The organism is Mesonia maritima, assembly GCF_042433895.1.
GTDB lineage: Bacteria > Bacteroidota > Bacteroidia > Flavobacteriales > Flavobacteriaceae > Mesonia > Mesonia maritima.
This window is the reverse complement of sequence record NZ_JBHLUA010000012.1, coordinates 57,672-115,342: the sequence shown is the minus strand read 5'-3', so window position 1 is coordinate 115,342 and position 57,671 is coordinate 57,672. Positions and strand designations below refer to the sequence as shown.

The following is a 57,671-nucleotide window of genomic DNA, read 5'->3' as shown; positions in this document are numbered from 1 at the left end:
CAGTGCATAAACGCTGAATCCAATCCAGATGGCAAAAACGTAGAAAGAACCTACCAAGGCGTAATCTCTTTCGCGAGGTTCGAACGGACGTTCGTTTAAGTAAATTTTTAAGGCAATTCCTGTAAATAAGAAGAAAACCAACAAGACCCAGAAGTTTTTATTATCTTTTTTAAGCTGAAAAACCAAGCCGATGATTCCTAAAATTAAAGGCAAAAAGAAATAAGTGTTTCTTCCTTTATTATTTTTCACATCGGTTGGCAAATTGTCTTGTGAACCTAAAAACATTTCGTCTATAAAGTCAATTCCACTAAGCCAATTTCCGTGCATATCGGTATAGCGACCTTGAATATCATCTTGTCTCCCGACAAAATTCCACATAAAATAGCGCCAATACATATAGCCTATTTGAAACTCTAATAAATAGCGAAAATTTGAAGCGGTTGAAGGTTTTTCTACATTTAAATACGGACCGAATTGTTGGAGAAAAGAAACATATTCTTCATTTCCTATTTTTCCTTGTGCATAAGCGCGTTTAAATTCGTTTACCGTTTGAATTAATTGTTCTTCTTGTTGATATTCCGGTTTAATGGTGAATTCAATCGGTCCGGTGAATTCCATATAATTTTCTATATGTTCGGGACTCCACATACGTGGAAGAAAGGTTTTATGTGCCGAACTGGAATTTGGTTTCGAATCTTTCCAATCGTTTACAATTACATATTTTCCTGAAGCTTCATCTTCTTCATATTTAGGTTTATCATCTATATACGGTTCTTCTTCATCTAGGCCGGCAAAGGTATCGGTAAATTGCGGACCGTAAAACAATTTAGTTTCAGGATATTGCTCACGGTTATAATACGCTAATAACTCACGGGCGTTATTTGGACTGTTTTCATTAATTACCGTTCCTGCATTTGCACGAATAGGAAGCATAACCCAACTTGAAAATCCTATAAAAATGAAAAGAATGCAGAGTAAAAAAGTATTCGCGTGGATATAGTTTTTCTTTCTTGTGTATTTGAATCCATAAAAAATTGCCGCTCCAATTACAAGTGCAGCGATAATTGTTCCTGAATTAAATGGTAAACCAATTGAGTTTACAAAGAATACTTCCGCTTGCGCGAAAAATGTAAGGGTATAGGGGAGTAATAATTTAAATATAAACGCCAAAATTGCTACCACCACAATATTTGCAATGATGAAATTCTTGATCGTAATTTTTTCAGTATTTTTAAAATAATATAAAAAACCAATTGCCGGAATGGTAAGCAACGCCATAAAATGGACACCAAAAGAAAGTCCAATAATAAAAGCAATTAAAATGAGCCATCGATTGCCTCGAGGTTTAAACATATCTCTTTCCCATAGTAAACCGATGTAAAATAATACGGCCATTAGAAAACTTGCCATTGCGTAAACTTCGGCCTCAGCAGAATTAAACCAAAAACTGTCGGTAAAACTAAACGCCAGCGAACCTACTAAACCGCTACCTAATACCGCAATTTTTTCAGAATTGGTTAACGTTCTTGCTCTTCCCGCAATTTTTCTTACCAATAAGGTGATAGACCAAAACATAAACAAAATGGTAAACGCACTAGAAACTACCGAAACCATATTCACCATTAATGCTACTTGGTCTGCATTGGTAGCAAAAGTGGAGAAAAAAGCACCCATCATTTGGAAAAGCGGAGCTCCCGGCGGGTGTCCAACTTGAAGTTTTGCAGCGGTAGAAATATATTCACCAGCGTCCCAAAAACTGGCAGTTGGTTCTACGGTTAAAGTATAGGTAATTAAAGCGATTAGAAATACTAACCATCCTAATATTTTATTCCACTTTTTAAAGTTAAGCTCTGTCATTCTGTAAGTTTGTAAGTTCTGCGAGTGGCGAATTTAAGAATAAATGATGAATGAGTTTAAAACGAAACAGATTTTATAATATTTTACGGAAAATAATTTTTAATTTTATTTGGTGAATTGAAACTTTATTTTAAATTTGCATCCGCAATCAAGCATTGGCCTATGGTGTAACTGGCAACACGTCTGGTTTTGGTCCAGAAGAGTCTAGGTTCGAGCCCTAGTAGGCCAACAAAAAAAGCCAAGTTGGATTTCCAACTTGGCTTTTTTATTTTCTTCTTTTAAAATAGAATTTTACTCGCTAATTCCTACATTATAAAAGGTGAGCATGTTTTGGTAAAATGCTAAACTTCCTAAATCATCTTCTAAGCAGGATTTAAGGAAATTCTCTAAACTTTTGTAGGTAATATTAATATGAGCATAATTGTTTTCACGAACCGCAACTTTAAGCTCTAAAGTTTTTGTTTCGCGGTTAATATTTGCTTCAATTGCTCCAAAATGTTTTTTGATTAGAGCAGAATGAAAAGTATCGAATTTTTCAGTAGAAATGTCTTTGCTTTGGCAGCTATAAGCAATTAGATTTTCCATTTCATTTAAAATAGTACCTGTTTTATAAGAAGTTTTCATAGCAATATTTTTTATTTGTTACTAAGATAAACCAGCACCTGTTAAAATATTGGTAACAAAATGTTGCATTATCTCTAATTAACTTTTTTTAGGAAAAAACTTCTTTTTTTATACTTTTTTAAAGAGTTAGTTTAATAGGATTATTTATAAGTGAATAAGAGTCATTAAATGAGGTAGCATTTACAAAGGTAGTTTCTGAGAATTTTACGATTCCGTAGTTGTTGTGCATATGACCGAAAATATGAAATTGTGGTTTAATTTTTTTTACTCGATCTCTTAAAATTGCGCATCCTAAAGCATCTTGCTCATAAGATTCATCTAAAATATCATAAGGTGGCGTATGGGTTATTAAAATATTTGTGTCTTTTGGGATCTTGTTCCAATGCTGTTCAATTGTTGGTGTATCTTTTCCGAATGCCCATCGGTTAGGGATTGGCGTGTGCGGCGCGCCCCAAAATTTTAAATTATTTATTTCAACTTGATCATCGCATAAATAATGAACTGATTCTGGAATAAGTGTTTTCAATTCTTTTTCTGAAGCACTTTCTAAATAAAAATCATGATTTCCCGCAATGCAGATTTTGTGTGTGTGAGGTTGATTTTTAAACCACTCGAAAAATGATTTTAATTCCCGTTTAGTTCCTGATTCGGTGATATCACCGGCGTGAATTAAAATATCTCCTTCTGGAATATGAAGATCTTCGTGTTTATTATGCGTGTCTGAAATACAAATTATGGTCATGCGTAAAAGAATACAAAAAAATCCGATGGAAACATCGGATTTTTCAAAGAAATAAAATATTGTTTAATTCTGTTGTTGTGGTTGTTCGTTTTCTTCAAAAGGCAATAATTTATGCCCAAATTTTATTACCACTATGCAAACAATAATTGCACTTAGAATAAAGAAAAAGAATCGCGCAAGTAAGCTTTCGCTTAAAAGCAAACTGTATATTCCTAAGCCAATTTCGGCTATAATGAAAAGTGCAAAAACAAAAAGTTTAATTAACATAGGTTGTAAATTATGTGGTAAATATAAGTTTGTAACCCGTTACAAGTCAAGTTAAAAGATGAGTTTAGCTGAAATTTAACTTGTAGAAAATAATTACTTAATGTTTTTAAGTTAAAAACTCTTAAAGTAAACGTTATTCGTGAAAAGAATGATAAATTGGAATCTCTTAAAAACAACTAAGTGAATTATAAAAAGACTTTAAAAATTGCGGGAATTTGCATTCTTGTTTTCATCATTGGCTATGTAGGATTGCATTTTTACGCGAAATATAAAATTTCTTCCGCTTTAGATGATAAGGTAAAAAAAGGTGAATTAAGTTATACCGATTTCAATTTAAACCTTTGGTCTAGAACTGTTAAGTTTGATAGTATTCATTACCAGAAAAAAACGATGGAGGTTTCGGCTACTTCTTTTTCGTTGATCGATTTGAGCTATTCAAAATTTTTGTTCGACAAAGAAATTGTTATTGATGAAATAAATATTCAACATCCTGTCATTCATTATATAAATAAGAAGAACGAAGATTCGGCAAAAAAATCAACTAAATCTAAAAGCGGAAAACCAATTTTAATTAAAAATGTTTCTGTAAATGACGGAAGATTTACAATGCGAAATGATTCTATCGAGTTGTTAAGCGCAGAAAAATTCAATTTAAATGCTGAAAATATTGCAGTAGATAGTATTAGCAAGCAACAAAAAATTCCGTTTACTTATAAAAAGTTTCAGTTTTCGGTGGCTAACTTAGCATACGATTTAAATAAACTTCAAAAACTTCAGCTTCAAAAATTAAGTATTTCAGAAAAAAATGTAAATGCTTTCGATTTAGTCTTATTGCCAAAATTATCCAGAAAAGAATATGTTGAGGTAATTCCGTATGAAAAAGATTTAATGAAATTAAAAGTCGACTCGTTGGCGATTTCTAACTATAATTTTACCTTTCAAGACGAAACGCCGGTTTTTAAATCGCCTCTTATGAAATTAAGCGGACTAGATTTTAATATTTATCGTGATAAAACGGTGAAAAACGACACGCGAAAAAAAGCGCTTTACAGCAAAATGTTGCGTGAACTTTCGTTGAAATTAGCGATCGATAGTTTGCAGCTTTCTGGTGCCAATATTACCTATGAAGAATTAATTAAAAAAGATAGAGATCCCGGAAAAGTTGTTTTTGAAAATTTAAACGCAAAGATTGCAAATGTCACCAATCTGGATTTAGACCGAGAAAATTTCCCGGAAACCAATATTGATATTTCTACTTCATTTATGGGGAAATCTCCACTTGATGTACAATGGAATTTTAGAGTTAACGATACTACCGATTATTTTACGATTAAAGGAAGTTCATTTTCTATTCCGCCGCCTTCCATTAATTCGTTTTTTAAACCCGCGTTTAATATGCGCGCAACCGGCTCTGGAATTGAGGAAGTATATTTTAATTTTTCAGGAAATAGTAATCAAGCTCGAGGTCAGCTAAAATTGGTGTATGATAAATTTAAAGTTGAAGTTTTACAGAAAGATGGTAAAAAGAAAAATACTATTTTAAGTATAGCCGCAAATTTATTGGTTAATAAAAAACCGAAAAATGGGTCTATTGCAGAACATGTAGAAGGTGTAAAAAGAGACAAGACCAAATCGTTCTGGAACTATTTTTGGTCTTGTCTTCAAGCAGGTTTAAAAAAATCGCTTATTTAATTTTAAAAGTAACCACTGGACGTTTTGCGTGATTTACCAAGTCTTCGCTAATACTTCCGTTTAAGAAATGTGCTAAGCCTTTTCTTCCGTGCGTGCTAATTCCTATTAATCCCGCATTCATTTTAGCTGAAAAGTTTAAAATACCTTTTTCTATACTTTCGTCATTATAAACGGTAATGGTGTGTTCTCCCATTTCAACATCATTAATAAATCCATTAATGCGTTTTTCAATTTTAGAAGTAGTTTTGAATTTATTCGCAGTATTAATGTAAACCAAGTGCATTTTTGCGCCAATAGTTTTTGCAAATCTTATCGCCTCTTTAAAAGAAGCTTTTCCTTCATCTACAAAATCTGAAGCAAACACAAAGTTTTTCACATCAAACAACGGAATATTATTTTTAATGACTAACACCGGTAAATCGGCATGGCGAACAACTTTTTCTGTGTTTGAGCCAATAAATACTTCTTTTAGTCCGCTTGCGCCGTGAGAACCCATAACAATAAGGTCGCAACCTTTTTCTTTGCTCACTTCCATAATTCCTTCAAAAGCTTCATGAAATTGCACCGTTTCGTGCACTTTTATACCTTCTAAGTAATCACGGCTCATCATATCTTCGAAGCGCTGGTGCGCTAATTTCATAAAAAACAAAGCTTCTGGTGGGTTAGAGTTGTTCTCTTGTGTTGTAGGGTCAATTAATTCCATAGGCAATTCAAGCATATGCAATAGAAAAATCTCTCCATCGTATTTTTTAGCCAATTGTGCTGCAACTTTAAGGGCGTTTTCAGCTTGTTCAGAAAAATCGGTAGGGACGAGAATTTTTTTCATATTAAGAAAGGTTTTTAGTTGATTAAAAGTTATTATTTAAAAGTACAAATAAATTTCATTCTGCATCTAATTTATTATGTAAGAAATTATTACTATATTTGCAGCACGAAGAAAGAAATCGATAATCGAGGGGACAAAAAGTCCCCTCTTTTTATAACTATTTTCAATGCAGAAGGAACGAGTTAAAGAATTGTTAGAGAGCGCTTTAAATGAAAACCCATCGTTGTTTTTAATCGATTTTGAAATTAATAACAATAACCAAATCTTAGTGGTTATAGATGGCGATAAGGGCGTTTCTGTAAACGATTGTATAGAAGTAAGTCGAAAAATTGAACATAATTTAGATCGAGACGAAGAAGATTTTTCTTTAGAAGTAACCTCGGCAGGTGTTTCTACACCATTACGACTGCCACGCCAGTTTAAAAAAAATGTAGGAAGAAAGCTTACCGTAAAAACTGAAAAAGAAACGATAGAAGGAAAATTAGAAGAAGCCGGCGAAGAAACAATTTTGCTAAAATGGAAAGCAAGAGAGCCAAAACCGGTAGGCAAAGGAAAAGTAACCGTAAAAAAGGAAGCTGCTTTGTCTTACAACGATATTGTTGAAGCAAAAGTGATGATAACATTTTAATTAAAGTTTGATATGGAAAATATCGATTTAATCAACTCTTTTTCAGAGTTTAAAGATGATAAGTTGATAGATCGCGTTACCTTAATGGCGATCTTAGAAGATGTATTTAGAAATGCTTTGAAGAAGAAGTTTGGAGAAGATGATAATTTTGATATTATTATAAATCCCGATAAAGGAGATTTAGAAATATGGAGAAATCGTGTGGTTGTTGCCGATGGTGAAGTAGAAGATGAAAACCAAGAAATCGCGTTATCGCAAGCTAGAAAAATCGAACCTGACTTTGAAGTTGGTGAAGATGTATCTGAAGAAGTAAAATTAATAGACTTAGGTCGTCGTGCTATTTTGGCTTTACGTCAAAATTTAATTTCTAAAATTCATGAACACGACAACACAAATGTTTATAAGCAATTTAAAGAATTAGAAGGAGAGATTTATTCAGCTGAAGTTCACCATATTCGTCATAAAGCTATAATTTTGCTAGATGATGAAGGAAATGAATTGGTTATGCCTAAAGATCGTCAGATTCCTTCAGACTTTTTTAGAAAAGGAGAAAATGTAAGAGGAGTTATCGAAAGTGTAGAATTAAAAGGAAATAAACCTATCATCATACTTTCAAGAACAGCACCTATTTTCTTGGAGCGTTTATTCGAGCAAGAAATCCCTGAAGTTTTCGATGGTTTAATTACCGTTAAAAAAGTAGTAAGAATTCCAGGTGAAAAAGCAAAAGTAGCTGTAGATTCTTATGACGATAGAATAGATCCTGTAGGAGCTTGTGTAGGTATGAAAGGTTCAAGAATTCACGGAATTGTACGCGAATTAGGAAATGAAAATATAGATGTAATTAATTACACAACAAACGACCAACTGTTTATCACACGCGCATTAAGTCCTGCAAGAGTAACTTCCATTAAAATTGATGACGAAGGAAAACGTGCAGAAGTAATGCTAAAACCAGAAGAAGTTTCAAAAGCTATTGGTAGAGGTGGTCACAATATTAGATTAGCCGGGCAATTAACCGGTTTCGAAATCGATGTATTTAGAGAAGGTGTAGAAGAAGATGTAGAATTATCAGAATTTTCAGATGAAATTGAAGATTGGGTAATTAAAGAATTTTCAAGAATCGGGTTAGATACCGCAAAAAGTATTCTTGAAAAAGATATAGAAGATTTAATTAAAATTACAGATCTGGAAGAAGAAACCATTAGAGATGTCGTTCGGATCTTAAAAGAAGAATTTGAAGATTAATTATATTTGAGGTATAATTAAGATCAATATAATTAAGAATAAAAGAGGTAATTTAGAGGCAATTTATGGCTGAAGCAAAAACAATGCGATTAAATAAAGTTTTACGTGAATTCAATATTTCACTTGATCGGGCTGTGGAATTTTTAACTTCCAAAGGCTATGATATTGATGCGCGTCCAACTACAAAAATTTCTGAAGAAGTATACCAAGTACTGTTTGATGAATTTCAAACCGATAAAAGTAAAAAGGTAGCTTCTAAAGAAGTAAGCGAAGAGCGTAAGAAGGAGAAAGAAGAACTTCGTTTAGCGCGGGAACGTGAGCAATTAGAAAAGCAACGTAAACTCGAAAAGGAACGCGAAGAAAAAGAGAAAGAAGAGGAAATTGTGAGAGCTCGTAAAGAATTAAACGGGCCAAAACAAGTTGGTAAAATAGATTTAGAAAAAAAATCGCAGCCTACTAAACCTCAAAAAACTTCAGATTCAGAAAAGCCCAAACCTCAAGCTGCTGAAAAAGAAGAAGAATCTAAAACTGAAAAATCTTCAGAAAAAGCCTCGCCAGCTAAAACCGCTCAACCAACTTCAAAAAAAGAAGAACCAAAGAAAGAACAGCCTAAAAAGGAATCTTCTGAAAAAAGTAAAAAGAGCGAAGAAGAAGTTAAAGAAGAGCGTTTAGAAACGAAGTACAAAAAACTAAACGGTCCTAACTTCACAGGAGAAAAAATAGATCTTAGTCAGTTTGATAAAAAGCCAGCTAAGAAAAAAGAAGATAAAGACAAGCCTGGTGCTAACAAAGGAAAGAAAAAACGTCGTCGCAGAATTAGCAAAGACGGAAATACTGGCGGACCAGGAAACAATAAAAAAGGCAACTTCAAAAAAAGTGGAGCAGGAGCTAAAAAACGCCGACCTGTAACCAAAGAAGAGCCAACAGAAGAAGAAGTACAAAAGCAAATTAGAGAAACGCTTGAAAAACTTCAAGGTAAATCCAGCAAAGGAAAAGGTGCTAAATATCGTCGAGATAAGAGAGATCAACACCGTCAAAAATCAGAAGAAGAATTAGCGCAACAAGAACAACAAAGCAAAACCCTTAAAGTAACCGAATTTGTTACCGTTAGTGAAGTTGCTACTATGATGGACGTTCCGGTAACGAAAGTTATTTCAGCCTGTATGTCGTTAGGAATGATGGTGACAATGAATCAGCGTCTCGATGCTGAAACACTTTCTATTGTTGCTGAAGAATTTGGTTTCGAAGTAGAATTTGTAACCGCAGATTTAGAAGAATCGGTAGAAGTTGTAGAAGACAATCCAGAAGATTTAGTGCATAGAGCGCCAATCGTAACCGTAATGGGTCACGTAGATCACGGGAAAACTTCCTTATTAGATTACATTCGTAAAGAAAATGTAATCGCCGGAGAAAGCGGTGGAATTACGCAGCATATTGGAGCATACGGAGTAGAATTAGAAAATAACGAAAAAATTGCTTTCTTAGATACTCCAGGTCACGAAGCCTTTACGGCAATGCGTGCTCGTGGGGCACAAGTTACCGATATTGCAATTATTGTAATTGCAGCCGATGATGATGTGATGCCGCAAACAAAAGAGGCGATTTCACACGCGCAAGCTGCAGGAGTTCCTATTATTTTTGCGATCAATAAAGTTGATTTGCCAACTGCAAATCCAGAAAAGATAAAAGAAAAACTTGCTGGGATGAATCTTCTAGTTGAAGATTGGGGAGGTAAAGTTCAGTCACATGATATTTCCGCTAAAACCGGAAATGGTGTAAAAGAATTATTAGAAAAAGTTTTACTTGAAGCTGAAATTCTTGAATTAAAAGCTAATCCAGATAAGTTAGCTACCGGAACTGTGGTAGAAGCTTATTTAGATAAAGGTAGAGGATATGTTTCTACAATTTTAGTACAAAGCGGAACCTTAAAAATTGGAGATTACGTTCTGGCGGGAACTACAAGTGGTAAGATTAAAGCCATGCATGATGAACGTGGTAACGATGTTAAATCTGCCGGTCCATCAACACCGGTTTCAATTTTAGGTTTAGACGGTGCGCCACAAGCGGGTGATAAGTTTAGTGTAATGCAAGATGAGCGTGAAGCAAAAGATATTGCAGCAAAACGTACACAACTTCAGCGCGAACAAAATGTGAGAACGCAACGTCATATTACCTTAGATGAAATCGGAAGACGTATCGCCTTAGGTGACTTTAAAGAATTAAACATTATCTTGAAAGGTGATGTAGATGGTTCTGTAGAAGCCTTAACTGATAGTTTCCAAAAATTATCTACAGAAGAAATTCAAGTGAATATTATTCATAAAGGCGTAGGAGCAATTACAGAAAGTGATGTATTGTTAGCTTCGGCATCAGATGCGATTATTATTGGATTTAATGTACGACCTGCAGGAAGTGCAAAACAAGTTGCTGATAAAGAAGAAATCGATATTAGAACATATTCTATCATTTACGATGCGATAAATGATTTAAAAGATGCGATGGAAGGTATGTTGTCTCCTGAAATGAAAGAGGAAATTACTGGAAATGCTGAAATCAGAGAAACGTTCAAAATTTCTAAAGTTGGAACAATTGCCGGTTGTATGGTAACCGATGGTAAAATATATAGAAACAGTCAAATTCGATTAATTCGTGACGGTGTGGTAGTTTATACCGGAGAGCTTGCTTCGTTAAAACGTTTTAAAGACGATGCGAAAGAAGTAGCGAAAGGTTATGAATGCGGATTGCAAGTAAAAAACTATAACGACATTAGAGAGGGCGATGTAGTTGAGTGCTTCCGAGAAGTAGCTGTAAAAAAGAAATTGAAATAAAATAACAGGCACATAATTATATATAAAGGCTATTCAATATTAATTTGAATAGCCTTTTTTAATGAGTAAGATAATTCGGACAATCCTAACGGCCGCGCTATCCGCTATATCTTATTATGGAAAATATTTTAAAAAGTCAAACCTTCCATAAGACTTCATTTTTTCTGCCAAAGAAATTGTTTTAATAAAAAAACATAAAAAGTATGTCGCTGCTATCGCTATTGCAATAACACTTTCAGTAAAAATTTTCTTTCACCTTCTTGCATATAGAAAATTTTAACTTTTGTTTCATAGCCTAAATGCTTATTTTTAATGAGTTAACTGATTTTGTATGAAACATTTATGCTTTTTGATATTTTTTATTGCAGTACAAAGCTTTTCACAGTCTTTTCAAGGAACTCCGTTTTCATTGTCTCAACAGTTTAATGGGAATTATGACTTTACGGCTATTGGAAATACATTGAATCCAAATGATAACGTTAACAATTTTGGTTCACTCAGCTGTAATATAAATAATTCTTCAAGTGCAACTTTAAATTTAAATCCAAATCAAACTGTGGAAGCTGCTTATTTATATTGGTCAGGTTCTGGACCAGAGACAGGAAACGAAACCGTTCAATTAAATGGAAATAATGTCACAAGTACTTTGTACTTTAACTTCTAATGCTACTTTTGTGCCACAATCATTCCTCTATCCTGCCTCATTTCACCAAATATTTTCTTGCTATGCAGATGTCACAAATATTGTTCGAAATTCTGGTAATGGTATATACACACTTACAGGATTAAATTTAACAAATTACCTTTCTCAAAATTCACAATACTGCTCTTTATCCTTTAATTATGCTGGTTGGTCATTATTAATTGTTTATGAAGACTCAAGTTTAAATCCTAGACAAGTAAATATTTATAATGGTTTTAAAGTACTTTCTAACATTGGAGGGTTAGCTACTAGCATTAATATAAACTTAAACAATCTTGATGTTAGTAGTACGAGTAATTCAAAAGTAGGTTTTTTAGTTTGGAATAGCGAAACTATTAATTATACATTTCCTCAATTTGAAGAAAACGTTAAATTTAATAACAATATATTATCTAACCCGCCCTTAAACTCAGTTGGAAATATTTTCAACAGTACAAATTCCTATACGAATTCCAATACATTATGGAACATGGATCTCGACTATTTTGACATTTCTCCTTATATTTCTATTGGCGATACTTCTGCCAATATAATATTCGAATCTTTTGATGATAGATGTGCTTTCCAGTATATTGTTACTTCCATACCCAACGAGTTGCCCGATGCCACTGTAGAAATTGCTACTACTAATTTTAATGCATGTCAAGCTGGTTTTTTAGAGGTTGAGTTTACCGTTTTTAATACTAATGCCACAGATGTTTTGCCTTCCGGTACGCCGGTCAGTTTGTTTTTAGAAGATAACACCGGGAATTCGGTTTACATTACTACGGTCAATACCACACAGAATATCCCCATAGATGGTAGCGAAACCTTAACAACCATCATCACTGTTCCGACCAATACCGCAAGCCCTGGAGAGCTTTTTGTAGATGTTAACCGCGATACTGCCGGCAATCAACCAATTGCCGAGAATAACAAACAGAACAATACCGATAGCTTAATAATAACGCTTCCCGAAGCCCCGCCAAACCCTTCTTTAGATAATATTTCACAGTGCGGCACGCCTAACGAAACCGAAATTAATTTAGAAGAGGCTACAACCAATATAGATAAAAATTTGTATACTATCAGTTTTCACGGCTCGCAAAATGCAGCCGAGAACGGTCAAGCCGAAATTACCTCACCTAATTTATACATTCCAAGTTCGCAAACCGAAACTATTTTTGTACGGGTAGAAGATGGCAGCGGTTGCTTTTCAACAGGCAGTTTTCAAGTAGACCTTTGCCGCTTCCACAAATTGAAGATCCCACGCCGCTGGCTTCCTGCGAAGAAAACCCCACCAGTAGTACGGCAGTTTTCAGCTTTCACAAAAAGATTCAGAAATCAATAAGGCTACCGGAAATGCGGTCACTTATTATGCAAGTCAAAAACAAGCCGAAGAAGGTGATGCTTCAAATCAACTTCCCGATCCCTATCTTAACCAAGTCGAGCAAATTATTTTTGCACGAGTAGAAGGTGCAAACGGCTGTTTTGCCATTACCGAATTAGAATTAGAAGTAAGCCAGGCCCCAGAACTAAGTTTACAAAGTTTTAATAGCTACGCCTGTGGAGAAACAGCGCCCAACGAAGGAATTTTTGATTTAGAAGAAAATTCAGCAAATTATGTAAGTTCTAATACGGGGAATATTCAATTTAGTTTTTATACTAATCAAAGCGATGCAGAAAATGCCAACAACCCTATTTCAGATCCGGAAACTTATACCGGAGGTGAAGGGGAGCTAATTTACCTTCGGGTAGAAAACAGCGAAGGCTGTTTTTCTATTGCCGAAATTTTCCTTTCCATTAGTAGCCTTCCACAAGTAAACACTAATGTGGAAAATATCGTGGACTGTGATACACAAAAATCAATAATAGACCTGACCGAAAAAGATGAAGAAATAAAGCGCTCAGCAGGAAATAACACAAGTGTTGAGTATTATTTAAGCCAAGCCGATTATGAGAATACCAACCCTATTCAGGATCCACAAAATTTTAAACCGACAAGCCTACCCACAACTATTTACGCTGCGGTGGTTGATGAAACTACTGGGTGCCATTCAGAAACAGTAAACTTTTCAATAGCTATCACTGAATTACCGGATCTTAATTTTAATCAGCGACTAGAAGACCTGATAATTTGTGTAGAGCCTCAAACCGGTGCAGCCCTTGAAGGCGAAATTCCAATCGTATTGGAAACAGGAATTGATCCAAATCAGTATGATATTGAATGGTCACGAGATGGAGAAATATTATCCGAAACAGGTAGCAGTCTTGAAGTCTTGCAAGCCGGGAAGTATCAAGTAAAAATAATAAGTGTTCAAAATCTTTCGACTTGCTCAACCACATCTTCTGTAGAAATTACAGAAAGCAGCGCACCTTTATTTGAAGTGAATAACATTGGCGAAGGTTCCATCCGCATAGAAAATGTAAAAGGCTATGGGGAATATGAATTTTCTGTAAATAATAGTCCTTTTAGGCAACTTACAACGACCAGTCTAATCTTTGAAAACCTAAATGGCGGAATAGCAAGCATTGTTGGACGTGACCAAAATGGATGTGGAGAACTTATAAAAGAAATCCTAATTTTAAATTTCCCTAAATTTTTCACACCTAATAATGATGGTCAGAACGATTATTGGAATATTCCAGCGCTTAGAAATCAGCAAGGTGTCAAAATCTATATCTTTGATCGTTTTGGTAAACTTTTAAGTAGTTTTAGCGCAAGCTCTAGAGGCTGGAATGGCACATACAATGGAAAACAAATGCCTTCTGATGATTATTGGTTTATGGTAGAATATCTAAATGAAAAAGGGAATCCAAAAAAAATTAAAAGGAACTTTACTTTGATAAGGTAAATCTGATTAAACAAGAATTTAACCTTTCGGTTTAAAAATAAATGCACTTTTAAAATCTTCTTTCAATTCTAAAAATGCGCGTTCTGCTTCTAATTTATTTCTAAAATCTCCGACCCAAACCTTGTAATTTGGAGTTTCAAACTCAATGCTCGAAGGCCATTTGGTATACGTTCTTTCAAACTCTTTCTTTACTTTATTTGCTTCTGCTAAGGTAGAGCCATAAAAAAGTTGAATTTTATAACGTTCACCTAACTCATTATTTTCTGTCATCTTCGATTTTAAAATCAATAATTCAGGAATTAATGGATCTTGTTCTATAGAACTTGTTGCTTGCTGGGCACTAACGGTTATGCTGAAAGTAATACAACTTGTTAATAATAAGTATTTTAAGGCGGGTATTTTAATCATAATTAAGTTCAATTTTATACAAAAGTAAAACTAAAAAACTAAAGTTAGGTGTACTTTATTATTTAGAAGTATTATAAATTACCCATTAACAGTTCCCTAACATTCCTAAAATCATCTTTAAGTATTACTTTTGTGCTTGAATTTTTGCAGTGCAATTTGCTTAGAAAAGCCTAACTTATTCACTATAAAAATCATACCAAATTAAGATGCTAATTCGACTGTAATATGAAAAAGGTGAGTATCCGCCATTCAATTTCAAGAATACTACTTTTCTCGGTAGTACTTTTATTATCATTTTCTCATAATGCTATAGCGCAAGAAGAGAGTCAGGCAGAAAAAGTCAGTGAAGCAAAAGGTGAAGCTAGTAAGGAGCCTGCTACTGATGCTGGTGCGGCTGCATCTTCTATGGAAGGCGACCCTGCAAAAGGAAAAGAGCTTTTCAATTCTTTGTGTGCGGCTTGTCATAAACGCTATAAACGATCAACCGGTCCTGCGTTAAATGGGGTGACTGGTCGTCATGAAAGAGAATGGTTGTATCAATGGATTAAAAATAGTCCAGAAATGATTGCTGCGGGTGATCCTGAAGCGGTTGCTATTTATGAAGAGTATAATCAAACAGCGATGACTCCTTTTCCGCAGTTATCGAATGAAGATATAGATAATATTCTTGCATATGTAGAGCAGCCAAAACCTGAGCCGAGTAATGCTGCTACTACTGCAGGTGGTGAAAATCAAGGTGGTGGTTCTGGAAGCGGAGTTTCAGTTGAAATTATTTTAGGAATTCTTGCATTCGTATTGTTATTGTTAATCGGAGTGCTTGTATTAGTGAATAAAACTTTAAATCGTTTTGCTACGGCAAATAATATTGAAGTTGTTCAATCGTCAAAAAGAAAACCAATTTGGAAAGCATTTGTTGAAAATCAGTTTTTAGTGATTGTTTCTGCAATCTTCTTACTGTTGGCTTCAGCTTATTTTGTGTATGGTTATTTGATGCAGGTTGGGGTAGATCAAGGTTATGAACCTGTACAGCCAATTCATTATTCACATAGAATTCATGCTGGGGATAATCAAATAGAATGTAAATATTGTCACTCTTCGGCTAGAGTAAGTAAAACTTCTGGAGTTCCATCTTTAAATGTTTGTATGAATTGTCATAAATCTATAAGTGAAGTTGCTCCTGAAACAGCTACCGAAGATTATTCAAAAGAGTTTTATGATGGAGAGATTGCTAAGTTGTATGATGCGGTAGGTTGGGATCCAGCTACGCAATCTTATAGCGGAGAGCAAAAACCTGTAAAATGGGTTAGAATTCACAATCTTCCGGATTTTGCATATTTCAATCACAGTCAGCACGTGAGTGTAGCAGGGATTCAGTGTCAAAAATGTCACGGTCCTGTGGAGGAGATGGAGATTATGAAGCAACACGCGCCGTTAACAATGGGTTGGTGTATTAATTGCCACAGAGAAACGAACGTACAAATGGAGGGTAACAAATATTATGAAAAAATCCACGAAGAGTTGTCTAAGAAATATGGTGTAGAGCAATTAACTGCTGCAGAAATGGGTGGAATTGAATGTGGTAAGTGTCATTATTAATTTATTAAGAAGCTAATTTTATTTATATATGTCATCAAACAAAAAATACTGGAAGAGTGTTGAGGAGCTAAACGAAAATAGCCCTGTTGTTGAGAAGCTTCGACAGAATGAGTTTGTAGAGGAAATTCCTACAGATGAATTTTTGGGTGATAAAGAATCTCTAGAAAGTTCAGCTACTTCTAGAAGAGATTTTTTGAAATTTGTTGGGTTTAGTACTGTAGCGGCTTCTTTAGCTGCTTGTGAGGGACCTGTTACAAAAACAATTCCTTACGTAGTTCAGCCAGAGCGTATCGTTCCTGGTGTAGCTAATTATTATGCTACAACAATGGCAGATGGTTTTGATTTTGCTAGTGTTTTAGTAAAGACAAGAGAAGGAAGACCAATTAAAATTGAAAGTAATAAACTGTCTAAAGCTGCGCTTGGTGCAAATGCGAGAGTGCACGCTTCAGTTTTATCTCTATATGATAATAAAAGATTAAAGCGTCCTCAAATTGAAGGAAAAGATGTTTCTTGGGAAGAGTTGGATCGTCAAGTTGGGAATGCTTTACAGAATGCAGGTGGTCAAAAAGTATTATTGACTTCTACTATGGCAAGTCCATCTACAACTAAATTAATAAAAGAATTTTCAGCTAAATATTCCAATATAAAGCATATTGTTTACGATGCAGTTTCTGAAGATACTGCTTTAGATGCTTATCAGATGAAATACGGTGAGCGAGCTTTAGGAAATTATGATTTTTCAAAAGCTGAAACCATTGTTTCTGTTGGAGCAGATTTCTTAGCAGATTGGCAAGCCGGTGGAAACGACGTTAGTTATGCTAAAAGTCGTATTCCTAAAAACGGGAAAATGTCACGTCATATTCAGTTTGAAGGAAATATGACACAAACTGGAGCGAAAGCAGACAAAAGAATTCCTGCAAAGCCTTCTCAGCAAAAAGCTGTATTAGCTGCTATTTACAATTATGTTGTAGGTGGTGCTAAAAATAGTTTGTCTCCTGCTTTAGATGATGCTGTAGTGAAAGCTGTTCGTCAATTAAGAAAAGCTGGTTCAAAAGGAGTTGTAGTTTCTGGTATTACAGATGTAGATGCGCAACTATTAGTTTTGCAAATTAATGAAGCTTTAGGAAGTCAAATAATGGACAAGAATAATCCTAAAGTTATTCGTCAAGGAAATGCTAAAGAAGTAGCGCAATTGGTAAAAGATATGAATTCAGGTAGCGTTGGCGCTTTATTGATTGCCGGTGCAAACCCTGCGTTTAGTTTGCCAAATGCCGAAGATTTTAAAGAAGGAATGAAGAAAGTTGATGTTTCTGTCGCTTTTTCAATGAAGAAAGACGAAACCGCTAAACTTTGTAAATATATCGCGGCTACTCCTCATTATTTAGAAAGTTGGGGAGATGTGCAGTTTACTAAAAACAACTTTAGTTTAATGCAGCCTACTATTCGTCCGTTATTTGATACGAGGCAATTTCAAGATACGCTTTTAAAGTGGACAGGTTCAGAAAATAATTACAGAGATTATATTAAAGAAACCTGGTCTGGAAGTGTTACTTCTTGGAATAAAGCATTACACGATGGAGTTTTTGAGGCTTCTTCGCCTGTAAGTTCTGCTTCTGAAGGAGAAATGGGAGCGATGCCGACTCCGAATTATTCTTCTGCAGTTAATAATCTTACAAAATCTGATAATGAAAGTGAGTTTGAGCTTACTTTATATACAAAAGTATCCTTAGGTGATGGTCAACAAGCGAATAATCCTTGGTTGCAAGAATTTCCAGATCCATTAACACGTGTTTCGTGGGATAATTACTTGGTAATTTCTAAAGCAGATGCTGATAAATTAGAACTTGAAAATCCTACAGTTTCAAATGGTGCTTTAAATGGTAGTTATGTAAACCTTAAAGTTGGTGAAACGGTAGTTAAGAATGTTCCGATTCTAATTCAACCAGGTCAAGCAAAAGGAGCTGTTGGTTTAGCATTAGGTTACGGTAAAAAAGAAGCGGTTCAAAAAGAAATGCAAGTTGGGGTAAATGCTTATCCTTTATATAAGAATTTCAGTTCTCTTCAAAAAGTAACCATTGAAAAAGCTGAAGGAATTCACGAATTTGCTTGTGTGCAGTTACAAAGCACAATGGCAGGTAGAGACGATATCGTTAAAGAAACCACACTAGAGGTTTTTAATACAAAAGATAAACATTATTGGAATCCTATTCCTGAAGTAGATTACGATCATAATGAAATTTCAGTAAGAGAAGAAAAAGCTAGTCTTTGGAATGAATTTGATAGAAGTATAGGGCATCATTTTAACCTTTCTATCGATTTAAATGCTTGTACAGGTTGTGGAGCTTGTGTTATCGCATGTCATTCTGAAAACAATGTTCCTGTCGTAGGAAAAGAAGAAGTAAGAAAGTTTAGAGATATGCACTGGTTGCGCGTAGACCGTTATTATTCTTCTTCTGATACATTTAAGCAAGAACAAGAAGATTTAGAGAATCTAGGAGCTTTTGAAACCTATGATAAAGTTGAAAATGCTTCTTATGATAATCCTGAAGTTGCGTTTCAGCCAGTTATGTGTCAGCATTGTAACCACGCACCTTGTGAAACTGTTTGTCCAGTTGCGGCAACCTCTCACGGACGTCAAGGTCAAAACCATATGGCATATAATAGATGTGTGGGTACAAGATATTGCGCAAACAACTGTCCGTATAAAGTGCGTCGTTTTAACTGGTTCTTATACAGCGAAAACGAAGAGTTTGATTACCATATGAATAATGACTTAGGAAGAATGGTTCTTAATCCTGATGTGACAGTAAGATCTCGTGGGGTTATGGAGAAATGCTCTATGTGTATTCAGATCACGCAAAAAACAATTCTTGATGCGAAACGCGAAGGAAGAGAAGTAGGAGATGATGAATTCTTTACAGCTTGTTCTCGCGCTTGTGATCAAGGAGCAATGACCTTTGGTGATATTAATAATAAAAACTCCGAAATAGTTGAAAAGAAAAATGATGATCGAATGTATCATTTATTAGAAAGCACAGGTACAAAACCTAATGTGATGTATCAAACTTTAGTAAAAAACACAGGAGATTTATAAAATTAGTTAAAGAATCAATTATTAATTAAGAATATGTCGTCACATTACGAAGCACCCATAAGAGAGCCTTTAGTTACTGGAGAAAAGTCTTACCACGATGTAACTGTAGATGTTGCAGCTCCTGTTGAAGGAAAAGCCAACAAGTCTTGGTGGATTGTTTTCTCTATTGCCTTAGTAGCATTTTTATGGGGATTAGGTTGTATTATATATACCGTTTCTACAGGAATTGGATCTTGGGGATTGAACAAGACCATTGGTTGGGCTTGGGATATTACCAACTTTGTTTGGTGGGTAGGTATTGGTCACGCAGGAACATTAATTTCTGCTGTACTTTTATTATTCCGTCAAAAATGGAGAATGGCTGTAAACCGTTCCGCAGAAGCGATGACTATTTTCGCGGTGGTTCAAGCGGGTCTTTTCCCAATTATTCACATGGGTCGTCCTTGGTTAGCTTATTGGGTATTACCAATTCCAAATCAATTCGGTTCACTTTGGGTAAACTTTAACTCACCTTTACTTTGGGATGTATTTGCAATTTCTACGTATTTATCTGTATCATTAGTTTTCTGGTGGACAGGTTTACTTCCAGATTTTGCAATGATTCGTGATAGAGCTACAAAACCATTTCAGAAGAAAATATATAGCATTTTAAGTTTCGGTTGGAGTGGTCGTGCAAAAGATTGGCAACGTTTTGAAGAAGTTTCTCTTGTACTTGCAGGTTTAGCGACGCCATTAGTACTTTCTGTACATACGATTGTATCTTTTGACTTCGCAACTTCTTTGGTTCCAGGATGGCACTCGACAATTTTCCCTCCTTATTTCGTTGCCGGAGCTATTTTCTCAGGATTCGCAATGGTACAAACCCTTCTTATTATTATGAGAAAGGTTATCAATTTAGAAAACTATATCACAATTCTTCATATTGAATATATGAATAAAGTAATAATTCTTACAGGAGGAATTGTAACGGTGGCTTATATTACTGAATATTTTATAGGTTGGTATTCTGGTATTTCTTATGAAAATTATACATATTTATCTTTTGGTGCCGCAACCGGACCTTATTGGTGGGCTTTTTGGGCGCTAATTACGTGTAACTTTATTGTGCCGTTAACACTTTGGATTAAGAAATTAAGAAGAAATATTGTTTGGACATTCTTAGTAGCACTTGTTATTAATATAGGAATGTGGTTTGAGCGTTTCGATATTATCGTAATTTGTTTAAGTAAAGGTAGAACGCCATCTTCTTGGGCAATGTTCTCTCCAACATTTATAGATATTGGAACATTCATTGGAACAATCGGTTTCTTCTTTGTATTATTTTTATTGTACGCTAGAACATTCCCTGTAATTGCGCAAGCTGAAGTAAAAACAATTTTGAAATCTTCTGGAGATAAGTATAAAAGGTTAAGAGAAGAACACGGAGATGATCATGATTTAAGTGAAGTTGAGCAATATCCTGCTTCCGGAGGTCCCGAAGCTAATATTGAAAGAAATGAAGGAGAAGATAGTTTTGATACTAATGAAGAAGATAATTCTCAAGAAAACGCTTTACTGAATACAGAAGAAAAACGTATTGCTGCAGAAAGAATTTTAGATAATGTAGGTAAATACAATTCTAAAACTACACCTGCAGATGATCTTGGTAAAATTGATGGAATTGGTCCTTTAACACAAGAACAGCTCCACGAGTTAGGTATTTTTACCTTCGATCAAGTAAGTAAATTAACAAGTAGAGATTATAAAGACCTAGGTTTAATTATAGAGACTTTTAACGCTTCTGTGGCAGAAGAAAAAGATTTCAAAGGTCAAGCACAAAAACTTAAAAATAACTAGTATGGCAGCAAAGGTTATTCAGGCTATCTATAATGATGACGATTTAGTTTTACAAGCAGTAAAGCAAATCAACGGTGAAAATTATTATGTATCTGAAGTTTTTTCACCTTTTCCAATTCATGGTTTAGATAAAGCAATGGGCTTAGCGCCTACTAGATTAGCAATAACTTCATTCTTATATGGGTTAACTGGTTTAACAGTAGCCATTTTAATGATGAACTTTATAATGATTCAAGATTGGCCTCAAAATATAGGAGGAAAACCAAGCTTTTCTTTCTTTGATAATATGCCAACATTTATTCCGATTATGTTTGAGCTTACGGTTTTCTTTGCTGCTCACTTAATGGTTATAACTTTTTATATGAGAAGTAAAATTTGGCCTTTTAAGAAAGCAGAAAATCCAGATCCTCGAACAACAGACGATCATTTTTGTGTTGAAGTAGAAGTTGCTAACCATAATGAAGAAGCTTTAGTTAAGTTTATAAAAGATACTGGAGCTTCTGAAGTAAAATTAATAGATTAATAAATCCATGAAAAGTTTATTTCGCATAATAACATTAATCGCTGTTTCTCTAATAGCAGTTTCATGCTTTCAGGAAAATGATAGAAATTATCAATATTTTCCGAATATGTATAAATCGGCTAGCTATGAAACCTATTTAGAATACAACACCGGTGTGTTTGAAAACGGTCAAGAAGCAAAACTTCCGGTGGAAGGAACAATTCCTAGAGGATGGATGCCTTACGAATATGAGGCTAGCAATGAAGGCTACGAAAATGCTAAAGCTAATTTAGAAAATCCTTTACCGTATACTGAAGACAATTTAAATAAAGGGAAAGAACTTTATACAATTTACTGTGCGATTTGCCACGGAGATAAGGGTGATGGAAAAGGGACACTTGCTCAGCGAGAGAAAATTTTAGGTATTCCTGCTTATAATGATGCAGGAAGAGCAATTACTGAAGGAAGCGTATATCACGTAATGTTCTACGGTTTAAACACTATGGGTTCATACGCATCGCAAACAAACGAATTTGAACGTTGGCAAATAGACCATTATGTAATGGATTTAAAGCGTCAATTAAATGGAGAGCCTAAACGTGAATTCGAAAAGGTTGATATGGAAAATCCATCAAGTATGAAAAAAGGAATCGTGTTAAGAGATATTGAAGTTGAAAATCATAACGCGCAAGATTCCTTACACACGAATGGAGCTGAAAACTCTACTATGGAAATGCATTCAGAATCAGAAATGAAAACTGAAGAAACTTCCAAAAAGAACTAAATAAAAAGATTAAACTGCATTATATTTTTAGATATGTACAAGCTATCTGGTAAAGTAAAATTAATTTCTATCATTCTAATCGTAGTAGGTGCGTTAGGTATTGGGTACGGTTTTATAACCGCTCCGTCTACGATAGACGAAGCAAAAGAAATTCTCGCTGCAGAACATAGCGGCCACGGTGAAGGACATTCATCTTCAGAAAATACACACGCTGAAGAAAATAATACTTACCATTCTACAGAAATGAATTCAGCTGCTCACGGCGAACACGCTTCTGAAGCTAATTCTCACGCTGAAGAAACCGCCCACGGCGAAAATCATGAAGATGAACATTTAGAACACGTGTTACATCAATTGCAAACAAAACCTTGGTCTGCTACTTTTATTGCTGCATTTTTCTTTTTAATGATTGCCTTAGGAGTATTAGCTTTCTATGCTATACAATATGTTGCTCAAGTAGGCTGGTCTCCGGTTTTATTTAGAGTGATGGAAGGAATTACAGCTTACGTTTTACCAGGTTCAATTATTGTGCTTTTAATTGTGTTATTTGCAGGAGAACATTTTTTCCCTTGGCAAAATCATGAATTGGTAGCAGAAGATAAAATCTTACAAGAGAAATCAGGATATTTAAATTTTCCATTTTTTGTTATAAGAGCAATAATTTATGTGTTAGGTTGGAACTTATATAGATTTTTTGCTGTGCGAAACTCAAGAGCTTTAGCATCAGCTTCAAATTACGGTCCTTATAAAAAGAATTTCAAGTTTTCAGTTATATTCTTATTGTTCTTTATCATTACAGAATCTACCATGGCTTGGGATTGGTTTATGTCAATGACACCGCACTGGTATAGTACTTTATTTGCTTGGTATATTTTCGCTACAATGATTGTTTCAGCTTTAACAGTTATTGCAATCACCACTATAATTTTGAAGAAAGCTGGATATTTACCATTTGTAAATAATAGTCATTTGCACGATGTTGCTAAATTCATGTTTGGTTTCAGTATATTTTGGACTTACTTATGGTTTGGTCAATTTATGTTGATTTGGTACGCAAATATCCCAGAGGAAGTAACCTATTTCACTTTAAGAATGGAAGAATACAATTTATTATTTTTCGGAATGTTAGTGATCAACTTTGTATTCCCGATCTTAATATTAATGAATAGTGATTTTAAACGTATTCCTTGGTTTGTAGTTATTGCTGGGTGTTTTATTTTAGTAGGACATTATATAGATGTTTACTTATTAGTAATGCCATCTACAGTAGGAGCTCATGGGTCTTTCGGAATTACTGAATTTGCAGCAATCTTGTTTTTCTTAGGTCTGTTTTTACTAACGGTAGGATTCGGTTTAGGAAGAGCACCACTTAAGATTGAAAATAATCCATTCCTGAAGGAGAGTGAAAATTACCATTATTAAATAAATTATTTAAAGAAGATATTATCAAAATGACTGTATTTTTAATCATTGTAGTTATAGCGCTTTTAGGGATAACCTTTTGGCAGATGTCAAAAATCTTAAAACTATCCCAGTCTAGTAATACAGACAATTCACAGATCGCTAACGATAAGGACAACAAAACACAAGCATATTTAATGTTGGGGTTTGTAATTTTCCTCTATGTGTTTATGTTCTATAATTTCTGGAACTATTCCAAGTTTTATTTACCTGAAGCAGCATCGGCTCACGGGGACGATTATGATACATTAATGTTTATCTCTATCGGGTTAATCATGGTAGTTCAGTTAATCACCCAATTTCTGTTATATTTTTTCGCTTACAAATACAAAGGAGAAAAAGGGAAGAAAGCTTTGTTCTATGCAGATAATGATAAACTAGAATTTATTTGGACAATTATTCCGGTTATCGTTTTAGCAGGATTAATTATCTACGGACTATTTACGTGGTCAGATATTATGAATGTTGAAGAGGATAATGATGCGATGGTAGTTGAAATTTACGCATATCAATTCGGTTGGAAAGTTAGGTATTCAGGAGAAGATAATACGTTAGGAAAAGCCAATGTTCGTTTTATTGAAGGTGTAAATACATTAGGAGTTGACAAAAGTGATAGCTATGCAAAAGATGATAAAATTGCTAGCGAACTTCACTTGCCGGTAGATAAACAAGTATTATTTAAATTCCGTTCGCAAGATGTACTTCACTCTGCATATTTTCCATTCTTTAGAGCACAAATGAATGTTGTTCCAGGTATGATTACTCAGTTCAGCTTTACGCCAACTATTACTTCAGAAGAAATGAGAAATAGTGACTATATGGTAGAGAAGGTTCAAGAAATTAATGAAATAAGAAAAGAGCGTAGTAAGGAATTAGTAGCGCAAGGAGATTTGGCTTTAGAGCCCTACGATTTTGAATATTACTTGCTTTGTAATAAAATTTGCGGAGTTTCTCACTACAATATGCAGATGAAAATTGTAGTAGAATCTGAAGAAGATTTTAATAAGTGGATGGAAGAGCAAGAGGCCTTTGGAACCACTATGGCAAAACAAGAAGAGAAAAAATAACATACAATAAGTTTAAAGTAATATATAGTTAAGATATGTCAGCAATAGCAAATGCAACAGTAGCTCAAGATCATCACGGACACGATGATCACGGACATCATCATAAAGAAACCTTTGTCACGAAATACATCTTTAGCCAAGATCATAAAATGATTGCTAAACAGTTCTTGATTACAGGTTTAGTGATGGGAACTATTGGTATTTTAATGTCTGTATTATTCAGAATACAATTAGCTTGGCCCGAAGAGTCCTTTAAAATATTTGAATTTTTCTTAGGAGAGAAATATGCAGCCGATGGTGTAATGAATCCAGATGCTTATTTAGCATTAGTTACCATTCACGGTACCATTATGGTTTTCTTTGTACTTACCGCAGGTTTAAGTGGTACATTTAGTAACTTATTAATTCCGTTGCAAATTGGTGCACGAGATATGGCGTCAGGATTCCTAAACATGGTTTCTTACTGGCTGTTTTTTATATCAAGTGTAATTATGTTAAGCTCATTATTTGTAGAATCAGGTCCTGCTTCTGCGGGTTGGACTATCTATCCACCATTAAGTGCTTTACCTGAAGCTATTCCAGGTTCCGGAACAGGGATGACATTGTGGTTAGTTTCTATGGCAATATTTATTGCGCAGTCTTTAATAGGATCGCTTAACTATATAGTAACCGTAATAAATTTACGTACTAAAGGAATGTCTATGACAAGACTTCCATTAACAATTTGGGCTTTATTTATTACCGCAGTAATTGGGGTTGTTTCTTTCCCTGTACTTTTATCGGCAGCTTTAATGCTTATTATGGATAGAAGTTTTGGTACTTCTTTCTTCTTAAGCGATATTTATATAAAAGGTGAAGTATTAGCTCACCAAGGAGGTTCACCGGTATTATTTGAACATTTATTCTGGTTTTTAGGTCACCCTGAAGTTTATATCGTTTTACTTCCTGCATTAGGAATTACTTCTGAAGTAATTGCTACAAACTCTAGAAAACCAATTTTCGGTTATCGTGCGATGGTTGCTTCTATTTTAGCAATTGCGTTTTTATCGACAATTGTTTGGGGTCACCATATGTTCGTATCAGGTATGAATCCTTTCTTAGGTTCTGTATTTACTTTTACTACCTTATTAATTGCTATTCCTTCAGCGGTAAAAGCTTTTAACTATATTACAACGCTCTGGAAAGGTAATCTACAAATGAATCCGGGAATGTTATTTTCCATTGGTCTGGTTTCAACTTTTATTACCGGTGGTTTAACAGGAATTATCTTAGGAGATAGTACTTTAGATATTAATGTTCACGATACCTATTTTGTAATTGCTCACTTCCACTTAGTAATGGGTATTTCTGCACTGTACGGTTTATTTGCAGGGGTTTACCATTGGTTCCCAAAAATGTTTGGAAGAATGATGAATAAAAACTTAGGTTATATCCACTTCTGGGTAACTGCAATTGGTGCTTATGGCGTATTTTTCCCAATGCATTTTATAGGAATGGCAGGTTTACCAAGACGTTATTATACCAATACTAATTTCCCTTATTTCGATGATTTAGCGGATGTAAACGTTTTAATTACGGTGTTCGCGATTATTACAGCATTAGTACAATTAGTATTTATTTACAATTTTATAAGCTCTATTTTCTACGGAAAGAAAGCAACTCAAAATCCTTGGAAATCAAATACATTAGAGTGGACAACTCCTGTAGAGCATATTCATGGAAATTGGCCTGGAGCAATTCCTTCAGTATATCGTTGGTCTTATGATTACAGTAAGTTAAATGAAGATGAAACCGATTATGTAATTGCCGGTCAAGACTTTATTCCGCAAAATATTCCTTTACAAGAAGGAGAAGAAGAATTAAATCACTAAGAATTAAAAACTTCAGTTTATATCAAAAGCCTTTTCTGTATTCAGAAAAGGCTTTTTCTTTATCTTTGCTTTTATGAATGAAAACTTAGATCCTACAGGAGAAAACTTTTCCCCAGAAGAATATGAGGTAGAAAGAGCTTTAAGGCCGCTTTCGTTTGATGATTTTGCAGGACAGGATCAAGTATTGGAAAATTTGCAAATTTTTGTAAAAGCAGCGAATTTAAGAGGCGAAGCTTTAGATCATACTTTATTTCACGGTCCGCCGGGTTTAGGTAAAACTACTTTGGCCCATATTTTAGCGAATGAATTAAATGCCGGAATAAAAGTAACTTCAGGACCTGTATTAGATAAACCGGGAGATCTAGCAGGATTGTTAACGAATCTTGAAGATCGTGACGTACTATTTATTGATGAAATCCATCGGTTAAGTCCTGTAATTGAAGAATATTTGTATTCGGCAATGGAAGATTTCAAAATTGATATAATGATTGAAACGGGTCCGAATGCGCGAACGGTTCAAATCGATTTAAATCAATTTACATTAGTGGGCGCCACAACGCGTTCCGGTTTACTTACAGCTCCAATGCGCGCACGTTTTGGAATTTCTAGTAGGCTGCAGTATTATTCAACTGAATTATTATCAGATATTATTCAGCGAAGTGCCGAGATTCTTAAAATGCCTATTACGCTAGAAGCTGCTATTGAAATTGCCGGAAGAAGTCGCGGTACACCCAGAATTGCCAATGCGCTTTTGCGACGAATTCGTGATTTCGCACAAATTAAAGGAAACGGAAAAATAGACATTGAAATTTCAAAATTCGGACTCAAAGCTTTGAATGTTGATGTAAATGGCCTTGATGAAATGGATAATAAAATTCTTGTTACCATTATTGATAAATTTAAAGGCGGTCCGGTAGGAATTACCACGCTTGCCACCGCCGTAAGTGAAAGCGCCGAAACCATTGAAGAAGTTTACGAACCTTTTTTAATTCAGCAAGGTTTTATTATAAGAACTCCACGCGGTAGAGAAGTTACCGAAGCTGCTTATAAACATTTAGGAAAAACCAGACCTCATTCACAAGGCGGTTTATTCTAACTTTTTATGATGACAATTAAGGAAAAAAATACGCAATTTATTAAAGCCGAAGCCAAGCGCCTCGGTTTTTTGTCTTGTGGAATTAGTAAAGCAGAATTCCTAGAAGAAGAAGCGCCGCGATTAGAACAATGGCTAAAAGAAAATAGAAATGGAGAAATGCGCTATATGGAAAATCATTTCGATAAGCGTTTAGATCCCACAAAATTAGTTGAAGGTGCAAAAAGTGTTGTCTCTTTATTGTTTAATTATTTTCCTTCTGAAACGCAACGTGACGATAGCTATAAAATTAGTAAATATGCCTACGGAAGAGATTATCATTTTGTTTTAAAAGAGAAACTCAAAGTGTTTTTAGAACAAATTCGAGAAGAAATAGGTGAAGTCGGTGGACGTGTTTTTGTAGATTCTGCCCCCGTACTCGACAAAGCGTGGGCGGCAAAAAGCGGTTTAGGTTGGATGGGTAAAAATTCAAACCTATTGTCAAAAAAAACAGGTTCGTTTTTCTTTATCGCAGAATTAATTATCGATCTCGATTTAGAATACGACACGCCGGTTACCGACCATTGCGGAAGTTGTACGGCTTGCATTGATGCTTGCCCGACCGATGCAATTTATGAACCCTATAAAGTAGATGGCAGTAAATGCATTTCTTACTATACTATTGAATTGAAAAATGAAATCCCGAAAAACGAACAAGGAAAATTTCAAGATTGGATGTTCGGTTGCGATATTTGCCAAGATGTTTGCCCTTGGAATCGTTTTTCAAAACCGCATAATGAACCTTTATTTAATCCCCATCCCGATTTATTAAGTATGACGAAACGGGATTGGGAAGAATTAACCAAAGAAACCTTTGGTAAAATTTTTAAAAAATCTGCAGTAAAACGAACAAAATTTTCCGGTCTTAAAAGAAATATCGACTTTTTAAAAAACTAAGTTTTTTCCCTAAAAACTTCCATGTTACCTTTGTTAGACCTCAAAACTAAAATTTATGAATAACGAGCGCAAAAGAAGAGAAGCATTGGTTTACCATGCAAAACCAAAGCCGGGTAAAATTGAAGTTATTCCCACAAAAAAATATTCAACGCAACGTGATTTAGCTCTAGCCTATTCCCCAGGTGTAGCAGAGCCATGTTTAGAAATTGCAAAAGATAAAAACAATAGTTACAAATATACCACTAAAGGAAATTTGGTGGCTGTTATTTCTAACGGAACAGCGGTTTTAGGCTTAGGAGATATTGGTCCCGAAGCTTCAAAACCGGTAATGGAAGGAAAGGCGCTGTTATTTAAAATTTTTGCTGATATCGATGTTTTCGATATTGAGGTCGATACAAAAGATATTGATGCGTTTGTAGAAACGGTAAAAAATATTGCCCCAACTTTTGGCGGAATTAATTTAGAAGATATAAAAGCCCCAGAAGCTTTTGAAATTGAACGTCGCTTAAAAGAAGAGCTTGATATTCCGGTAATGCATGACGATCAACACGGAACGGCAATAATTTCTTCAGCAGCCTTGTTAAATGCTTTAGAATTAGCGGACAAGAAAATTGAAGAGGTCAAATTAGTCGTTTCCGGAGCAGGTTCTGCTGCAATAGCTTGTGCAAAACTTTATTTGTTGCTAGGTATTAAAAAAGAAAATATCATAATGTTCGATATAAACGGGGTTTTGCATAACGATCGAACCGATTTATCGCCACTTCAGAAAAAATTTGCAGTAGATAAAAAATACGATTCGATTGCTGAAGCTATAATAGGAGCTGATGTTTTTTTAGGACTTTCCGTAGGAAATATTTTAAGTCCGGAAATGTTAAAAACGATGAATGAAAACCCCATTGTTTTCGCAATGGCAAATCCAAATCCTGAAATTGAATACGAATTGGCGGTTAAAACCCGTGCCGATGTAATTATGGCGACCGGTAGAAGCGATAACCCAAATCAAGTAAATAACGTATTAGGTTTTCCTTTTATTTTTAGAGGCGCGTTAGACGTTCGTGCTACTAAAATTAATGAAGAAATGAAAATGGCGGCGGTAAAAGCACTGGCCAATTTAGCAAAAGAACCCGTTCCGGAGCAAGTAAATATCGCGTATGGCGAAACAAAATTAAACTTCGGAAAAGATTATATTATTCCTAAACCGTTCGATTCTCGTTTATTAACTGAAGTTCCGCCAGCTGTTGCAAAAGCAGCTATGGATAGTGGTGTTGCAAAAGAACCAATTTTAGATTGGAAACGTTATGAAGATGAATTATATGAGCGAATGGGAAGCGACAATAAAATTACGCGTCTGTTGTTAAATCGTGCGAAAACCAGTCCGAAACGAGTGGTTTTTGCTGAAGCAGATCATCTTGATGTAATAAAAGCGGCTCAGATCGCTAATGATGAAGGAATTGCGATTCCTATTTTGTTAGGAAGAAAAGAAGTTATTTTAGAATTGATGAAAGAAATCGATTTTGATGATAAAGGAATTTCTATAATTGACCCAAAATCTGATGAACAAAAAGAACAAGTTGAAATTTATGCTGAAAAATTTTGGAAGGCACGCTCCAGAAGCGGGATTACTCTATATGAAGCTTTAAAATTAGTAAGAGAAAGAAATTATTTTGCAGCAATGATGGTAAAAGAAGGTGATGCAGATGCATTAATTTCGGGTTATTCAAGAGCTTATCCAACCGTTGTAAGGCCAATGTTAGATATTATTGGAGTTGCTAAAGGTGTTTCTAGAATTGCAGCCACAAATTTAATGAATACTTCTCGCGGACCTTTATTTATTAGTGATACTTCCATAAACATAAATCCAGATGCAAAAGATTTGGCGAGAATTGCACAAATGACAGCACATACCGTTAGAATGTTTGGTGTCGAACCGGTAATTGGTATGATTTCGTATGCAAATTTTGGTTCCTCTAAAGATGTAAGCGCTCGAAAAGTAAAAGATGCGGTGGAAATTCTTCATGAAAAAAGTCCAGATTTATTAGTAGATGGAGAATTACAGGTAGATTTTGCGTTGAATAAACAAATGCTTCAAGGTAAATTTCCATTTTCTAAATTAGCAGGAAGAAAAGTAAATACGTTAATTTATCCCAATCTCGATTCTGCAAATAGTACATATAAATTAATTAAAGAATTAAATAAAACCGATTCTATTGGGCCAATAATGATGGGCTTAGATAAACCTGCACATGTTTTACAACTTGGTGCAAGCGTAGAAGAAATGGTGAATATGACGGCTGTTGCGGTTGTAGATGCTCAAGAAAAGAATAAGAAAAAGGAAATGGCATTAGCGCTTTAAATTAAGTTGTTAAACTCCAAAATGAAAGTTTTTCTATCTTGATAATTTTCCTACATTTGAGCCTTTAACTTTTGGTTAACGTATGATTGCTCATTTAAGCGGAAAATTAGTAGAAAAAAACCCTACAGATCTTGTAGTGGAATGTAATGGTGTAGGTTATTTCCTTAACATTTCTTTACATACTTTTTCTCAAATTCCAGATCAGGAAAACATTTTTATTTATACCTATTTGCAAGTTCGTGAAGATGCTCAAACACTTTTTGGTTTTGCAGATAAATTAGAGCGCAGTTTGTTTAAAAAATTGATTTCTGTTTCAGGAATTGGCGCTAGTACCGCAAGAACTATGCTTTCTTCACTTTCACCAGATCAGGTAATGAGTGCTATTCATTCAGAAAATGTAGAAGAAATTAAAAGTGTAAAAGGAATCGGAGCAAAAACTGCACAGCGTGTTATCATAGATTTAAAAGATAAAATTTCAGATTTAGGCGAAGCAGATGTAAACAAAATTTTAACACCTCAACGCAATACCCATAAAGAAGAAGCGTTATCTGCTTTAGAAACCTTGGGTTATACCCGAAAGCAATCTGAAAAAGTTGTTAAAAAAATATTGTCTAATAATCCTGAAGCTACTGTCGAAGCTATCATCAAGCTTTCTTTAAAAAATCTCTAAACCATTGGGAAAAATTAATTGTCTTACTATAGATGTAAAAACGCTTGTTGCCGGTTTGGTATTTTTTATGGCATTCACCAATACTTTCGGACAAGATGATGGTGAAGAGGGCAATGAAACTACACAAGATTCAACTAAAACTGGTTATTATCTTGGGCAGATAGAAATGGAAGATCCGAGTAGTATTACCACAAAATATACTTATGACGAAGTTTTAGATCGCTATATTTATACGGAAAAGATAGATGATGTAAATGTATCTTATCCATTAGTTTTAACTCCTGAAGAATTCCAAGAACGTGTTTTAGAAGAGCAGATGAAAGCTTATTTTAAGCAAAAGTCTGATGCAGTGAGTGGGAGAGGTCAAGGTGCCGATGAACAACAGAATTTACTTCCGATATTTTATGTAAACAATAGTTTTTTTGAATCTATTTTCGGCGGAAATCAAATAGAAGTAATTCCGCAGGGTTCGGTAGAATTAGATTTAGGTTTGTTATATACAAAACAAGATAATCCATCACTTTCTCCAAGAAATAGAAGTAATTTAACCTTCGATTTTCAGAATCAAATAAAATTAGAATATACACCAACTGAAGATGATATTGTTCGGAAAATAGAAGTTGGTAACGTAAGTATGCCGCTTAATAGTTCCTTAATTCAAGGAGCGCAAAGTTTGTTTGGTGTAAAAGCACAATTACAATTTGGTAAAACTACCATTACCGGTGTTTTCTCTGAACAAAACTCAGAGCGACAAACCGTAAATATTCAAGGTGGTGGTGCAGTGCAGGAGTTTGAAAAGTTTATTTTAGATTACGATGAAAACCGACACTTCTTTTTAGCGCATTATTTTAGAGATAATTATGACAACGCTTTACAGAACTATCCGTTTATAACAAGTAATATACAAGTTACGCGAATGGAAGTTTGGGTAACTAACCGAAGTAATAGTACACAAAGTTTAACGGGAACACGAAATATTGTAGCGCTTCAAGATATTGGAGAAGCTGATCCTGAAAATATTGGGATGTTATTAGATGCAAATGGAAACCCAATCGCTGGACCGCAGGGTTTTGTTAATACTTCAGCAAATTCATACCCGGATAACACGAATAACGATTTTAATCCCATAGGAATTACAGGTCCGCAACAATCTTCCTTAACGCCGGCAATTCGTGACATAGCTTCGGTAGATCAAGGTTTCGGAGTAAATTCTTCCGAAGTTAATGAAGGAGTAGATTATGCAAAATTAGAAAACGCACGCCAACTTCAACCTAATGAATATACCTTGCATCCGCAATTAGGGTATATTTCCCTAAACCAGCGTTTAACTAATGATGAAGTACTTGCGGTAGCTTTTCAGTATACGGTAAATGGTCAAGTTTTTCAAGTAGGTGAATTTGCGAACGGTGGTGTTTCTGCAACACAAACCGGTAACAATCCTAATCCAAACGGACAACAAATTGCGATTAACCAAAATTTGGTGGTGAAATTATTGAAAAGTCCGGTGACAAATGTAAACGAGCCAATTTGGGATTTAATGATGAAAAACATCTATAATTTAGATGCGTATCAATTAGAACAAGAAGATTTTAGATTTAATATTTTATATACCGATCCGCAGCCTTTAAATTATATCAGTCAAGCGCCGGGATCGAATGTTCCTTTACCGCCCGATGTGGATGATAAAAATTTACTTCAAGTTTTTGAACTCGATAATCTAAACGTAAATAATGACCCGATTGTAGGAGGTGATGGTTTTTTCGATTATGTCCCGGGGATTACTATCGATCCGCAACAAGGAAGAATTATTTTTACCACAGTCGAACCGTTTGGAGAATATTTATTTAATAAACTAGATAATACACCAAATGGCGGGGGTGAAGATTATAATAATCCATCTACGTATAACGATAATCAGGAACGCTATGTTTTTCGTGCGTTATACAACACTACGAAAACCCAAGCTGAACAAGAAGAAGCCAATAAAAATAAATTTCAATTAAAAGGAAGTTATAAATCGTCAGGACAAGAAGGGATTCCTATTGGAGCGTTTAACGTTCCGCGAGGTTCGGTAACGGTAACTGCAGGAGGAAGAGTTTTACAAGAAGGTGTAGATTATACGGTAGATTATGCTTTAGGGCGAGTTAAAATATTAGACGAAGCCTTATTAGCTTCTGATACGCCTATTCAAGTTTCAACTGAAAATAATGCGCTTTTCGGACAACAAACGAAGCGTTTTACTGGTATAAATGTCGAGCATAAATTCAATGAAAATTTAATTCTGAACGGAACTTTTTTAAACCTAAACGAACGCCCAATTACCCAAAAATCTAATTATAGTTACGAGCCGGTTAATAACTCTATTTACGGATTCAATATAAATTATTCTACGCAAGTTCCATTTTTCACACGTTTAGTAAATAAACTTCCGAATATTGATACCGATGTAGAATCTAATTTTTCAGTAAGAGGAGAATTCGCTTATTTACATCCAGGTTCGCCAAAAGGTGATAATTTTGATGGTGAAGCAACTTCCTATGTAGATGATTTTGAAGCTTCTCAGACGGCAATTTCAGTTTTGTCTCCATTAAGTTGGGAGCTTTCAAGTGCGCCAATTGGTTTTGGAGGCGAAAAAGCAAATAATGATTTAAGCTCCAGTTATCGTAGAGCGAAAATGAATTGGTACAATATCGATCCTATTTTCTACAGTAACCAGCGTCCGGCGGGAATAAGTGATGATGATCTTTCTTTATATTCAACTAGGCGAGTTTTTATAGATGAAATTTTCCCAAATACAGATGTTGTACAAGGGCAAACGCAGGCAGTTTACACCTTAGATTTAGCTTATTATCCTTCTGAAAGAGGACAATATAATTATAATCCTGCAGCAGCAGGAGGAAACACCTTACCAACTCCCGAAGAAAATTTCGGGGGAATTACACGCCAAATCACTACCACAAATTTTGAGCAATCTAATGTAGAATTTATCCAATTCTGGGTGATGGATCCTTATATCTATCCTGAAAATAATACGAATAATGAAGGGCTAGTTACCTTTAACTTGGGTAGTATTTCAGAAGATGTATTAAAAGATGGAAGAAAGCAATTTGAAAATGGTTTACCAACCGACGGTCAACCCGGAAATACCTTAGAAACGGAATTTGGTAGAGTACCTTCAAGTCAATCATTAGTTTACGCTTTCGATTCAGAAGGACAAGCGAGAATTAATCAAGATGTGGGTTACGATGGATTAAATGATGAGTTAGAAGCTCAAAAATTTCCTGCGTTTGCTGGTCTTGCCGATCCATCAAATGATAATTATCAGTATTATTTAAACGCTGAAGGGGGCGTTGTAGAACGATATAGAAATTATAACGGTCACGAAGGGAATACGCCAACCGATGTTGGGCAAAATAATCGAGGAAATGGTACAATGCCATCGGTAGAAGATGTTAACCGTGACAACACGATGAATACTATCGACAGCTATTTTGAATATAAAGTTCCGCTTTTCAACGGAATGAGTGTCGATAACAATACTAGTTCTATTGCGGGAATTGATGAGGATTATATTACCGATGTAAAAACGGTAAACACCACGCTTCAAAATGGTGATCAAATGAATGTGAGATGGGTTCAGTTTAAAGTTCCTTTAAGAACAAGTAGCGAATACGCAGTAAACGGAATAGCCGATTTACGTTCTGTTCGTTTTATGCGAATGTTTTTGTCCGGTTTCCAAGAAGATATTGTATTGCGTTTTGGTACACTTGATTTGGTTAGAGGTGATTATAGAAGATACAATCAAGCGGTAGTTCCCGACGGGACCGATCCTGATAACGAACCTAATACTACACTTGAAGTTACGGCGGTAAGTGAAGAGCAAACTTCAGATTATGTTACGCCTCCGGGAGTTTATCGTGAGGAAATGATTAACAACAATCAACGAATTCGAGAAGATGAGCAATCACTTTCCTTAACTGTTAAAAATTTATCACCTGGTGATTCTCGCGCGGTTTATAAAAATTTTCAGGTCGATATGCGTCAGTATAAAGATTTAAAAATGTTTTTACACGCTGAAAGCTTACCTGCTCCAAATCCTGAACTTATAGATGGTCAATTAACAGCGTTTATAAGAATGGGAACCGATTTCACCGATAACTTCTATCAAGTTGAAGTTCCATTAAAAGTTAGCGATCTCAATTCAACAAATGCACGAGATGTTTGGCCCATTGTAAATGATATGAATGTTTCGTTTGATTTATTGCAGCGAATAAAATCTACGGTAATCGGAAACGACACCTATAATAGTGCAAATTTGAATTTCTTTACTGAAAATCTAGAGCCTTCTGTAGCGAATGGTGATCCGGGAGAAATGCGTGTTGGGATTAAAGGAAATCCTAGTTTCGGGAACATTCGTGTAATTATGCTCGGGTTAAAAAACAGTGGCGATGTAGATGCAACTGGTGAAGTTTGGTTTAATGAACTTCGCTTATCTGATATGAAAAATCAAGGCGGTTGGGCTGCGGTTTTAAATATGGATACCAATTTAGCAGATTTTGCATCAGTTGCTGCTACAGGAAGAAGAAGTACTATCGGTTTTGGTTCCATCGAACAAGGACCAAACCAGCGAAGTCGAGAAGATGTACAACAATACGATGTAGTAACGAATTTAAATATGGGGCAATTATTACCTAAAGATTGGGGAATAAAAGTTCCGTTTAGTTACAGTAGAGGAGAAGAATTAATTACGCCGCAATACGATCCTGAATATTTAGATATAGAATTAGAAACCTTACTCGATAATACTAATGATGCCGACCGAAGGGATGAATTACGTGAACGTGCTGAAGATTATACAAAAAGACAAAGTGTAAGTGTAATTGGGTTGCGGAAAGAGCGGACAAATCCGGATGCTAAACCGATGCCGTATGATGTTGAAAATTTCAGTTTTTCAGGAACATATAATCAAATAGATCATCGTGACTTTGAAATTGAAGAGTCACTTGACCAAAGTGTAAATGTTGGAGCGACTTATAATTATAATTTTGCACCGCTTAAAATTGAGCCTTTTAAAAATATTGCCGTTTTAGATAGTAGTGAATATTACAAGCCCATTAAAGATTTTAATGTAAATCTTTTACCTACTAATATTTCAGCGAGTTCAAATATTAGCAGACAATATAACGAACAAATATTTAGAGAAATAAATCTTCCGCCAGGTTCTATTGGTTTGCCGAAATTATATCAGCGAAATTATATTTTCGATTGGCAATATACCATAACGCATAAACTTACTGAATCTTTACAATTTACTTTAAATACAAATAATAATAGAATTGTACGGAACTACATTAGCGATGATAATGTTCAAGATAACTCTATTGGAATTTGGGATGGATTCTTTGATGTTGGACAACCGAACAGGCATTTGCAGAATTTACAAGTAAATTATGATATTCCTTTTGATAAAATTCCGGCACTCGAATTCGTGAAAGCACGGTATTCATATACGGGAAATTTCCAATGGCAAAAAGGATCAGAAATTAGAAGAAGTATACCAGGAATTCCCGATTTAGGAAATACAATTCAAAATTCCAACACCCATCAAATTAACGGGACTTTTGAAATGAATACCTTGTATCGCTACATTGGTTTAACAAAAAAGAAATCTAAAAATAATTCGGGAAGAACACGATTAAATCAATCAGCCAATAAATTAGGTTTTACGCGTAATAGTAGTAATAATAACAATAATCAAGCTCAAGATGAAGATTTGTCTGGCGGCGATAAAGCTGTAAATACGTTAATTGATATTGTAACAGCTGTTCGTCGATTAACGGTAAATTATGATGAAACCAAAGGAATGTTTTTACCGGGTTACACCAATGATATTGGTTTTGTTGGAACATTAAAACCTACTGCAGGATTTACATTTGGGAGTCAAGCCGATGTGCGTGAAATTTCTGCTAGAAACGGTTGGTTAACTAGCTATCAGCAATTCAATGAACAATACCAAGAAACGGAAGTTAAGAACTTAAGTTTACAAGCTAATATCGATTTACTGCCCGATCTTACGCTCGATTTAAATGCCAATAGAACTTATTCTGAAACCTATACAGAAAATTATAGAGTAAATCAAGATGATTTACAATATCGTTCCTTAACGCCGAATACGTTTGGAAACTTTAATATTTCTACTATTATGATAGCTTCTGCGTTTAGCGAAAGTTCTCAAGAAAGTTCAGAAGCTTTTCAGCAATTTAGAGATAACAGAATTACTGTAGCCAATCGATTAGCGCAACAAGCCGGAATTGATACTAGTAATCCAGATAATTTGGATGAAAATGGTTATCCGATTGGTTTTGGAAGAACGAGTCAACAAGTTTTATTACCTTCTTTCCTTTCAGCTTATACCGGAAAAAATGTAGAGAAAGTTAGTCTCGGTTCATTTAGAGATACGCCTTTACCAAACTGGAATGTTAAATATACAGGCTTAATGCGTTTAAAATGGTTTAAAGATAAATTTAAACGATTCAGTATTCAGCACGGATATACTTCACTTTATAATATTAATCAGTTTCAGACTAATTTAGATTACGATAGAAATAATCCTTACGGAAGTTCAAACCTTGATCAAGCCGGTAATTTTAAAAGTAAATTCTTTATTTCAAATGTAAATTTAGCCGAACAATTTAGTCCGCTTTTTAAAATTGATATGGAATTAAAAAGTTCAGTTAAAATTTTAGCTGAAATGCGAAAGGATCGTATACTTTCCTTAAGTTTCGCAAATAATTTACTTACAGAAACCCAAGGAAACGAATATATTTTGGGATTGGGGTATCGTTTGCCGAATGTTAAAATAGCCACGAATATTGGTGGTCAACGCCGGGTTTTAAATAGTGATTTGAATTTTAAAGCAGATGTGTCGTTTAGAAGAAATGAAACCATAATTCGCTATTTAGATATAGATGATAGTCAAACCACTTCCGGTCAAGATATTTGGTCGATTACATTTAATGCTGATTATGCTTTATCAAAAAATTTGACTGCAATATTTTATTACGATCATAGTTTTTCGAAATATGCAATATCAACCGCATTTCCGCAAACCACTATACGATCTGGAATAACATTGCGCTATAATTTCGGAAACTAATTATATTTGTAAATAACTAAACTAAATAATACTATGAACGCTCCAAAAGAATTAAAATACACTAAAGACCACGAATGGGTAAAAGTAGATGGCGATATTGCAACTATCGGCATTACAGATTTTGCACAAGGTGAATTAGGTGATATTGTTTACGTTGAAGTTGAAACTGTAGACGAAACCTTAGATAAAGAAGAAGTTTTCGGTACCGTTGAAGCCGTAAAAACAGTGTCAGATCTTTACTTACCACTTTCAGGTGAAATTATCGAATTCAATGAATCTTTAGAAGACGAGCCAGAAAAAGTTAATACCGATCCTTATACAGAAGGATGGATGATTAAAGTTAAAATTTCTAACCCAGATGAAATCGATGGTTTACTAGATGTTGAAGCCTATAAAGAACTTATTGGATCCTAAAGTATCCTTAATCTTAGCATTATTATATACGGTTTCTTTATTAGTGGTCTCTTTAATACATACTGAAGACCTGCCGAAACCTAATTTTAATAATGCAGATAAGGTTTTCCATTGCATAGCATATTTTGGACTTACGCTTTGTTGGTACTTTCAATATTTTTCTCGAAAAAATACAAAAGTACTTCATCGCAAGTCTTTGCTCATTATTTGTTTGCTCACAACAGCTTTTGGCATTTTTATTGAAGTACTTCAAGGAGTATTTACTACGTATCGAAGTATCGATGCATTTGATGTTTTAGCAAATACAACAGGAATTATAATTGCTTTTTTTCTAATTATTTCAATTAAAACACCCTTAGAAAAAATTAAACATCAATTATAATTTAGATTTTTATAAAAAATAATTACATTAGCAATCCGATAATAAAAAATTATGGAACCAAAGAAAAATCCCAAAAAAGACCTACGAAGAAGAAGCGTCCTGTTTTTTCAGATAGGTTTAATTGTGATGCTGTTTCTGACTTGGCGCGCCATAGAATGGAAAACTTACGAAAAGGAAGAATTCGAAAAGCAAGTCGTTCAGTTTGATCAGCTAAATGAAGAGGAGACCGTTGTGATGCCTCCAAATCAACCACCGCCACCGCCACCGCCACCACCGCCACCAGCTCCAGAAGTTATTGAAGTTGTTGAAGATGAGGTAGAGGTAGAAGAGCAGGTGATAGAATCTACAGAGGTTACAGAAGAACCTGAAATTGTAGAAGTAGCTGAGGTTTCAGAAGTTGCTGACGAAGAGCCAATCGCGGATGTTCCTTTTACAGCTATTGAAGATGTGCCAATTTTTCCAGGTTGCGAAAAATATAAAACTAATGCAGAGCGAAGAAAATGTATGAGTGAAAAGGTGAGCGATTTTGTGAATAACAAATTCAACACCGAGTTAGGTTCTGAGTTAGGTTTGTCGGGAGTAAACCGAGTTTACGTTCGATTTAAAATTGACTCGAAAGGAAAAATTGTTGACGTTCAAGCACGAGCGCCACACCCAAGACTTCAGAAAGAAGCAGAACGAGTTGTAAAAATGCTTCCGCAAATGACTCCTGGTAAACAGAGAGGTCAAGCGGTAGGAGTTTTATACTCTTTACCAATTATTTTTCAAGTTCAAGACTAATAATTATTTCATATAGTTTAAAAACCCTCTCATTTTTGAGAGGGTTTTTCTTTTTGGCAGAATAATTGTGTTAATCATAAAGAATTAACATAAAACTTCTTATTATGAAAAGCCAAGAACAAAAACCGCAAGTAAAAACTAAATTTATCTACTTCCAATTAGGTCTAATTGTAGCTTTACTGTGTTCAATATTTTTAATAGAACATAAAACTACAGTTAAGGAAAAAGAAAAACCAGTGATTATTTATCAAGCAAGCTTAATGGAGAAAACACCTATCTATAAAGTTAAAACGGAGACGCCGGAACCTATTAAAAAGCAAAAAGCTTCTAGTCAAAAAAGTAAAAATAATGATGAACTAAAAATTATCGATAACAAAGACTTCTTAAAAAGTTTATTTAATAATGAAGCTAAAATCGATGATGGAAAAGTAGATGAAGATTTAGGTAAAAAACTAGAAGAACCAACTACTATTATTGAAGATAATATACCTATAAATTATTTAAAAGTTGAAGAAGCGCCAATTTTTCCCGGTTGTGAAAAATACGATTCCAAAGCAGAACGTTCAAGTTGTTTTTCTTCTCAGATTGCAAAGTTGGTTCAAAGAAAGTTTGATAGCAGTATAGGTCAAGAATTAGGCTTGTCGGGTGAACAGCGAATTTATGTAACCTTTACAGTAGATGAAAAAGGAAAGGTAGTCGATATAAAAGCAGTTTCAAAAGTAGATGCTTTGGCAAAAGAAGCAGAGCGGGTGACAAAATTATTGCCAACTATGAAACCAGGTAAGCAGCAAGGAAAAAATGTTCCTGTAACTTATGCACTTCCAATTACTTTTAACCTTCAATAAATTTTCAGCTAAAATATTTAACGCTTTTTCTCGCTTGCCAAAAGGCTTTTTAAGAGTATCTTTGCATTCTGAAAAATGGAGGTATTGAATAGAACTCTTACAAATACAGTAAAACCCGATGTAATTTCTGATTTCAAAGAAATAACCAAAATGCGATTAGCAGTAAGCGTAGTTTTTTCATCGGTTGCTGGCTATTTTTTAGGTGCAGAGGTTGTGAATTTTGTAGTTGTCCTTTTGTTGGCAATTGGTGGTTATTTAATGGTAGGAGCATCGAATGCGTTTAATCAAGTAATTGAACGAAATTTAGATGCAAAAATGAATCGCACAAAAAACCGACCGATTCCTGCGGGAAGAATGTCAGTTACTACCGCGACTATTATTGCAAGTTTATTTACGATTTTAGGAATAGTTGTACTTTATATTATAAATCCCGTAACAGCAATGTTTGGCGGGATTTCTATTTTTTTATACACCTGTATTTATACGCCTTTAAAAAGAGTTACACCGCTTTCTGTCTTCATCGGTGCATTTCCCGGGGCCATTCCATTTATGTTGGGTTGGGTTGCGGCTACAAATGATTTTAGTATAGAACCGGGAACACTTTTTATGATTCAGTTTTTTTGGCAATTTCCGCATTTTTGGGCTTTAGGTTGGTGGTTGTATGATGACTATAAAAGAGGAGGTTTTTTTATGTTGCCTACCGGAAAGCGAGATAAAGGGACTGCAATTCAAATTATTCTTTATACAATTTGGACTGTAGTAATTTCCTTAATTCCTGTTTTTGGAGTAACGGGGCGCTTATACTTAACACCAATTTCTGGTGTCCTTATCTTGATTTTAGGAATAGGGATGCTGTATTATGCATTCAAGCTTTATAAAAATAAAGATGAAAAAACTGCAAAACAACTGATGTTTGCTAGTGTTTCTTATATAACTTTATTACAGATTATTTACGTTTTAGATAAATTTATTCGAATATGGATTTAACGCAAGGAACCGAAGAAGAGAAAAGAAGAAGATCTAAAAAGATGATGCTTTGGTTTGCTATTATAAGTATGGCAATGATGTTTGCCGGTTTAACGAGTGCTTATGTAGTGAGTAGGAATAGAGCAGATTGGCTAAAAGATTTAGAAATGCCTTCAGCTTTTATGTGGAGTACAGTTGTAATTCTTGTAAGTAGTTTCACATTTTATTTTGCGAAAAAAGCAATTTTAAAAAATAATCGTTCGTTAGCTTCAGGTTTACTCTTAACCACACTTTTATTAGCCCTCATATTTGTAGCATTACAATTTAGCGGCTTTCAACAATTTATTGATAATGGAAGATTTCCTGCCGGAAGTGCAAGTGTAATTAATGTTTCTTTTAATTACTTGCTCATTTTTACGCATTTATTACACCTTGCAGCAGGAATTATTGTTTTAGTGGTGGTAATTTATAATCATTTTAAACAACGTTATAAAGCAGGGCAAATGCTTGGAATAGAACTCGGTGCAACATTCTGGCATTTTGTTGATATTTTGTGGATTTACCTGTTTTTGTTTTTATATTTCTTTAGATAAGAAAATTAACTATTTTTGCATAATCTTTAACACTAATTTTTCTTTATGGAAGCTACTGTTGTAAGAACAGGAACCGAGGGTAAAACCTGGGGAGGTGGGTCTAAATCGCCATTAAAAGCTAGCTATGGTAAAATGATGATGTGGTTTTTTATCACATCAGATGCGCTTACATTTTCGGCGTTTCTAGCAGCTTACGGTTTTTCGAGGTTTAAATTTATAGACTCTTGGCCAATTGCAGATGAAGTTTTTAATCACTTTCCATTTTTACATGGTGTAGATGCACCAATGTATTATGTTGCATTAATGACCTTTATTTTGATATTTTCTTCAGTAACTATGGTTTTAGCCGTAGATGCTGGTCATAAAATGCAAAAAGGAAAGGTCACAACTTATATGTTTTTAACCATTATTGGTGGACTTATTTTCGTAGGTTCTCAAGCTTGGGAATGGAAAAATTTTATAAGTGGAACTTACGGAGCAGTTGAAACTAAAGGCGGAAACATTATTCAATTTGTTGATGCTGAAGGCGAACGTTTAGCCTTAGCTGATGTGGCTGAAATTCTTCCTGAAGAAAGAGTCTTACACGAACGTAAAAACGGTCTTTGGTATACCGCAGATGGAGAACCTTTGCCAAGTTACAGTATCGATGAGGTGAAAAAAGGATTCGCTAGCCATGAAGATATGCTTATTCGAATTCAAAAATTAGATGAAAACGGAGCTAAAACAATTCTTTCTAGAGAAGAATCATTAGATATGATAAATAATCACGCGATGAGAGTGGTAGAAGGTGCAAACCTTAGCCGTAATGAATACGGTCCGCCTTTATTTGCAGATTTCTTTTTCTTTATTACAGGTTTTCACGGTTTTCACGTATTTACAGGAGTAATCATTAATATTATTATTTTCTTTAATGTAATTCTTGGAACATACGAGAAAAGAAAAAGCTACGAAATGGTAGAGAAAGTTGGACTTTACTGGCATTTTGTAGATTTAGTTTGGGTATTTGTATTTACCTTTTTCTATTTGGTATAAAATTTTTGAAGTAAAAAATAATGGCACATATAGCATCACATAACGATAATTCAGCAACAAAAAGAATTTGGAGTGTATTTATAATCCTTTCTATTGTTACAATTGTTGAAGTTATTTTAGGAATTATTAAACCAGCATTTCTTATAGATACTACATTTATTTATATGAAATTACTCAACTGGATATTTATCATTCTTACACTTTACAAAGCATATTACATTACCTGGGCTTTCATGCATATGGAGCATGAAACTAAAGGATTGCGTAGAGCTGTAGTTTGGACCGCAGTTTTCTTAGTCTCTTATCTTATATTCATTTTATTAACCGAAGGAGATTATATTTACGAGGTCTACAAAAATGGCCACGTTGCCTGGAACTTTTAAAAGTTAAAACATTTGAAAAGACGATTTATTAAAATCGTCTTTTTTATTTTTGCACAGCGTAAGAAGAAACGCCGACATTATGAAAAAGTTTTTTGTGCTTACTGTGCTATTTGCGCTTCCAATGGTAGCTTATCTTTTCTTTTCCTCCGGCGTAAATAATTTTGCGAAACTTCCGGTTTTAACTAGAAATATTGCCGATTTAAATAATTTTACGACTTTGGATGGTAAACCTGTTCAATTAAGACACAAAATTACTATTCTTTCTTTTTACGGCAGTAATGTTGAAAAAATGGAAGGAAACGCTTTCAACTTAAATGAAAAGATTTACGATAAAAATTTTGAGTTCCAAGACCTTCAATTTGTAGTGTTAGCAGAAAATGGAACGCAACTGCAAGCCCGAGCTTTACTAGAAGAAATATCTACTACGATTGATACTAAAAAATGGAATTTTGCCTTCGGAACTAAAGCCGATATTCAACGTGTTTTTAATTCTTTAAAATCTTCATATAAATTAGACAACGATTTTTCTTCACCCTACGTTTTTATCATTGATAAAGATCGAAATTTAAGAGGCAGACCGGCAGAACAATCAGAAGATAACAAAGCGGTTTATGGTTACGATACACGCTCAATTGCGAATTTAACCAATAAAATGACCGATGATGTAAAAGTTATTTTAGCGGAATATCGCTTAGCACTTAAAAAATATAATCGCACAAACGCTTCACAAAAATGAAACGCAAATATTCTTACATAGGTCTTGGAATTATAATTCTCGTTTTCGGAATTATTGTTATACCTAAAATAGTTGAACGCTTTGCGAATAATGATGTAGTTGAGAATGATCGTCTAAGTGAAAAAGAAACTACACTAAATACTGAAGATGAACTTTCTTATATTATTATAAATGGAGAGCCTAAAAAAGTCCCTTCCTTTAAATTTGTAGATCAGCATAACGATACTATTACAAACGAGAGCTATAAAGGAAGAGTCTATGTAGCTGAATTTTTCTTCACGACTTGTCCTACAATTTGCCCAAAAATGAATGAAAATATGAGCGATATTCAGCAAGTATTTAAAGGAAATACAAACTTCGGGATCGCTTCTTTTAGTATTAACCCAAGTTACGATACGCCAGAAATTTTAAAAGAATACGCTGAAAAATATAATATTACCAATCCTCATTGGCATTTATTAACTGGTAATCAAGATGAGATTTTTGAACTTGCTAATAACGGATTTAACTTTTATGTAGCCAGTAACCTAAAAGTTGAAGGTAATTTTCAGCATTCAGGATATTTTGCATTAGTAGATCAAGAAGGTTTTATTCGCTCAAGAAAAGATCAATTCGGTAATCCAATTATATTCTATAATGGTTTAGAAGATGACGATTTAAAGATGCTAAAAGAAGACATTAAAAAATTATTAAAATGAAAACAACTGTAAAAAACGATAGAATTGCAGTTCCTATAATAATTGCACTCTCCATTTTAGTTCCCATAATAGTTTTAATTCTGATGAATTTGCCGGAACGTTATAATTTTTTAGGCTTAGAATTAGGAACGCTTCCCTTATTTCATGCCGTTTTAAATGCTTCAACAGCTGTTTTATTATTGTCCGGTTATTTCTTAATTAAGTCGGGAGATAAAATTATGCACCGAAATGTAATGATAACCGCTTTTGGTTTATCGGCAGTTTTTTTAATTAGTTATGTAATTTCAAAAATTAGTAACGATCCTGTGCCTTATGGAGGTGAAGGTTTTATGCGTCCGGTTTATTTCTTTATTTTAATATCGCATATTGTGCTTTCCGCAATTATAATTCCGTTAGTTCTATTCACAATGTATCGTGGATTAACGGGCGAATATTTAAAACACAAAAAAATTGCACGGTGGACATTTCCTATATGGATGTATGTCGCTATTACAGGAGTTTTAGTTTATTTATTTATGCTTCCTTACTATTAAAAAATCATGATTAAAAAAGCCTTTATACTTATACTTTTTATAATTGTTAGTGCAGAATTGCAAGCACAATGCGCAATGTGTCGAGCTGTTTTAGAAAGTGAAGCCGATGGCGGAGCGGCAGCTGCAATTAATGATGGAATTGTTTACTTAATGATTTGGCCCTACATTCTTATTGGCGGTATAGCATTTTTAATTTATAGAGTGTTAAGAAGAGAATTCAAGTAAACTTTTTATTTTCTTCATTTTCTTTTGTAACAAAACGCTTTTTTAACAGTCATATCTGTAAACCAACTAGCCTTTTTCTGAAATAAACTCGAAAGATATGATCGAAATAAAAGATTTGCACAAATCTTATCGCACTGGCGCTACCGAACTTCACGTATTAAAAGGAATTAATTTTAGCGTAAAAGAAGGCGAGTTAGTTTCAATTATGGGTTCTTCGGGTTCAGGAAAATCTACTTTACTTAATATTTTAGGAATGCTCGACGAAGCCGATGCTGGTTCATATACGCTCGATAATGTTCCTATTAAAAATTTAAACGAAAAAATTGCCGCGCGTTACCGCAATAAATTCCTTGGGTTTATTTTTCAATCATTCAATCTTATCGGATACAAATCTGCTGTAGATAATGTTGCGATGCCGTTATATTATCAAGGAATAAAACGAAAAGAACGCATCGAAAAATCAATGGCTTATCTCGAAAAAGTAGGCTTGGCAAATTGGGCAAGTCATTTACCAAATGAACTTTCCGGAGGTCAAAAACAACGAGTAGCAATTGCTCGTGCGCTGGCAAGTGATCCTAAAGTTTTACTGGCCGATGAACCAACCGGAGCGCTCGATACCAAAACTTCTTACGAAGTGATGGATTTAATTCAGGAAATAAACGATGAAGGCAAAACCATTTTGGTAGTCACGCACGAAGAAGATATCGCACATATGACCAAGCGAATCGTTAATCTGAAAGATGGCGTTATTATAGACGATTCTTTTGTAAATCAAGTTAGAGCAAAAGCAAATGTTTAGTTTAGAACGCTGGGAAGAAATATTCGAAACCATTCGGAAAAATTTATTGAGAACCGTTCTTACGGGAATTTCTGTCGCTTCGGGTATTTTTATTTTAGTAATTCTGTTAGGCGTTGGCGAAGGAATGCAAAACGGGATTGAAAATCAATTTCAAAATGATGCCGCAAACCGAATTTCAGTGTGGACCGGTAGAACATCAGTAGGTTATAAAGGCTTAAACCCCGGGAGAAGAATTCAGCTAAAAAATGAAGATTATGAGTTTACTGAAAAAAAATACGCTAAAGATTTAGAATACAGATCAGCTTTATATAGAATTTGGGGAAGCTTAGTAAATTATAAGAAAGAATCTGGTAGTTATCGAATAGAAGGCGTTTTACCCGATTATCAATTTTTGGAAGGCGAAGCAATGGTAAAAGGCCGCTACTTAAACTATGGCGATCATAAGAATTATGAAAAAGTTGTAGTTATTGGTAAAAAAGTAGCTGCAGATTTATTTAAAAATGATAGAACCCCTTTGGGAAAACTCATCGAAATCGCGGGTATCAATTTTAAAGTTGTTGGCGTGTATTCAGATCCCGGTGGTGAGCGAGAAGAAGCGCGCGTTTTTATGCCGCTTTCAACAGCGCAACGCGTTTTTAACGGCGGAAATAATATTCAAGGTTTAGCTTTTACACTTCCAAAGCAAGATAATTTTTCTGAAGCTTTAGCCATTTCCAATAATTTTACCCAAAATCTAGAAGCTCAATTAAAAGAAGCGCATACCATCGCCCCTAATGATGAAAGTGCGATTTTCATAAATAATTCGTTAGAAAATGCAAAAAGAATTTATGACATGATGAAAATGATTAAATTTTTTTTCTGGGGCGTGGGAATTGCAACAATTTTAGCTGGCGTCATAGGAGTGAGTAATATTATGCTCATTATCGTAAAAGAAAGAACCAAAGAAATAGGAATCCGAAAAGCTTTAGGCGCTCAACCGCTTTCAATTATTGCTATGGTTTTACACGAATCAATTTTTGTAACCACCATCGCAGGTTTTTTAGGATTGTTAGGTGGTTTAATTTTATTAGAATTTGTAGGCCCAATGGTGCAAACAGAATTTTTAAGAAATCCTACGGTAAATTTTAACGTAGCTATTTCTACGGTAATTATATTAATAATTGCAGGTGCCATCGCCGGATTTTTTCCTGCGTGGCGTGCAGCGCGTATAAAACCAATTGTAGCTTTAAGAGACGAATAAAATGTTTAGTAGAGATAAATGGAATGAAATAATAGAATCCCTAAGTTCTAACTGGTTTAGAACTATACTCACGGCTTTTGGGGTGTTTTGGGGAATTTTCATTTTGGTTATTTTACTAGCTGCCGGAAGAGGTTTAGAAAATGGGGTAAAACAAGGTTTTGGCGGAATGGCGACCAACTCGATGTTTATGTGGGCGCAAACGCCTTCAAAGCCGTATAAAGGTTTGCCAAAAGGAAGACGCTATAACTTTAAAACAGGCGATGTTACGGCCATAAAAGATAACGTTGGTGGATTAAAATATGTTTCACCACGAAACCAGTTAGGCGGTTTCGGTGGAAGCAATAACGTGGTGCGCGGTTTAAAATCTGGAGCGTTTAATGTGTATGGTGATTATCCTGAAATAATCAATCAACAACCGATGGATATTACTTCGGGAAGGTTTTTGAATTATAATGATGTAGATGAGAAAAGAAAAGTAGCTGTAATTGGTGAAGCGGTGAAATCTACGATGTACGATAATGGCGAAGAAGTTTTAGGAAGTTACATAAAAATTAGCGGTGTAAATTTTCAAGTAATCGGAACCTATAAGAAAAAGGGAAATGGTGGCGGAAATCCTGAAGAAGCGCAGAAAGAAATTTATGTGCCTTTTACCGCTTTTTCTCAAGCATTTAATCGTGGTGATTTAGTAGGTTGGATGGCAATTACGGCAGACAATCAACATTCAATTACCAATTTAAAATCACAAATATTTGAAGTGATTAAAACGCGCCATTCCATTCATCCAGAAGATTCTAGAGCGATCGGAAATTTCGATTTATTTGAAGAATTCAATAAAATTAACGGATTATTTATTGCCTTAAAAGCAGTGGCTTATTTTGTTGGAATTTTAATATTACTTTCCGGAGTTATCGGAATTAGCAATATTATGCTTATCGTGGTAAAAGAACGTACCAACGAAATTGGAGTAAGAAGAGCTCTAGGCGCAACACCTTGGTCAATTCGAGGTCAAATTTTATTAGAATCTATTTTTCTAACGATTATTTCAGGAATGACGGGAATTATTGCGGCAACAGGATTATTAATGCTGGTAAATTCTTTTTTACAAAATACCGATACTTCAGAAATGATGTTTATTAACCCGAGTGTAGATTTAGGCGTAGTAATTACAGCTTTATTAATATTAATTTTTTCAGGATTATTAGCAGGTTTAATTCCTGCACAAAATGCCATAAAAATAAAACCGGTAGACGCATTGCGTACCGAATAAATAAAAACCAATTGTAAGAATGAAAAGAGCACTAACCATTATCGTTTTAGTAATTATAGCTATTGCTTTTGTAGGTTCGCTATATTATTTATACCAAAAAAACCAAGAAAGCCCGGTAGTTTATACAACTTTAAAACCAAGTACAGAAACTATTGTAAAAGAAACGGTCGCTACGGGAAGTATTGTTCCGAAGGAAGAAATTCTTATTAAACCTAATATTTCCGGAATTATCGATAAAATTTACATTAAAGCTGGAGATACTATTTCAGTAAACGACTTAATTGCTCAACTAAAAGTAGTACCAAATGTTTCTAATTTGGCGAGCAGTAAGAACCAAATTACTTCCGCAAAAATCGCTTTAGACAATCAAACCAAAAGCTATAACCGGCAGAAAGAATTATACGATAAAGGCGTAATTTCAGCAAATGAATTCGATCAAGCAGAAGTAGCTTATCAACAAGCGCAACAAACGTATAATGCAGCGCAACAAACCTATGAAATTATAAAAACAGGAACTTCTCGTGGGTTAGATAATGCGGCTAATACGCAAATTCGATCGACTATTTCGGGAATGGTTTTAGAAGTTCCCGTAAAAGAAGGAAACCAAGTAATTGAAGCGAATAATTTTAATGAAGGAACTACTATTGCTACGTTGGCAAACGTAGATAAAATGATTTTTGAAGGAAAAGTAGACGAATCTGAAGTAGGTAAAATTAAAGAAGGACTTCCGTTAGAAATTACAATTGGCGCAATTGAAAATAAAAAATTTGATGCCGTTTTAGATTACATCGCTCCAAAAGGACTCGATGAAAACGGCGCTATTCAATTTGAAATTGAAGGAACGTTAACCAATAGAGACACCACATTTATTCGTTCTGGTTTAAGTGCAAATGCTTCTATTATTTTAGCGAAAGCTGAAGATGTGTTGGCGATTAAAGAGTCATTAGTTCAATTCGATGATAAAACAAAAAAGCCTTATGTTGAAGTAAAAACCGGCGAGCAAGAATTCGAAAGACGCGATATAGAATTAGGAATTAGCGACGGAATTCAAGTGGAAGTAAAAAGCGGGCTTTCAAAAGAGGATGAAATAAAAGTGTGGAATCCGGTAAAACCTACAGGCAATTTTAATCAATAAGACACCTTGAAACTGTAACAAATTATAAAAAACTAGACTTACCTAAAACAATTCAGGTCATGAAAAATAGCATTTTAATTTTACTCTTACTTTGTGTCGGCTTTTCTGCCAGCGCACAAAATAAAAAGTGGACATTGCGTGAATGTATAGAATATGCACTCGATAATAATATTTCCATTAAACAATCGCAATTAGATTTAGAAGCTTCAGAAATCGATAAAAGCGACGCGATCGGAAATTATTTGCCAAGTATTAATGCACAAGCCAGCAATTCTTGGAATACGGGATTAACGCAAAATGTAACTACGGGAGTTTTACAAAACCAAACCACTCGAAATTTTTCTGCCGGCGTAACTTTAGGCGTGAATATTTTTAACGGGTTAAATAATTTAAGACAATACCAACGTGCAAAAATGGCGAGAATAGCGAGTATGTATTCCTTAGAAAAAATGGAAGACGATATTATGCTTTTTGTAGCTAATGCGTATTTAGATGTGTTGGTAAATAAAGAAACTGTAAAAGTTTTAAAAGAACAAAATCAAGTCACCCAAGAGCAATACAAAAGAACGCAAGATTTAGTTGATGCCGGTTCGCTTCCTCGCGGAGATTTGTTAGAAATAAAAGCGACCAATGCAGACGAACGCCAACAAATTATTGTAGCTGAAAATTCAGTAAGAATCGCTTTAATTAATTTAGCGCAATTGTTATTAATAGACGATTATAAAAATTTCGATATAGTAGATGAAACCTACGATGTGCCGATTAGTGATATTTTACAAAAATCTCCAGAAGAAATTATTGAAAATGCGAAAGACGAACGTTACGAAATTAAAATCGCAGAATCTAACGTAGAATTAGCCGAAAAAGATGTGCAAATCGCAAAAAGTAATTATTTACCATCGATCAGCGGATTTTTTAATTACAATACACGTGAATCAGGTTCGCGAAGAGTAGAGCAATTCACTACAATAGATGAAGAAAACCCAACACAGGTAATCGGTCAAGTTGCTGCAACTGGTCAAGATGTAATTTCAGATAATTTTTCTTCCGGGTTTAGAACTTTGCCGCCTCGACCTTTTATAGATCAACTTTGGTTGAATGATGGTATTTCCTACGGACTTCAGTTAAACGTTCCTATTTTAAACGGATTTTCTACTAGAAATTCGGTACGAAGAAATGAAATTAACGTGCAACGTGCAGAATATCAATTAGAACAAGCGCGCTTAGATTTAGAATCGAATGTTTACCAAGCTTATGTTGATGCACAAGGCGCTGCGGAAGCTTATCAAGCCGCAGAAGTAGCCGTAGAATCACAACAATTAGCATATGATTATTCGCAAGAACGCTATGATGTAGGTCTAACGAATGCATTCGATTTCAGTCAATCAAAATTTAGATTATCCAACGCGCAAAGTCAATTAATTAGAAGTAAATACGATTATATTTTTAAATTAAAAGTTCTAGAACTATATTTTGGAATAGAACCGGAAGATATTAAGCTTTAAGCTATGAAAAGAAAAAAAATAATCATTATTGCGGTTATCATCATTGTTATTTTGGTGCTTTTGGTGATAGGAAAAAAAGCCGGTTGGTTTGGTAAAACAGGAAATTTTAAAAGTGTTGAAACCACAAAAATTGAAAAGTTAGATATAACTGAAACTGTTGCTGCCACGGGAAAAATTCAACCTGAAGTTGAAGTGAAATTATCTTCAGAAGTTTCAGGAGAAATTATTGAATTGCCAATAAAAGAAGGCCAGCAAGTTGAAAAAGGAGATTTATTAGTAAAAATAAATCCCGATTTATACCAGTCTAGCGTTCAGCGTTCTCAAGCCAGTTTAGAAAATATTAAATCGGCATTAACACAAAGTGAGGCTAGTTTAAAACAAGCCGAAGCAAACTATAACCGAAATAAAAAATTATTTGAAAAAGGTGTAATTTCTAAAGCCGAATGGGATGCGATTGTTTCTGAATATGAAGTTGCGAAAGCCACCAAACAATCGGCTTATTACAACGTGCAAAGTGCACGTGCTTCTGTAACCGAAGCGCAAGATAATTTGCAAAGAACTACAATTTATGCGCCAATGACAGGAACAATTTCTCGTTTAGACGCAGAATTAGGAGAACGCGTTGTAGGAACGCAACAAATGGCAGGAACCGAAATTTTACGGGTTGCTAATTTAGCTGAAATGGAAGTGGAAGTAGATGTGAATGAAAACGATATTGTAAAATTAGCCGTCGGCGATTCAGCAATTGTTGAGGTCGACGCATATTTAGGAAAGGAATTTAATGGTTTGGTGACTTCAATATCAAATTCAGCAAATGAAGATTTAACGGCAGATCAGGTTACAAATTTTAAAGTGAAGGTCAGAATTTTAAAAGATTCCTATAAAGATTTAACCGAAGGAAAACCAGCTAGTTATTCGCCTTTTCGACCTGGAATGACCGCTACGGTAGATATAATTACCAATAGTAAAAAGAATATTATCGCAGTTCCAATCAGTTCTATCGTTATAAAAAATGATACTACAACAACTAAAAGCGGAATTACAAAAGCGAAAAATTCAACTTCAGAAGAAACATTTGAATGTGTTTTTCTAAAAAAAGGAGAAGAAGCTAAATTACAAGTCGTCGAAACCGGAATTCAAGACGACACGAATATTGAAATTACTAAAGGACTTTCAGTAGGAGATGAAGTAATTACAGGGCCTTACAATACGGTGACGAAACAGCTAGATTCAGGAGATAAAGTTGAAGTAAAAGGCGATAAAAAAGAATAGATTTTGAATATCATACTTTGCTTAGAAACCACAACTACTAATTGTTCCGTTGCTTTGAGCAAAAACGGAGAATTATTAGCTTTAAAAGAAGATAATACACCAGGTTATTCTCACGCTGAAAAACTTCACGTATTTATTAATGAAATTTTACGTGAGGAAAATATTGAGATTCATGAACTTTCGGCTGTTGCGGTAAGTAAAGGTCCGGGTTCATATACCGGTTTGCGTATTGGTGTTTCTGCAGCAAAAGGTCTAGCATTTTCACTTGGAATCCCTTTGCTATCGACTTCAACTTTGCAGTCTTTAGCTTTACAAGCAAAACCGAGTAAAGATGAAATTGTTTTATCGATGTTAGATGCGAGAAGAATGGAAGCATTTACCGCTATTTTTGATGAAAATAATCAGCAACTTGTTTCTACAGCAGCTACAATTTTATCTGAAAATAGTTTTGAAGATATTTTCAGCAATAAGAAAGTAATTTGTATTGGAAATGCAGTAAAGAAGTTTGAGGAAATTTTGCCTTCAGCTAAAAAAGCAACGATTAAATTTATTGAAGCAAATCCTTCAGCAAAAGAAATGGTAAAATTGGCATTTGATAAATATAAAATAAGCGACACCGAAGATGTCGCTTATTTTGAACCTTATTATTTAAAAGATTTTCTCGTTACGAAGAAGTAAAATTAGTTTAAAGAATTATAATATTCAACTAATTGAATAAGAGCTTTTTCTTCATCGTCTCCTCTAAATTTTAATTTATTATCTTTTATATAATCTTCTAATATTTCGTTTTTATCAGGAAAGGCATCTGCAGCTTTTCTTTTATGAGGCTCTATACTGTAGGCTCTATTCCCGATTTTGATCATATAATAAGTTTCAGTACTAATGCTTGGAGCTTTGCCTTTTTGATATGAAGAGCGTGCTTCTTGCCCTGGATTGTAAGTTTGGCCAAGTCTTTTATATAATGAGACTTTATCATCATTGTTCACTAATACCTCTACGTATCCACTATTACTTCCGTGAATAAGGACAGGAAGATTGTATTGAAATGTAAACATTTCGTCAGTATTCAGCAATACATCGTATTTTTCAGATCTTTGTAGGACATGTAATTCATCATCATCAATACTTTTTTTAACTTCAAAGACATCATCAATAATTCTATATCTTATATATGCCTTTATTTTTCTTTTCTTTTCCTTGTCGATAATCTGGCCTGGTGAAAATTCTTCATGTAAATATGGACTATTACTTAGATTTGATAAATCAATATATGTTTGACCTAGTTTAATTTTATTACTTTGACTTATTTGCTGAAGTATAGGTAAATCACTCCAATTATCAATTTGCATTATCTGAGCAGAGAGTATGGTTGGAATTGATGCTAATATTATTAAAATTATATATTTAAAATTTTTCATGATTAATAATTTTTATAGTTTAATTATTATTTTGTTTTTTATTACTATGATCATAAAAATGAACATCTCTTTGTGGATATGGAATTCCGATGCCGGCTTCGTCTAATCTCACTTTAATTGTCTCGATTGTATACCAGTGACACCCCCAAAAATCTTCATTCGTAGCCCAGAATCTTGCTGAAAGATTTACGGAATTATCTGCCAATTCTGTTACCACAACTTGTGGTTCTGGATCTTTCAAAATTCCCTCTTGTGAAGTCATGACATCTAGCATGATGTCTTTCGCTTCTTTTATATCAGCATCATAAGAAATTCCTATGGTTATCGCATCTTTACGTTTTCCTTCAACGGTATAATTTATAATATTATCATTCGAAATTTGTCCGTTTGGAATAACAGCTAGTTGATTTCCGAAGGTGTTCAGTTTTGTATAAAAAATAGTGATTTCTTTTACACTTCCTGAAACGCCCTGAGCTTCAATCCAATCTCCAATTTTAAAAGGTTTTAAGGTGATTATTAACACTCCACCTGCAAAATTTGCTAGCGAACCTTGTAAAGCTAATCCAATAGCTAAACCTGCGGCACCTAAGATAGCAATAAATGAGGTGGTTTCTACACCAACTTGCGTTATTGCTGTAATAAAAACTAAAATTTTTAATGCCCAATTTATGATATTGGTTACAAAACCTTCTAGCGCTTTATCATAATTTTTTTTATCAAAAATTTTCTTTACATAACGAACAACTATATTAGTTACCCACCAACCGATAACCAAAATAGCAATAGCGGCTAATAAATCTGGGAGAAAATCTAAAAATTTCTCAAAATACTCATTTGCAATTTCTGAATACGTAGCAATGTCTTCCATAGTAAAATTTAAATTTTATTCAATAAAAAAAAATTCATCGAATAAAACTGTGAGAGCCATGTTAAACTTTGTTAATGTTCAGTGTTCCGAATGGATTTTAAAACAATTTTCAGGCTATCTGTCGGTAAAAAGCAACGGTCTTCTGTACATAAAAGTAATGAATTTTTTTGAGAATCTTCATTATATTTTAAAATAGGTAGTTTTTCAGAAATATTTTTATTCTTTCCAACCTTTAGAAGTTGCGGTAAATAGTGTTTATGGATCGATTTTAAATTTTCTTTGAAATTTTCGCCTGAAAACAAAAGTTCAAAAGTTGAAGAAGAGTAATTCATAAAAAGCATTAACCAATTGCTATATCCCATAGGATATTCGTTTATTCTTGGTTGAATGTTTTTGAGAAGCGTTTTCGAAATTTTTTCATACTCCTTATTTCGGTAAATCTTACTTAGCTGTCCTAAATTTTTTGCCATCGCAGAATTTGAAGAAGGAATTACATTGTCTTCCGTTTCAATTGTTTTTATAAATAAACCGTCTTCTTTAGAGGAAGTATAGAAAAATACGTTTTTATCTTCATCGAAAAAATAGGATAAACAATAATCGGTTAAGGTTTTTGCTCTGGAAATCCATTTTTCTTGAAAAGTATTTTCATAAAATTTCAAACAAGCTTCAATTAAAAAAGCGTAATCATCTAAACAGCCGGAAATTTCTTCATTATTTTTCTTAAAACTTCGTGTAATAGTTCCGTTTTTAAAACGATTTTCCCATAAAAAATTTAAAGTATTTTCTGCAATTTCTATATATTTTTCATTTTGAAATACGCGGTAAGCATCGCAATATGCAGTAATTGTCAATGCGTTCCACGAAGTTAGAATTTTTGTATCTAACCCGGGTTTTGCTTTTTTTTTTCTAACTGAAATTAATTTTTTCTTACAGCGAGAAATAATTTTTTCAAGTTCACGTGTGGTTGTTGAAAATTGCTCTGCGATTTCCTCAGCAGATTTTGTTCGTATAAAAACATAATTTCCTTCTTCCCAATACCCCGTATGATTTACATTGTAATATTCAGCAAAAATTTGAAAATCATCTTGTAATATTTCTTCTAATTCTTTTTTCTTCCACGTATAAAACGCGCCTTCTTTCGATTGATTTTTTTCATCTACACTATCGGCATCTAAAGCGCTGTAAAAACCATTTTCTTCAGCATGAAATTCCTCTTCCAAAAAAGCCAGCGTTTTTATTGCGGTTTCTTTAAATAAAGGATTTTTTGTAACTAAATAGGCATCGGAAAGTAAGCTTATCATTTGCGCATTATCATAAAGCATTTTTTCAAAATGCGGAATATGCCAACGTTCGTCTACAGAATATCTTGAAAAGCCGCCGCCAAGCGTGTCATAGATTCCGCCATAAATCATTTTTGTAAGGCTGAATTCTACAAATTCTACAATTTCTTTATGTTGAAGTTGAGCTCCATAACGCAATAAAAAATGATAATTATTCGGCATTAAAA

At 34.4% G+C, this 57,671-nt stretch carries 48 protein-coding genes and 1 tRNA gene (2 of these 49 cut by a window edge); 40 read left to right on the top strand and 9 right to left on the bottom strand.

Annotated features, from left to right (window positions below):
* Positions 1-1,857: the 5' portion of a DUF2723 domain-containing protein gene (locus ACFFGL_RS07275; protein WP_309727051.1), read on the bottom strand. The gene continues 1,473 nt to the left of window position 1, outside the view; only the first 1,857 of its 3,330 coding nucleotides appear in the window; the start codon lies at positions 1,855-1,857; its stop codon lies beyond the left edge, outside the window.
* Positions 1,858-2,013: 156 nt separating this feature from the next.
* Between ACFFGL_RS07275 and ACFFGL_RS07270 the strand changes: the two genes are divergently transcribed.
* Positions 2,014-2,086: transfer RNA gene (locus tag ACFFGL_RS07270), tRNA-Gln, on the top strand.
* Positions 2,087-2,148: 62 nt separating this feature from the next.
* Here the strand turns inward: ACFFGL_RS07270 and ACFFGL_RS07265 are convergent.
* The 3 genes from ACFFGL_RS07265 to ACFFGL_RS07255 all read right to left on the bottom strand — a co-directional run bounded on the left by ACFFGL_RS07265 (position 2,149) and on the right by ACFFGL_RS07255 (position 3,490).
* A complete protein-coding gene (locus ACFFGL_RS07265) occupies positions 2,149-2,481 on the bottom strand; it encodes a hypothetical protein (protein ID WP_309727052.1) in 333 nt (110 codons plus the stop codon).
* 118 nt (positions 2,482-2,599) lie between these two features.
* Positions 2,600-3,223, bottom strand: a complete 624-nt coding sequence (locus ACFFGL_RS07260) for a metallophosphatase domain-containing protein (RefSeq protein ID WP_309727053.1) — start codon at positions 3,221-3,223, stop codon at positions 2,600-2,602.
* Between the two features lie 63 nt (positions 3,224-3,286).
* Complete coding sequence (locus ACFFGL_RS07255; RefSeq protein ID WP_378928214.1) at positions 3,287-3,490, bottom strand: hypothetical protein; 204 nt, start codon at positions 3,488-3,490, stop codon at positions 3,287-3,289.
* Between the two features lie 180 nt (positions 3,491-3,670).
* On the opposite strand from ACFFGL_RS07255, the gene ACFFGL_RS07250 reads away from it, so the two are divergent.
* Positions 3,671-5,182: an AsmA family protein gene (locus tag ACFFGL_RS07250; RefSeq protein ID WP_309727054.1), complete on the top strand. Its 1,512-nt coding sequence runs from the start codon at positions 3,671-3,673 to the stop codon at positions 5,180-5,182.
* On the opposite strand, the gene ACFFGL_RS07245 is transcribed toward ACFFGL_RS07250, so the two are convergent.
* Positions 5,175-6,008, bottom strand: coding sequence for a universal stress protein (locus ACFFGL_RS07245; RefSeq protein WP_309727055.1), 834 nt, complete (start codon positions 6,006-6,008; stop codon positions 5,175-5,177). The genes ACFFGL_RS07250 and ACFFGL_RS07245 overlap by 8 nt on opposite strands.
* Positions 6,009-6,174: 166 nt before the next feature.
* Here ACFFGL_RS07245 and rimP point away from each other — a divergent pair, with 166 nt between their 5' ends.
* The 6 genes from rimP to ACFFGL_RS07215 all read left to right on the top strand — a co-directional run bounded on the left by rimP (position 6,175) and on the right by ACFFGL_RS07215 (position 14,246).
* On the top strand, positions 6,175-6,636 hold the full coding sequence (gene rimP, locus ACFFGL_RS07240; protein ID WP_309727056.1) for a ribosome assembly cofactor RimP: 462 nt from the start codon (positions 6,175-6,177) through the stop codon (positions 6,634-6,636).
* Between the two features lie 12 nt (positions 6,637-6,648).
* Positions 6,649-7,881 (top strand): transcription termination factor NusA, encoded by a 1,233-nt coding sequence (gene nusA, locus ACFFGL_RS07235; protein ID WP_309727057.1) that lies wholly within the window; start codon positions 6,649-6,651, stop codon positions 7,879-7,881.
* 65 nt (positions 7,882-7,946) lie between these two features.
* Positions 7,947-10,709 carry a translation initiation factor IF-2 gene (gene infB / locus ACFFGL_RS07230; protein ID WP_309727058.1) on the top strand — a complete coding sequence of 921 codons (2,763 nt, stop codon included), beginning with the start codon at positions 7,947-7,949 and terminating at the stop codon, positions 10,707-10,709.
* A 331-nt stretch (positions 10,710-11,040) separates the two neighbouring features.
* Positions 11,041-11,373 (top strand): hypothetical protein, encoded by a 333-nt coding sequence (locus ACFFGL_RS07225; RefSeq protein WP_309727059.1) that lies wholly within the window; start codon positions 11,041-11,043, stop codon positions 11,371-11,373.
* Complete coding sequence (locus ACFFGL_RS07220) at positions 11,342-12,742, top strand: hypothetical protein (RefSeq protein WP_309727060.1); 1,401 nt, start codon at positions 11,342-11,344, stop codon at positions 12,740-12,742. The genes ACFFGL_RS07225 and ACFFGL_RS07220 overlap by 32 nt, the downstream gene beginning before the upstream one ends.
* A gap of 481 nt (positions 12,743-13,223) precedes the next feature.
* Positions 13,224-14,246 carry a T9SS type B sorting domain-containing protein gene (locus ACFFGL_RS07215; protein ID WP_309727061.1) on the top strand — a complete coding sequence of 341 codons (1,023 nt, stop codon included), beginning with the start codon at positions 13,224-13,226 and terminating at the stop codon, positions 14,244-14,246.
* A gap of 18 nt (positions 14,247-14,264) precedes the next feature.
* Here ACFFGL_RS07215 and ACFFGL_RS07210 read toward each other — a convergent pair whose 3' ends face one another.
* The gene (locus ACFFGL_RS07210; RefSeq protein WP_309727062.1) at positions 14,265-14,654 is read right to left on the bottom strand and encodes an SPOR domain-containing protein; all 390 of its coding nucleotides are present in this window, start codon (positions 14,652-14,654) and stop codon (positions 14,265-14,267) included.
* Positions 14,655-14,879: 225 nt separating this feature from the next.
* Between ACFFGL_RS07210 and ACFFGL_RS07205 the strand changes: the two genes are divergently transcribed.
* The 32 genes from ACFFGL_RS07205 (at position 14,880) to tsaB (ending at position 54,556) form a co-directional block, all read left to right on the top strand.
* Positions 14,880-16,250, top strand: coding sequence for a c-type cytochrome (locus ACFFGL_RS07205; protein WP_309727063.1), 1,371 nt, complete (start codon positions 14,880-14,882; stop codon positions 16,248-16,250).
* A 28-nt stretch (positions 16,251-16,278) separates the two neighbouring features.
* Positions 16,279-19,344 carry a TAT-variant-translocated molybdopterin oxidoreductase gene (locus ACFFGL_RS07200; protein WP_309727064.1) on the top strand — a complete coding sequence of 1,022 codons (3,066 nt, stop codon included), beginning with the start codon at positions 16,279-16,281 and terminating at the stop codon, positions 19,342-19,344.
* A 33-nt stretch (positions 19,345-19,377) separates the two neighbouring features.
* Positions 19,378-21,180: an NrfD/PsrC family molybdoenzyme membrane anchor subunit gene (gene nrfD / locus ACFFGL_RS07195; protein ID WP_309727065.1), complete on the top strand. Its 1,803-nt coding sequence runs from the start codon at positions 19,378-19,380 to the stop codon at positions 21,178-21,180.
* 1 nt (position 21,181) lies between these two features.
* Positions 21,182-21,703, top strand: coding sequence for a DUF3341 domain-containing protein (locus ACFFGL_RS07190; protein WP_309727066.1), 522 nt, complete (start codon positions 21,182-21,184; stop codon positions 21,701-21,703).
* A 7-nt stretch (positions 21,704-21,710) separates the two neighbouring features.
* On the top strand, positions 21,711-22,466 hold the full coding sequence (locus ACFFGL_RS07185; protein WP_309727067.1) for a c-type cytochrome: 756 nt from the start codon (positions 21,711-21,713) through the stop codon (positions 22,464-22,466).
* A gap of 33 nt (positions 22,467-22,499) precedes the next feature.
* Positions 22,500-23,888 carry a quinol:cytochrome C oxidoreductase gene (locus ACFFGL_RS07180; protein ID WP_309727068.1) on the top strand — a complete coding sequence of 463 codons (1,389 nt, stop codon included), beginning with the start codon at positions 22,500-22,502 and terminating at the stop codon, positions 23,886-23,888.
* 29 nt (positions 23,889-23,917) lie between these two features.
* Positions 23,918-24,994 (top strand): cytochrome c oxidase subunit II, encoded by a 1,077-nt coding sequence (locus ACFFGL_RS07175; protein ID WP_309727069.1) that lies wholly within the window; start codon positions 23,918-23,920, stop codon positions 24,992-24,994.
* Positions 24,995-25,029: 35 nt separating this feature from the next.
* Complete coding sequence (locus tag ACFFGL_RS07170) at positions 25,030-26,865, top strand: cytochrome c oxidase subunit I (protein ID WP_309727070.1); 1,836 nt, start codon at positions 25,030-25,032, stop codon at positions 26,863-26,865.
* A 73-nt stretch (positions 26,866-26,938) separates the two neighbouring features.
* On the top strand, positions 26,939-27,961 hold the full coding sequence (ruvB, locus tag ACFFGL_RS07165; RefSeq protein ID WP_309727071.1) for a Holliday junction branch migration DNA helicase RuvB: 1,023 nt from the start codon (positions 26,939-26,941) through the stop codon (positions 27,959-27,961).
* Between the two features lie 9 nt (positions 27,962-27,970).
* The gene (gene queG, locus ACFFGL_RS07160; RefSeq protein ID WP_309727159.1) at positions 27,971-28,894 is read left to right on the top strand and encodes a tRNA epoxyqueuosine(34) reductase QueG; all 924 of its coding nucleotides are present in this window, start codon (positions 27,971-27,973) and stop codon (positions 28,892-28,894) included.
* A 55-nt stretch (positions 28,895-28,949) separates the two neighbouring features.
* The gene (locus ACFFGL_RS07155; RefSeq protein WP_309727072.1) at positions 28,950-31,247 is read left to right on the top strand and encodes an NADP-dependent malic enzyme; all 2,298 of its coding nucleotides are present in this window, start codon (positions 28,950-28,952) and stop codon (positions 31,245-31,247) included.
* A gap of 82 nt (positions 31,248-31,329) precedes the next feature.
* A complete protein-coding gene (gene ruvA, locus ACFFGL_RS07150) occupies positions 31,330-31,917 on the top strand; it encodes a Holliday junction branch migration protein RuvA (protein WP_309727073.1) in 588 nt (195 codons plus the stop codon).
* Positions 31,918-31,984: 67 nt separating this feature from the next.
* A complete protein-coding gene (gene sov / locus ACFFGL_RS07145; protein ID WP_309727160.1) occupies positions 31,985-39,073 on the top strand; it encodes a T9SS outer membrane translocon Sov/SprA in 7,089 nt (2,362 codons plus the stop codon).
* Between the two features lie 33 nt (positions 39,074-39,106).
* A complete protein-coding gene (gene gcvH / locus ACFFGL_RS07140; RefSeq protein ID WP_309727074.1) occupies positions 39,107-39,487 on the top strand; it encodes a glycine cleavage system protein GcvH in 381 nt (126 codons plus the stop codon).
* Entirely contained in the window at positions 39,477-39,869 is a 393-nt protein-coding gene (locus ACFFGL_RS07135; protein ID WP_309727075.1) for a VanZ family protein, read from the top strand. The genes gcvH and ACFFGL_RS07135 overlap by 11 nt, the downstream gene beginning before the upstream one ends.
* Before the next feature lie 51 nt (positions 39,870-39,920).
* Positions 39,921-40,649 carry an energy transducer TonB gene (locus tag ACFFGL_RS07130; RefSeq protein WP_309727076.1) on the top strand — a complete coding sequence of 243 codons (729 nt, stop codon included), beginning with the start codon at positions 39,921-39,923 and terminating at the stop codon, positions 40,647-40,649.
* Between the two features lie 104 nt (positions 40,650-40,753).
* On the top strand, positions 40,754-41,494 hold the full coding sequence (locus tag ACFFGL_RS07125) for an energy transducer TonB (RefSeq protein ID WP_309727077.1): 741 nt from the start codon (positions 40,754-40,756) through the stop codon (positions 41,492-41,494).
* A gap of 84 nt (positions 41,495-41,578) precedes the next feature.
* Positions 41,579-42,481 (top strand): heme o synthase, encoded by a 903-nt coding sequence (cyoE, locus tag ACFFGL_RS07120; protein WP_309727078.1) that lies wholly within the window; start codon positions 41,579-41,581, stop codon positions 42,479-42,481.
* Positions 42,472-43,053, top strand: a complete 582-nt coding sequence (locus ACFFGL_RS07115) for a cytochrome c oxidase subunit 3 (protein ID WP_309727079.1) — start codon at positions 42,472-42,474, stop codon at positions 43,051-43,053. The genes cyoE and ACFFGL_RS07115 overlap by 10 nt, the downstream gene beginning before the upstream one ends.
* 45 nt (positions 43,054-43,098) lie before the next feature.
* On the top strand, positions 43,099-44,085 hold the full coding sequence (locus ACFFGL_RS07110) for a cytochrome c oxidase subunit 3 (RefSeq protein WP_309727080.1): 987 nt from the start codon (positions 43,099-43,101) through the stop codon (positions 44,083-44,085).
* Positions 44,086-44,105: 20 nt separating this feature from the next.
* Positions 44,106-44,468 (top strand): cytochrome C oxidase subunit IV family protein, encoded by a 363-nt coding sequence (locus ACFFGL_RS07105; RefSeq protein WP_309727081.1) that lies wholly within the window; start codon positions 44,106-44,108, stop codon positions 44,466-44,468.
* 79 nt (positions 44,469-44,547) lie between these two features.
* Positions 44,548-45,204: a hypothetical protein gene (locus ACFFGL_RS07100; protein ID WP_309727082.1), complete on the top strand. Its 657-nt coding sequence runs from the start codon at positions 44,548-44,550 to the stop codon at positions 45,202-45,204.
* Complete coding sequence (locus ACFFGL_RS07095; RefSeq protein WP_309727083.1) at positions 45,201-45,902, top strand: SCO family protein; 702 nt, start codon at positions 45,201-45,203, stop codon at positions 45,900-45,902. Before ACFFGL_RS07100 ends, ACFFGL_RS07095 begins: the two co-directional genes overlap by 4 nt.
* Positions 45,899-46,435: a DUF420 domain-containing protein gene (locus ACFFGL_RS07090; protein WP_309727084.1), complete on the top strand. Its 537-nt coding sequence runs from the start codon at positions 45,899-45,901 to the stop codon at positions 46,433-46,435. Before ACFFGL_RS07095 ends, ACFFGL_RS07090 begins: the two co-directional genes overlap by 4 nt.
* A 6-nt stretch (positions 46,436-46,441) precedes the next feature.
* Positions 46,442-46,660: a hypothetical protein gene (locus ACFFGL_RS07085; RefSeq protein ID WP_309727085.1), complete on the top strand. Its 219-nt coding sequence runs from the start codon at positions 46,442-46,444 to the stop codon at positions 46,658-46,660.
* A 97-nt stretch (positions 46,661-46,757) separates the two neighbouring features.
* Positions 46,758-47,459, top strand: coding sequence for an ABC transporter ATP-binding protein (locus ACFFGL_RS07080; RefSeq protein WP_309727086.1), 702 nt, complete (start codon positions 46,758-46,760; stop codon positions 47,457-47,459).
* Complete coding sequence (locus tag ACFFGL_RS07075; RefSeq protein ID WP_309727087.1) at positions 47,452-48,699, top strand: ABC transporter permease; 1,248 nt, start codon at positions 47,452-47,454, stop codon at positions 48,697-48,699. Before ACFFGL_RS07080 ends, ACFFGL_RS07075 begins: the two co-directional genes overlap by 8 nt.
* 1 nt (position 48,700) lies before the next feature.
* A complete protein-coding gene (locus ACFFGL_RS07070; RefSeq protein WP_309727088.1) occupies positions 48,701-49,966 on the top strand; it encodes an ABC transporter permease in 1,266 nt (421 codons plus the stop codon).
* A 19-nt stretch (positions 49,967-49,985) separates the two neighbouring features.
* Entirely contained in the window at positions 49,986-51,101 is a 1,116-nt protein-coding gene (locus ACFFGL_RS07065) for an efflux RND transporter periplasmic adaptor subunit (protein ID WP_309727089.1), read from the top strand.
* 59 nt (positions 51,102-51,160) lie between these two features.
* The gene (locus ACFFGL_RS07060) at positions 51,161-52,606 is read left to right on the top strand and encodes a TolC family protein (protein WP_309727090.1); all 1,446 of its coding nucleotides are present in this window, start codon (positions 51,161-51,163) and stop codon (positions 52,604-52,606) included.
* Positions 52,607-52,609: 3 nt separating this feature from the next.
* Entirely contained in the window at positions 52,610-53,878 is a 1,269-nt protein-coding gene (locus ACFFGL_RS07055; RefSeq protein WP_309727091.1) for an efflux RND transporter periplasmic adaptor subunit, read from the top strand.
* Positions 53,879-53,881: 3 nt separating this feature from the next.
* A complete protein-coding gene (gene tsaB / locus ACFFGL_RS07050) occupies positions 53,882-54,556 on the top strand; it encodes a tRNA (adenosine(37)-N6)-threonylcarbamoyltransferase complex dimerization subunit type 1 TsaB (protein ID WP_309727092.1) in 675 nt (224 codons plus the stop codon).
* 2 nt (positions 54,557-54,558) lie between these two features.
* Here the strand turns inward: tsaB and ACFFGL_RS07045 are convergent, their stop codons facing one another.
* The 3 genes from ACFFGL_RS07045 to ACFFGL_RS07035 form a co-directional block, all read right to left on the bottom strand.
* A complete protein-coding gene (locus ACFFGL_RS07045; protein ID WP_309727093.1) occupies positions 54,559-55,296 on the bottom strand; it encodes a hypothetical protein in 738 nt (245 codons plus the stop codon).
* A gap of 19 nt (positions 55,297-55,315) precedes the next feature.
* The gene (locus tag ACFFGL_RS07040) at positions 55,316-56,164 is read right to left on the bottom strand and encodes a mechanosensitive ion channel family protein (protein ID WP_309727094.1); all 849 of its coding nucleotides are present in this window, start codon (positions 56,162-56,164) and stop codon (positions 55,316-55,318) included.
* A 71-nt stretch (positions 56,165-56,235) separates the two neighbouring features.
* Positions 56,236-57,671 carry the 3' portion of a thioredoxin domain-containing protein gene (locus tag ACFFGL_RS07035; protein WP_309727095.1) on the bottom strand. It continues 598 nt past the right edge of the window, so 1,436 of the gene's 2,034 nt are visible here — the last part of the coding sequence; its start codon lies off the right edge, out of view; its stop codon occupies positions 56,236-56,238.

What these genes read in the sequence shown, in the direction of transcription:
- nrfD (WP_309727065.1), top strand. Translation starts at nt 19,378, where the DNA reads ATGTCGTCACATTACGAAGCACCCATAAGAGAGCCTTTAGTTACTGGA.
- ACFFGL_RS07265 (WP_309727052.1), bottom strand. Translation starts at nt 2,481, where the DNA reads ATGAAAACTTCTTATAAAACAGGTACTATTTTAAATGAAATGGAAAAT.
- ACFFGL_RS07090 (WP_309727084.1), top strand. Translation starts at nt 45,899, where the DNA reads ATGAAAACAACTGTAAAAAACGATAGAATTGCAGTTCCTATAATAATT.
- ACFFGL_RS07075 (WP_309727087.1), top strand. Translation starts at nt 47,452, where the DNA reads ATGTTTAGTTTAGAACGCTGGGAAGAAATATTCGAAACCATTCGGAAA.
- ACFFGL_RS07200 (WP_309727064.1), top strand. Translation starts at nt 16,279, where the DNA reads ATGTCATCAAACAAAAAATACTGGAAGAGTGTTGAGGAGCTAAACGAA.
- queG (WP_309727159.1), top strand. Translation starts at nt 27,971, where the DNA reads ATGACAATTAAGGAAAAAAATACGCAATTTATTAAAGCCGAAGCCAAG.
- ACFFGL_RS07105 (WP_309727081.1), top strand. Translation starts at nt 44,106, where the DNA reads ATGGCACATATAGCATCACATAACGATAATTCAGCAACAAAAAGAATT.
- ruvA (WP_309727073.1), top strand. Translation starts at nt 31,330, where the DNA reads ATGATTGCTCATTTAAGCGGAAAATTAGTAGAAAAAAACCCTACAGAT.
- ACFFGL_RS07175 (WP_309727069.1), top strand. Translation starts at nt 23,918, where the DNA reads ATGACTGTATTTTTAATCATTGTAGTTATAGCGCTTTTAGGGATAACC.
- infB (WP_309727058.1), top strand. Translation starts at nt 7,947, where the DNA reads ATGGCTGAAGCAAAAACAATGCGATTAAATAAAGTTTTACGTGAATTC.
- ACFFGL_RS07080 (WP_309727086.1), top strand. Translation starts at nt 46,758, where the DNA reads ATGATCGAAATAAAAGATTTGCACAAATCTTATCGCACTGGCGCTACC.
- nusA (WP_309727057.1), top strand. Translation starts at nt 6,649, where the DNA reads ATGGAAAATATCGATTTAATCAACTCTTTTTCAGAGTTTAAAGATGAT.
- ACFFGL_RS07255 (WP_378928214.1), bottom strand. Translation starts at nt 3,490, where the DNA reads ATGTTAATTAAACTTTTTGTTTTTGCACTTTTCATTATAGCCGAAATT.
- ACFFGL_RS07070 (WP_309727088.1), top strand. Translation starts at nt 48,701, where the DNA reads ATGTTTAGTAGAGATAAATGGAATGAAATAATAGAATCCCTAAGTTCT.
- ACFFGL_RS07055 (WP_309727091.1), top strand. Translation starts at nt 52,610, where the DNA reads ATGAAAAGAAAAAAAATAATCATTATTGCGGTTATCATCATTGTTATT.
- ruvB (WP_309727071.1), top strand. Translation starts at nt 26,939, where the DNA reads ATGAATGAAAACTTAGATCCTACAGGAGAAAACTTTTCCCCAGAAGAA.
- ACFFGL_RS07210 (WP_309727062.1), bottom strand. Translation starts at nt 14,654, where the DNA reads ATGATTAAAATACCCGCCTTAAAATACTTATTATTAACAAGTTGTATT.
- ACFFGL_RS07115 (WP_309727079.1), top strand. Translation starts at nt 42,472, where the DNA reads ATGGATTTAACGCAAGGAACCGAAGAAGAGAAAAGAAGAAGATCTAAA.
- ACFFGL_RS07125 (WP_309727077.1), top strand. Translation starts at nt 40,754, where the DNA reads ATGAAAAGCCAAGAACAAAAACCGCAAGTAAAAACTAAATTTATCTAC.
- ACFFGL_RS07205 (WP_309727063.1), top strand. Translation starts at nt 14,880, where the DNA reads ATGAAAAAGGTGAGTATCCGCCATTCAATTTCAAGAATACTACTTTTC.
- sov (WP_309727160.1), top strand. Translation starts at nt 31,985, where the DNA reads ATGGCATTCACCAATACTTTCGGACAAGATGATGGTGAAGAGGGCAAT.
- ACFFGL_RS07260 (WP_309727053.1), bottom strand. Translation starts at nt 3,223, where the DNA reads ATGACCATAATTTGTATTTCAGACACGCATAATAAACACGAAGATCTT.
- ACFFGL_RS07180 (WP_309727068.1), top strand. Translation starts at nt 22,500, where the DNA reads ATGTACAAGCTATCTGGTAAAGTAAAATTAATTTCTATCATTCTAATC.
- ACFFGL_RS07185 (WP_309727067.1), top strand. Translation starts at nt 21,711, where the DNA reads ATGAAAAGTTTATTTCGCATAATAACATTAATCGCTGTTTCTCTAATA.
- ACFFGL_RS07085 (WP_309727085.1), top strand. Translation starts at nt 46,442, where the DNA reads ATGATTAAAAAAGCCTTTATACTTATACTTTTTATAATTGTTAGTGCA.
- ACFFGL_RS07190 (WP_309727066.1), top strand. Translation starts at nt 21,182, where the DNA reads ATGGCAGCAAAGGTTATTCAGGCTATCTATAATGATGACGATTTAGTT.
- ACFFGL_RS07100 (WP_309727082.1), top strand. Translation starts at nt 44,548, where the DNA reads ATGAAAAAGTTTTTTGTGCTTACTGTGCTATTTGCGCTTCCAATGGTA.
- ACFFGL_RS07225 (WP_309727059.1), top strand. Translation starts at nt 11,041, where the DNA reads ATGAAACATTTATGCTTTTTGATATTTTTTATTGCAGTACAAAGCTTT.
- ACFFGL_RS07220 (WP_309727060.1), top strand. Translation starts at nt 11,342, where the DNA reads ATGTCACAAGTACTTTGTACTTTAACTTCTAATGCTACTTTTGTGCCA.
- ACFFGL_RS07060 (WP_309727090.1), top strand. Translation starts at nt 51,161, where the DNA reads ATGAAAAATAGCATTTTAATTTTACTCTTACTTTGTGTCGGCTTTTCT.
- ACFFGL_RS07110 (WP_309727080.1), top strand. Translation starts at nt 43,099, where the DNA reads ATGGAAGCTACTGTTGTAAGAACAGGAACCGAGGGTAAAACCTGGGGA.
- ACFFGL_RS07245 (WP_309727055.1), bottom strand. Translation starts at nt 6,008, where the DNA reads ATGAAAAAAATTCTCGTCCCTACCGATTTTTCTGAACAAGCTGAAAAC.
- ACFFGL_RS07155 (WP_309727072.1), top strand. Translation starts at nt 28,950, where the DNA reads ATGAATAACGAGCGCAAAAGAAGAGAAGCATTGGTTTACCATGCAAAA.
- ACFFGL_RS07045 (WP_309727093.1), bottom strand. Translation starts at nt 55,296, where the DNA reads ATGAAAAATTTTAAATATATAATTTTAATAATATTAGCATCAATTCCA.
- gcvH (WP_309727074.1), top strand. Translation starts at nt 39,107, where the DNA reads ATGAACGCTCCAAAAGAATTAAAATACACTAAAGACCACGAATGGGTA.
- rimP (WP_309727056.1), top strand. Translation starts at nt 6,175, where the DNA reads ATGCAGAAGGAACGAGTTAAAGAATTGTTAGAGAGCGCTTTAAATGAA.
- ACFFGL_RS07095 (WP_309727083.1), top strand. Translation starts at nt 45,201, where the DNA reads ATGAAACGCAAATATTCTTACATAGGTCTTGGAATTATAATTCTCGTT.
- ACFFGL_RS07065 (WP_309727089.1), top strand. Translation starts at nt 49,986, where the DNA reads ATGAAAAGAGCACTAACCATTATCGTTTTAGTAATTATAGCTATTGCT.
- ACFFGL_RS07040 (WP_309727094.1), bottom strand. Translation starts at nt 56,164, where the DNA reads ATGGAAGACATTGCTACGTATTCAGAAATTGCAAATGAGTATTTTGAG.
- ACFFGL_RS07130 (WP_309727076.1), top strand. Translation starts at nt 39,921, where the DNA reads ATGGAACCAAAGAAAAATCCCAAAAAAGACCTACGAAGAAGAAGCGTC.
- ACFFGL_RS07170 (WP_309727070.1), top strand. Translation starts at nt 25,030, where the DNA reads ATGTCAGCAATAGCAAATGCAACAGTAGCTCAAGATCATCACGGACAC.